The organism is Thalassotalea euphylliae (genome assembly GCF_003390335.1).
GTDB classification, from domain to species: Bacteria; Pseudomonadota; Gammaproteobacteria; order Enterobacterales; family Alteromonadaceae; genus Thalassotalea_F; species Thalassotalea_F euphylliae_B.
In genome coordinates this window covers 4,497,514-4,555,184 of sequence record NZ_QUOU01000001.1, presented here as the reverse complement: position 1 = coordinate 4,555,184, position 57,671 = coordinate 4,497,514, and the positions used below count along the sequence as shown (strand labels likewise).

49 protein-coding genes, 1 tRNA gene and 3 pseudogenes (2 of these 53 only partly in view) are annotated in these 57,671 nt (G+C 44.8%); 21 read left to right on the top strand and 32 right to left on the bottom strand.

Annotated features, from left to right (window positions below; all coding sequences use genetic code 11):
* Nucleotides 1-364, top strand: partial view of a serine/threonine protein kinase gene (locus tag DXX93_RS19775; RefSeq protein ID WP_116009615.1) — the end only. It extends 614 nt beyond the left edge of the window; only the last 364 of its 978 coding nucleotides appear in the window; its start codon lies beyond the left edge, outside the window; it ends in the stop codon at nucleotides 362-364.
* 10 nt (nucleotides 365-374) lie between these two features.
* On the top strand, nucleotides 375-1,013 hold the full coding sequence (locus DXX93_RS19770; protein ID WP_116009614.1) for a DsbA family protein: 639 nt from the start codon (nucleotides 375-377) through the stop codon (nucleotides 1,011-1,013).
* Nucleotides 1,014-1,066: 53 nt separating this feature from the next.
* Here DXX93_RS19770 and DXX93_RS19765 read toward each other — a convergent pair whose 3' ends face one another.
* The 10 genes from DXX93_RS19765 to DXX93_RS19720 all read right to left on the bottom strand — a co-directional run bounded on the left by DXX93_RS19765 (nucleotide 1,067) and on the right by DXX93_RS19720 (nucleotide 11,388).
* Entirely contained in the window at nucleotides 1,067-1,552 is a 486-nt protein-coding gene (locus DXX93_RS19765) for a TVP38/TMEM64 family protein (RefSeq protein WP_181902274.1), read from the bottom strand.
* 216 nt (nucleotides 1,553-1,768) lie between these two features.
* Nucleotides 1,769-3,916: an SHOCT domain-containing protein gene (locus DXX93_RS19760; RefSeq protein WP_116009612.1), complete on the bottom strand. Its 2,148-nt coding sequence runs from the start codon at nucleotides 3,914-3,916 to the stop codon at nucleotides 1,769-1,771.
* 223 nt (nucleotides 3,917-4,139) lie between these two features.
* Nucleotides 4,140-4,781, bottom strand: a complete 642-nt coding sequence (locus tag DXX93_RS19755) for a single-stranded DNA-binding protein (RefSeq protein ID WP_116009611.1) — start codon at nucleotides 4,779-4,781, stop codon at nucleotides 4,140-4,142.
* Nucleotides 4,782-4,893: 112 nt separating this feature from the next.
* On the bottom strand, nucleotides 4,894-5,988 hold the full coding sequence (locus tag DXX93_RS19750; protein ID WP_116009610.1) for a ketoacyl-ACP synthase III: 1,095 nt from the start codon (nucleotides 5,986-5,988) through the stop codon (nucleotides 4,894-4,896).
* Nucleotides 5,989-6,274: 286 nt separating this feature from the next.
* Nucleotides 6,275-8,032, bottom strand: coding sequence for a GNAT family N-acyltransferase (locus DXX93_RS19745; protein ID WP_116009609.1), 1,758 nt, complete (start codon nucleotides 8,030-8,032; stop codon nucleotides 6,275-6,277).
* Nucleotides 8,033-8,236: 204 nt separating this feature from the next.
* A tRNA-Arg gene (locus tag DXX93_RS19740) sits at nucleotides 8,237-8,313 on the bottom strand.
* A 42-nt stretch (nucleotides 8,314-8,355) separates the two neighbouring features.
* Complete coding sequence (locus tag DXX93_RS19735; protein ID WP_116009608.1) at nucleotides 8,356-9,480, bottom strand: nucleotidyltransferase domain-containing protein; 1,125 nt, start codon at nucleotides 9,478-9,480, stop codon at nucleotides 8,356-8,358.
* Nucleotides 9,473-10,405, bottom strand: coding sequence for an HprK-related kinase A (locus DXX93_RS19730; protein WP_116009607.1), 933 nt, complete (start codon nucleotides 10,403-10,405; stop codon nucleotides 9,473-9,475). Before DXX93_RS19730 ends, DXX93_RS19735 begins: the two co-directional genes overlap by 8 nt.
* A complete protein-coding gene (locus DXX93_RS19725) occupies nucleotides 10,405-10,677 on the bottom strand; it encodes an HPr-rel-A system PqqD family peptide chaperone (protein ID WP_116009606.1) in 273 nt (90 codons plus the stop codon). Before DXX93_RS19725 ends, DXX93_RS19730 begins: the two co-directional genes overlap by 1 nt.
* A gap of 45 nt (nucleotides 10,678-10,722) precedes the next feature.
* Nucleotides 10,723-11,388: a hypothetical protein gene (locus DXX93_RS19720; protein ID WP_116009605.1), complete on the bottom strand. Its 666-nt coding sequence runs from the start codon at nucleotides 11,386-11,388 to the stop codon at nucleotides 10,723-10,725.
* Nucleotides 11,389-11,684: 296 nt separating this feature from the next.
* On the opposite strand from DXX93_RS19720, the gene prsK reads away from it, so the two are divergent.
* The 10 genes and pseudogenes from prsK to DXX93_RS21235 all read left to right on the top strand — a co-directional run.
* Nucleotides 11,685-13,712: an XrtA/PEP-CTERM system histidine kinase PrsK gene (gene prsK / locus DXX93_RS19715; RefSeq protein WP_116009604.1), complete on the top strand. Its 2,028-nt coding sequence runs from the start codon at nucleotides 11,685-11,687 to the stop codon at nucleotides 13,710-13,712.
* 23 nt (nucleotides 13,713-13,735) lie between these two features.
* Nucleotides 13,736-15,085, top strand: coding sequence for a PEP-CTERM-box response regulator transcription factor (gene prsR, locus DXX93_RS19710; protein WP_116009603.1), 1,350 nt, complete (start codon nucleotides 13,736-13,738; stop codon nucleotides 15,083-15,085).
* A 36-nt stretch (nucleotides 15,086-15,121) separates the two neighbouring features.
* The gene (locus DXX93_RS19705; protein WP_116009602.1) at nucleotides 15,122-16,534 is read left to right on the top strand and encodes a mannose-1-phosphate guanylyltransferase/mannose-6-phosphate isomerase; all 1,413 of its coding nucleotides are present in this window, start codon (nucleotides 15,122-15,124) and stop codon (nucleotides 16,532-16,534) included.
* Entirely contained in the window at nucleotides 16,534-17,901 is a 1,368-nt protein-coding gene (locus DXX93_RS19700) for a phosphomannomutase CpsG (RefSeq protein ID WP_116009601.1), read from the top strand. Before DXX93_RS19705 ends, DXX93_RS19700 begins: the two co-directional genes overlap by 1 nt.
* A 71-nt stretch (nucleotides 17,902-17,972) precedes the next feature.
* Complete coding sequence (gene wecB, locus DXX93_RS19695; RefSeq protein WP_116009600.1) at nucleotides 17,973-20,240, top strand: non-hydrolyzing UDP-N-acetylglucosamine 2-epimerase; 2,268 nt, start codon at nucleotides 17,973-17,975, stop codon at nucleotides 20,238-20,240.
* A gap of 67 nt (nucleotides 20,241-20,307) precedes the next feature.
* On the top strand, nucleotides 20,308-23,049 hold the full coding sequence (gene prsT / locus DXX93_RS19690) for an XrtA/PEP-CTERM system TPR-repeat protein PrsT (RefSeq protein ID WP_116009599.1): 2,742 nt from the start codon (nucleotides 20,308-20,310) through the stop codon (nucleotides 23,047-23,049).
* A gap of 12 nt (nucleotides 23,050-23,061) precedes the next feature.
* Nucleotides 23,062-25,821 (top strand): XrtA/PEP-CTERM system TPR-repeat protein PrsT, encoded by a 2,760-nt coding sequence (prsT, locus tag DXX93_RS19685; RefSeq protein ID WP_116009598.1) that lies wholly within the window; start codon nucleotides 23,062-23,064, stop codon nucleotides 25,819-25,821.
* A 49-nt stretch (nucleotides 25,822-25,870) separates the two neighbouring features.
* On the top strand, nucleotides 25,871-26,926 hold the full coding sequence (locus DXX93_RS19680) for a hypothetical protein (protein ID WP_116009597.1): 1,056 nt from the start codon (nucleotides 25,871-25,873) through the stop codon (nucleotides 26,924-26,926).
* A gap of 220 nt (nucleotides 26,927-27,146) precedes the next feature.
* Nucleotides 27,147-27,965, top strand: coding sequence for a PEP-CTERM sorting domain-containing protein (locus tag DXX93_RS19675; protein WP_116009596.1), 819 nt, complete (start codon nucleotides 27,147-27,149; stop codon nucleotides 27,963-27,965).
* A 104-nt stretch (nucleotides 27,966-28,069) separates the two neighbouring features.
* Nucleotides 28,070-28,177 (top strand): annotated as a pseudogene (locus DXX93_RS21235) (IS110 family transposase); the annotation flags it as partial.
* An 18-nt stretch (nucleotides 28,178-28,195) separates the two neighbouring features.
* Here the strand turns inward: DXX93_RS21235 and istB are convergent.
* A pseudogene (gene istB, locus DXX93_RS19665) lies at nucleotides 28,196-28,911 on the bottom strand (IS21-like element helper ATPase IstB).
* Between the two features lie 107 nt (nucleotides 28,912-29,018).
* Here istB and DXX93_RS19660 point away from each other — a divergent pair.
* Nucleotides 29,019-29,978, top strand: a complete 960-nt coding sequence (locus DXX93_RS19660; RefSeq protein ID WP_116009595.1) for an IS1595 family transposase — start codon at nucleotides 29,019-29,021, stop codon at nucleotides 29,976-29,978.
* Nucleotides 29,979-30,239: 261 nt separating this feature from the next.
* Here the strand turns inward: DXX93_RS19660 and DXX93_RS21255 are convergent.
* The 6 genes and pseudogenes from DXX93_RS21255 to DXX93_RS19625 all read right to left on the bottom strand — a co-directional run.
* Nucleotides 30,240-30,778, bottom strand: a pseudogene (locus DXX93_RS21255) (transposase); the annotation flags it as partial.
* Between the two features lie 183 nt (nucleotides 30,779-30,961).
* Entirely contained in the window at nucleotides 30,962-31,822 is an 861-nt protein-coding gene (locus tag DXX93_RS19645; protein WP_116009592.1) for a ThiF family adenylyltransferase, read from the bottom strand.
* 14 nt (nucleotides 31,823-31,836) lie between these two features.
* Nucleotides 31,837-32,607 carry a PEP-CTERM/exosortase system-associated acyltransferase gene (locus DXX93_RS19640; protein WP_116009591.1) on the bottom strand — a complete coding sequence of 257 codons (771 nt, stop codon included), beginning with the start codon at nucleotides 32,605-32,607 and terminating at the stop codon, nucleotides 31,837-31,839.
* A 135-nt stretch (nucleotides 32,608-32,742) separates the two neighbouring features.
* A complete protein-coding gene (locus DXX93_RS19635; protein WP_116009590.1) occupies nucleotides 32,743-33,969 on the bottom strand; it encodes a pyridoxal-dependent decarboxylase, exosortase A system-associated in 1,227 nt (408 codons plus the stop codon).
* Between the two features lie 4 nt (nucleotides 33,970-33,973).
* The gene (locus DXX93_RS19630; protein WP_116009589.1) at nucleotides 33,974-35,566 is read right to left on the bottom strand and encodes an acyl-CoA ligase (AMP-forming), exosortase A system-associated; all 1,593 of its coding nucleotides are present in this window, start codon (nucleotides 35,564-35,566) and stop codon (nucleotides 33,974-33,976) included.
* A 127-nt stretch (nucleotides 35,567-35,693) separates the two neighbouring features.
* Nucleotides 35,694-36,551 (bottom strand): patatin-like phospholipase family protein, encoded by an 858-nt coding sequence (locus tag DXX93_RS19625; protein ID WP_116009588.1) that lies wholly within the window; start codon nucleotides 36,549-36,551, stop codon nucleotides 35,694-35,696.
* 105 nt (nucleotides 36,552-36,656) lie between these two features.
* On the opposite strand from DXX93_RS19625, the gene DXX93_RS19620 reads away from it, so the two are divergent.
* On the top strand, nucleotides 36,657-37,415 hold the full coding sequence (locus tag DXX93_RS19620) for a S1 family peptidase (protein ID WP_116009587.1): 759 nt from the start codon (nucleotides 36,657-36,659) through the stop codon (nucleotides 37,413-37,415).
* 120 nt (nucleotides 37,416-37,535) lie between these two features.
* Here DXX93_RS19620 and DXX93_RS19615 read toward each other — a convergent pair whose 3' ends face one another.
* The 3 genes from DXX93_RS19615 to gpmM all read right to left on the bottom strand — a co-directional run bounded on the left by DXX93_RS19615 (nucleotide 37,536) and on the right by gpmM (nucleotide 41,136).
* Nucleotides 37,536-38,255 carry a divergent polysaccharide deacetylase family protein gene (locus tag DXX93_RS19615; RefSeq protein WP_258872725.1) on the bottom strand — a complete coding sequence of 240 codons (720 nt, stop codon included), beginning with the start codon at nucleotides 38,253-38,255 and terminating at the stop codon, nucleotides 37,536-37,538.
* Between the two features lie 115 nt (nucleotides 38,256-38,370).
* Nucleotides 38,371-39,576 (bottom strand): murein hydrolase activator EnvC family protein, encoded by a 1,206-nt coding sequence (locus tag DXX93_RS19610; protein WP_147302727.1) that lies wholly within the window; start codon nucleotides 39,574-39,576, stop codon nucleotides 38,371-38,373.
* Between the two features lie 18 nt (nucleotides 39,577-39,594).
* On the bottom strand, nucleotides 39,595-41,136 hold the full coding sequence (gpmM, locus tag DXX93_RS19605) for a 2,3-bisphosphoglycerate-independent phosphoglycerate mutase (protein WP_116009584.1): 1,542 nt from the start codon (nucleotides 41,134-41,136) through the stop codon (nucleotides 39,595-39,597).
* A 198-nt stretch (nucleotides 41,137-41,334) separates the two neighbouring features.
* Here gpmM and DXX93_RS19600 point away from each other — a divergent pair, with 198 nt between their 5' ends.
* The 4 genes from DXX93_RS19600 (at nucleotide 41,335) to gpsA (ending at nucleotide 43,682) form a co-directional block, all read left to right on the top strand.
* Complete coding sequence (locus DXX93_RS19600; RefSeq protein ID WP_116009583.1) at nucleotides 41,335-41,763, top strand: rhodanese-like domain-containing protein; 429 nt, start codon at nucleotides 41,335-41,337, stop codon at nucleotides 41,761-41,763.
* A 22-nt stretch (nucleotides 41,764-41,785) separates the two neighbouring features.
* Nucleotides 41,786-42,046 (top strand): glutaredoxin 3, encoded by a 261-nt coding sequence (grxC, locus tag DXX93_RS19595; protein ID WP_116009582.1) that lies wholly within the window; start codon nucleotides 41,786-41,788, stop codon nucleotides 42,044-42,046.
* A 134-nt stretch (nucleotides 42,047-42,180) separates the two neighbouring features.
* Nucleotides 42,181-42,666 carry a protein-export chaperone SecB gene (gene secB, locus DXX93_RS19590; protein ID WP_116009581.1) on the top strand — a complete coding sequence of 162 codons (486 nt, stop codon included), beginning with the start codon at nucleotides 42,181-42,183 and terminating at the stop codon, nucleotides 42,664-42,666.
* A gap of 8 nt (nucleotides 42,667-42,674) precedes the next feature.
* A complete protein-coding gene (gene gpsA, locus DXX93_RS19585) occupies nucleotides 42,675-43,682 on the top strand; it encodes an NAD(P)H-dependent glycerol-3-phosphate dehydrogenase (RefSeq protein ID WP_116009580.1) in 1,008 nt (335 codons plus the stop codon).
* 40 nt (nucleotides 43,683-43,722) lie between these two features.
* Here gpsA and DXX93_RS19580 read toward each other — a convergent pair whose 3' ends face one another.
* The 5 genes from DXX93_RS19580 to DXX93_RS19560 form a co-directional block, all read right to left on the bottom strand.
* Nucleotides 43,723-44,157 (bottom strand): DMT family transporter, encoded by a 435-nt coding sequence (locus DXX93_RS19580; RefSeq protein WP_258872724.1) that lies wholly within the window; start codon nucleotides 44,155-44,157, stop codon nucleotides 43,723-43,725.
* Nucleotides 44,158-44,222: 65 nt separating this feature from the next.
* Nucleotides 44,223-44,687: a tRNA (uridine(34)/cytosine(34)/5-carboxymethylaminomethyluridine(34)-2'-O)-methyltransferase TrmL gene (gene trmL / locus DXX93_RS19575; RefSeq protein ID WP_116010066.1), complete on the bottom strand. Its 465-nt coding sequence runs from the start codon at nucleotides 44,685-44,687 to the stop codon at nucleotides 44,223-44,225.
* A gap of 432 nt (nucleotides 44,688-45,119) precedes the next feature.
* On the bottom strand, nucleotides 45,120-46,253 hold the full coding sequence (locus tag DXX93_RS19570; protein WP_116009578.1) for an alpha/beta fold hydrolase: 1,134 nt from the start codon (nucleotides 46,251-46,253) through the stop codon (nucleotides 45,120-45,122).
* Between the two features lie 133 nt (nucleotides 46,254-46,386).
* Complete coding sequence (locus DXX93_RS19565; RefSeq protein ID WP_116009577.1) at nucleotides 46,387-47,808, bottom strand: ATP-binding protein; 1,422 nt, start codon at nucleotides 47,806-47,808, stop codon at nucleotides 46,387-46,389.
* Nucleotides 47,801-48,502 carry a response regulator gene (locus tag DXX93_RS19560; protein WP_116009576.1) on the bottom strand — a complete coding sequence of 234 codons (702 nt, stop codon included), beginning with the start codon at nucleotides 48,500-48,502 and terminating at the stop codon, nucleotides 47,801-47,803. The genes DXX93_RS19565 and DXX93_RS19560 overlap by 8 nt, the downstream gene beginning before the upstream one ends.
* Nucleotides 48,503-48,733: 231 nt before the next feature.
* On the opposite strand from DXX93_RS19560, the gene DXX93_RS19555 reads away from it, so the two are divergent.
* Complete coding sequence (locus tag DXX93_RS19555) at nucleotides 48,734-49,303, top strand: Spy/CpxP family protein refolding chaperone (RefSeq protein ID WP_116009575.1); 570 nt, start codon at nucleotides 48,734-48,736, stop codon at nucleotides 49,301-49,303.
* Here the strand turns inward: DXX93_RS19555 and DXX93_RS19550 are convergent.
* From DXX93_RS19550 to rsgA, 5 genes are all read right to left on the bottom strand, one after another.
* Nucleotides 49,300-51,411 (bottom strand): M56 family metallopeptidase, encoded by a 2,112-nt coding sequence (locus DXX93_RS19550; protein ID WP_116009574.1) that lies wholly within the window; start codon nucleotides 51,409-51,411, stop codon nucleotides 49,300-49,302. The genes DXX93_RS19555 and DXX93_RS19550 overlap by 4 nt on opposite strands.
* Before the next feature lie 394 nt (nucleotides 51,412-51,805).
* Nucleotides 51,806-52,186, bottom strand: coding sequence for a BlaI/MecI/CopY family transcriptional regulator (locus tag DXX93_RS19545; RefSeq protein WP_116009573.1), 381 nt, complete (start codon nucleotides 52,184-52,186; stop codon nucleotides 51,806-51,808).
* Between the two features lie 104 nt (nucleotides 52,187-52,290).
* Complete coding sequence (locus DXX93_RS19540) at nucleotides 52,291-53,079, bottom strand: glycerophosphodiester phosphodiesterase (protein WP_116009572.1); 789 nt, start codon at nucleotides 53,077-53,079, stop codon at nucleotides 52,291-52,293.
* Nucleotides 53,080-53,145: 66 nt separating this feature from the next.
* Complete coding sequence (asd, locus tag DXX93_RS19535) at nucleotides 53,146-54,030, bottom strand: archaetidylserine decarboxylase (protein ID WP_116010065.1); 885 nt, start codon at nucleotides 54,028-54,030, stop codon at nucleotides 53,146-53,148.
* Nucleotides 54,031-54,081: 51 nt separating this feature from the next.
* The gene (gene rsgA, locus DXX93_RS19530) at nucleotides 54,082-55,119 is read right to left on the bottom strand and encodes a small ribosomal subunit biogenesis GTPase RsgA (protein ID WP_116010064.1); all 1,038 of its coding nucleotides are present in this window, start codon (nucleotides 55,117-55,119) and stop codon (nucleotides 54,082-54,084) included.
* Between the two features lie 173 nt (nucleotides 55,120-55,292).
* On the opposite strand from rsgA, the gene orn reads away from it, so the two are divergent.
* Complete coding sequence (gene orn / locus DXX93_RS19525) at nucleotides 55,293-55,838, top strand: oligoribonuclease (protein WP_116010063.1); 546 nt, start codon at nucleotides 55,293-55,295, stop codon at nucleotides 55,836-55,838.
* Between the two features lie 131 nt (nucleotides 55,839-55,969).
* Here the strand turns inward: orn and DXX93_RS19520 are convergent, their stop codons facing one another.
* Both DXX93_RS19520 and DXX93_RS19515 read right to left on the bottom strand, forming a co-directional pair.
* Nucleotides 55,970-56,995, bottom strand: coding sequence for an MJ1255/VC2487 family glycosyltransferase (locus tag DXX93_RS19520; RefSeq protein ID WP_116009571.1), 1,026 nt, complete (start codon nucleotides 56,993-56,995; stop codon nucleotides 55,970-55,972).
* Nucleotides 56,992-57,507: a phosphatase PAP2 family protein gene (locus DXX93_RS19515; protein WP_116009570.1), complete on the bottom strand. Its 516-nt coding sequence runs from the start codon at nucleotides 57,505-57,507 to the stop codon at nucleotides 56,992-56,994. The genes DXX93_RS19520 and DXX93_RS19515 overlap by 4 nt, the downstream gene beginning before the upstream one ends.
* Nucleotides 57,508-57,668: 161 nt before the next feature.
* Between DXX93_RS19515 and DXX93_RS19510 the strand changes: the two genes are divergently transcribed.
* Nucleotides 57,669-57,671 carry the 5' end (the start) of a DUF4442 domain-containing protein gene (locus tag DXX93_RS19510; RefSeq protein WP_116009569.1) on the top strand. 486 nt of this gene lie beyond the right edge of the window, so 3 of the gene's 489 nt are visible here — the first part of the coding sequence; the start codon lies at nucleotides 57,669-57,671; the stop codon falls past the right edge of the window.

The window sequence follows — 57,671 nt, the reverse complement described above, 5'->3', positions numbered from 1 at the left end:
GTGGCGTGACGAGCAAGGGCCACATTTTGTCGATTTAGATGATTGCCGACAAGGGCCAGCGATCCAAGACTTGTGGATGATGCTCTCTGGGGACAGATCGCAACAATTGTTACAATTAGATACCATGTTAAGCGGTTACGAAGAGTTCTTTTCATTTGATGCGCGCGAGCTTGTCTTGATAGAATCTTTGCGTACAATGCGATTAGTCAATTACATTGCTTGGCTAAGTAAACGTTGGCAAGACCCAGCGTTTCCGCGTAATTTCCCGTGGTTTAATACCGATAAATACTGGGAACAACAGGTGTTAGTGTTGAAAGAACAACACGCCGCATTAACGCAGGCACCGCTAAGCTTATTACCGTAAAGGAACAAAGATGAAGAAAATTTTTGCTAGTTTGTTAATGGTTATGCTTTTGCCATTTGCCGCACAAGCCGCGAATTATCAAGAAGGTAACCAGTACACTAAAGTGAGCGATCAGGTATCGAAAAAGCCAGAAGTTCGCGAGTACTTTTCTTTTTACTGCCCACATTGTTTGCGCTTTGAACCTTTCTTTGCCAATGTGAAAAAGAACTTACCAGAGGGGGTAAGCTTCGAGCGTAACCATGTTGATTTCTTGCGTTTTACTACCCCGGAAATTCAATTTATGGTGACTAAAGCGCTAGCAACGGCACAACAATTAAAAGTTGAAGACAAAATCGCCGCGGCGATTTTTAATTACATTCAAGTGCAACGCGGCGCGATCACTGAAGCCAAAGATATTCGTAATATCTTTGTGTTAAACGGTGTTGATGGTGAGGCATTCGACAAAGCATTCAAGAGCTTTTCAGTAAATAGCAAAGCGAAGTTGATGAAGAAAATGCAAAACGACTTAGTGAAAAAACGCGCGTTAACGGGTGTGCCAACAGTTGTTGTAAACGGTAAATACCGCATCAATGCCGACAAGTTAGACCGCAATAACTTCGAGCAAGACTACATCAATATTGTGAAGTACTTGTCTACGCTAGAAGGCTAGTATTACTGCTGAGTGCTCTAGACCGATATAAGCACGAAAAATTAGAGAAAAGCTTAGCCTTGGCTAAGCTTTTTTTTCGCCTGTAATTTGCGTTTGTGTTGAATGTAGAGCATTACCATTAGCCCTAAGGCTAACCCAGTTAATACTAAGGTTAATTGCTGCTGAGTGCCTGCGGCCAATTGCATGCCAGCGCCCGCCAACGAGAAAATCACCATCTGAGGTACAAAGCCGAGTGCAGAGCCGGCTACGTATGGGGCAAAGGGGATGTTGGTTGCGCCTGCAACAATATTGGTCATAAAGTTACTGCCCAAGGGTAAAATGCGAATAGTAAGTGCCTTGGTAAAGGTGCTGCTGGCAAGAAAGCCGTGTATGACTTTCGTTTTATCGGGAAAGCGCTGATATACCCAGTTGCCCAAGCAATAACGGCACGCAATAAAAGTTAACATACAACCTGAGATAGTGGCTGCCGTCGCGATTAAAAAACCAAGCTTAGCGCCATAAAGTGTGCCTGCCGATAGTGCGGCAATTTGTCGTGGCAAACCAACGGCTGTGGCTAAGCTAAGTATTAGGTAGCAAAGTAAAAAACCTCGCAAGCTGTGAGTTAACCAAGGTATTTCGCTAATAGATAAGGCTAGTGAGTCAATGGGTTTACTGCTGAGAACTTTGTTTGGCAAGCGCGCTATTATATATCAAGGAGTAATGTTGCAAAGGGATAATCCTGTGTCGAGCGCTGATTCCTTCAATTGGTTACCACGCTAAATTAACCCCTTCAACAGCTTGGCTTTTGCTTGTTCAAACTCGTCGTCGGTTAAGAAGTTTTGCTTTTTGAGGTTCACCAGCTTTTCTAATGCGCTAATAATTTGAGCGTCAGTTTGTCCTGTTACCACCTTGTTTTCTGATGATATTGTTTGGGAAGTTGACGGGCTGATCTGCTCAGCCATCTCAATTTGTGTAGCTAACTCACTTTCTTGGTGGTTCTTGGGGTTTACGACTTCACGCGCCGTGGTATCGAGTTCAGCCTCGTCAAAGTGCTCTGATGCCGCCGTGGCTTGGTTCGCAGGGGCTGGTGTGAATCGAGCCATTGTCACTTTTATTGGTCTATCTTTATCCAATTCACTTGGTTCATTGTTGAAGTCTCTGACTTCTGTGGTTTCTGGCGCAATAATCGCTGAGAGGCGCCATGCCCAGTTAATCGCATCTGCTACTGCCACTTGATAGCTCGCTTTTGAGATTCGATTGTCGCCCTTGCGCAGGTAAAGCGTGATGGGGGATTCTGTTGAGCCCTTGTCGAGAATGACAAGCTGAATATGACGCAATTTGTCCGGTATCATTTTTTCTCTTTTTTCGACATTACACGCTTCACGCATAATCGTCGCTTGCTTGTTGGTCATCCCCTGATCACAAGAAAATTCAACAATATCTAGCCCGTTTAACCGCAATTGAATGGCTTTCACATCAACGCTAGCAATATTGCGTTTGGGGGTTGATTGATGACGATAAAACAGTTGAATAATCTTGTCTTTGCCTGCCAATTCAATGTGGCTGTATTGCTGTGCATAAAATGTCGTTGCAGAATGTTTGCGGTAACGTATCTTCGAAAAACTCTGCCATAAAATCCAACTGATCAGGGTGATTGCGAAGACGAGTAATACATACTGATTAATACGATTATCACTGTAATCTGTTTGTTCATAGGATATGGTTTCACCCTCAATGGCAACGTTTCTGACGTGGTAGAGTTTGTTGGCATTGGGCTGATAAATCAGCATCTCTCCTTGACCATCATTGAGCAACATTGCACTTTCCGGTGATGAGGAGATGGGAAACAAGGGAGAGAGTTCGCGGCTAAAACCACTACTGCTCGGAGCCAAATTGGCAAGGTATGTTTCTCCTTGATACTTGGCTATAGTGATCGCCTGTCCGGTTAGGTAACTAAAGTTATCACCGCGATAGTGAAGTAGCTGCGGGGTGCTGGCGTAGGTGCTCTCTAGTTGTATAAGTGGTTTGGATTGCTCCGTAAGCTGGCGATAATCTGACAGTGATGAAATTTGCCTTTGCGACTTTACGATATGATCAATCCACAATGTATCACTGGTTTTTCGTCGCCAAATAAAGTGTTGAAGGTGCTGTAGGTTATAGTAGATGAGCTCGTCTGCCCGTGATGTATCAGCGATAAATGGGTTAGATTGCGGCACGGTATAAGGGTTTAAACCGAACTTGTCAGGATTGATCCGCAAAATCGCGCCAGAATACAAAGGAATGTGGTTGTAACCCTCAAGTTGACTTACGCCAATGTACAGGTGTCCAAAATTCTCATGCCAGACTTTGTGAAAAGGGTTAAAGGCCAGCTGCACTTTGACTGCCGCCTCGGCAGGTCTCTCATTATGATTGGTGGCTTGCGCTGGCAGCCCGATGCGCATTACTTCCCGCTGGCTACCCGTGTCCAGATTCATGGCTTCATCTAATCGCCATTCGGATATCAAGATATCGCGGGTAATTGGCTGGTTGACTTGTTTGTCTGTGATCCGTCGATATATGCGCTTATCATCGATGTGCTGCAGGTGAGCTGTGTATAAGGTGTGATAACCTGACTGCTCGCGTACACTGAAATTGGGGTGCAATGTGATGGCAACTAAATGGGAGAGCTTCGAGTTAATTGCACTGCCGCCAAAAATGGTGGTGAGTGAATAGGGGGTAACGTTATCGTCGAGGAGGTAGAGCTCACCAGTACGAGCTGCAAGCAAAAACTTGGTCGAATGCTTTTGCACTGGTGTAATGGCGATAATGTGATCTGGTATCGGCTGTGATAATTTCAGCTCTTCTAGTGCTAACTGATAGGCGTAGCTGAACTTAACTGTGAGTGCGTAAGCGAATAGTAGTGCGCAAAAGCGTATTGGTTTCATAGCTGGGTACGACAGTGATGTGTCCTTGAATTTTGTACCTAAAAGCCAACATCCAACTGGCCGTTTAATATATTTATTGTCTTTGCTAAATGCTTTTTACACACCAAGCCTAGTTATTTAATTTTAGTTATCTAATTGTCGTTGTTTAGTTGTTATTATCTAATTATTGAAACTCTTGGTTATCATCGTATTTAAAAGACTAAAATGCAATGCCATTTGTCGATTATTTCTTCAATACATGAATGTGAGTGGCGGTAATTTGCTGTGTTTTTTGCGTGTCATTGGCGTAGGTTAATCGTCCTTCAATTACTAGGCTATCTCCGCGCTTGGCTTGTTGCCCTAGCTTAGTGGCGGTTTGCCCCCAAACTTGCACAGGGCGAGTAATTTGATGGTCGACCAACTGCTGTTTTTGTTCGCTAAACGCTTGGTAGGCAATGTGGACATCAATATGGGCTAATGCTTGTCCGCGTTCACTGGTGACGAGCTCGACATCGGATACTAATTCCGCACTGCACATCACCTGATTGATATTAGGGGTAAACCCCTTGGCAAAATGCTCGACATTGGTGGCATGAACAATCGCCGCTTGGTTAATCGTGTTGGTGGCCAAATAGCCGCTAACCAGCAGTAGGTCGCCTTTGTTAGCATGAGCAATTGCCGTTTCAACGGCACTACCGACGACCTTGATTTGGTGGTAACTGGTCCACTCTTTGGTTTGCTTTTGTTTGTCTTGCCATCGGTAAGTGGTGGCGAGCGTTAGCTCGGTAACTGCCAGTACGGGGTTGGCCTGATAACGAATTTCAGGTTTGGCAACAAGGTTGCCGAGTAAAGTGACTTGGCAAAGCTGATGGCGAGATGTCGACATGGCAGTATTAGCTCTCTAGCAAAAAGAAAAAAGCCGTATCTACGGCTTTTTAATTTAAACATAGTTTTATCAACAATTTAACCGTTTTATTGGTGAACTGTTGAGGTCAGAGTTACTTGTTTAGGCAGTGCTTGATCGCAATTGACAATAACTCTTGTGCGGTTTTGTCATTGGCAGGTAATTCTTCATCACAAACGTTCACAGGGGTAACGCGCTCACCCCACTTAATGTAGCCCGCGCCCCAAGTCAGGCCCGCACCAAATGCTGCCGTCATAATATTTGCGCCAGGCTTCACGCGGCCAGTTTCTAACGCTTCACACAGGGCAATCGGTACAGTCGCCGCTGAAGTGTTACCGTAGTTGTGAATATTGACCATCACTTGTTCGTCGGCTAGCTTAAATTGCTTCTGCAATGAAGCAATGATGCGCAGGTTCGCTTGATGAGGAACAAGTAAGTCAATGTCGTCAACGCTTAGTTGTGCTTTGGCAAGTACTGTTTCAGAGCCTTGTCCCATAGCGCGTACCGCGCGTTTGAAGATATCCGGCCCCATAAAGTGTACATCAAGCGCCGACGGCGGGTTTTCGTAGCGATCCATATCCGTGCCAAAACCGCGAATTTCAAGAATATCACGCGCTTCAGAGTCACAACCTAGCTGAGCGTGCACTAAACCTGTTGGTTTATCGCTTGCTTCAATCACAACGGCGCCCGCACCATCACCGAATAATACAGCAGTTTCACGTAGTGCCCAGTTAACCCACCAACTCATGCGTTCGGCACCAATGACGACCGCTTTTTTGATCATACCTGAACGTACTTGTGCCGTGGCATTTTGCAGTGCGTACAAAAAGCCAGTACACGCTGAATTTAAGTCAAACGCCGCTGCGTTTTTAGCACCAATAAGCTGCTGCACTTTAGACGCGGTGTTTGGCACTATGGTGTCTGGACAAGAGGTAGCTAAAGCAACCAAGTCAACTTCTTCTGGGCTAATGCCTGCCGCCGCCATTGCGCGCTTGGCAGCAAGTGCTGCTAGCTCAGCTGTATTTACGTGAGAAATACGGCGTGCCTTGATGCCAGTTCGCGTGGTGATCCACTCATCACTGGTATCAACGAAAGTGGCTAAATCATCATTGGTTAATTGAGCTGGTGGAACACATTTGCCCCAGCCAGTAATTTCAGCATAAGTTGCCGATTGAGATTCTGCATTCATAGCGAGTTACTTTAATTGATCCTGTTGTTTGTGACGGCATTCTACTTCGCTACCGAGGGCTTTAAAAGCCTTGGTACAAATTACTACAAAGCGCTAGTCGCTTGGTTTAATACCATTAACACCGAATTGTCACCGAACGGTCAATAACGTCTTCTAAGCTGACGATAAAATTAGCAAAATGCAATTTTTTACTAAATCGTTAGCGTCGCAAAAATTTTCTTCAATTTGTTACCCTCGCTTGATAACACACCTTGAAAAGCTTGTTAATCGACTTTTTGTGACACCATTAGAGCATGGTTGTCAGGATTGTATCGTCAACATCTTTGCCAACCTTGTTAGCCCCTAAGTAACGTTGCTTCTTCTTGGGTTTTAACTGAGTAATATCCAGTAGTACTAAGCCATCAATACAGTCGTTGAAGTCTTTATCGACGCCAAAATCAATGAATTTAACACCACCCGCTTCCGTTAATTCACTGTACTGTTTGTAGAGCGTTGGCACACTCGCTCCCATGTTGGCCAGTAAGTGTTTTAGCTTAGTGAAGTCAGCTTTGTAGTCGTTGCCGACAAATTGCGCCTTTAGTTGCTCCATCGCCGATTGATTCAACGTAAATGGTGAGCGTGATGGGGCGATATCGCGATCTGTACCTAAGTAAAGTTGGTAAAAATACACCAGCAGCTCTTTGGCCGATTGCGGCAGTGCATTACTTATGGTCACTGGCCCAAATAAATAGCGATAATGCGGATATTTTTGCAAAAATGCCCCGATGCCATACCACAAATAGTCCAAACTTCGCTTGCCCCAGTATTTGGGTTGCACAAAGCTGCGGCCAAGCTCTAATCCTTGCGATAGATAAGGTGACATTTGTTCGGTTAGCTCGAATAGGGTATGTGTGTATAAACCATCGCGTCCGTGTTGATTTAATACGGCCTGAGTGTCGGCCAGTCGGTAGGCGCCGACCACCTCTAGCTCATCGTTGTCCCATAAAATTAGGTGCAGGTAGTGGTTGTCGTATTTGTCGATATCACGTCTCAGGTTGCTGCCTTCGCCAACCATGCGAAAAGCAATTTCACGCAATACACCAATTTCTCGCATGATAGGGTCATTTTCAACTGCACGATGCAAGTAAATCGCTTTGCCGTCTTGGGTTTCGCCCAAATATTCACATTGCTTGATGGCTTTTTTCAGGGTTTTTCTGTCTTCGACAGGCGCTATCGCGCTTTGTGTTTGAAAGATGGCAGCTTTATTCGTTTTCAGGCGATAAAGGTGCTTTTTTAACAGCTTTGTTTGGGTTTTGATATCCAACTGCATACTATTGTAGCTATCAAATGGGATTTGTTGGCCGATGCGCATGGGGATGTCTTTTTGCTGCTGCTTAAACATTTCACTGACCAGCAACAAGGTTGAAGCGGGCTTATACATCATCGACACACCATAAAAGGCCGCTGAGTTTTTCGCTTTGATATACACAGGTACGATGGGGGCTTTCGCCGCTTGCGCAAATTTGAAAAAGCCTGAGTGCCACTTGGTATCTCTGACGCCTGCTGGCCGAATACGAGAAACTTCGCCCGCTGGAAAGACAATAATGGCACTGTCTTGTGCCAAATGCTGATGAATGGCTTGCAAGTTTTCTTTGGGCGTTTTACCGCCCATGTTATTAACGGGCAATAACATCGGGCTGAGCGGTTGGATGTTCATCAGCAAGCTATTAACCACTACTTTAACGTCGCGGCGAATATCGGCTACCATTTTGATTAACGCTAAACCATCAAGTGAACCTATCGGGTGATTAGCGATGATCACCACGCGACCATCAGCGGGAATATTTTCACGCTCAGAGTCGCGCACTGAATAGCTCACATCGAACATATTAAGCACTTGTTCAACAAAATCTAAACCGGTCAGGTGAGGATATTTCTGCTCAAAATCGAGAAAGTCTTGTTCGTGAAGCAAGCCTCGCAGCGCGGCTTTCACTGGCTTGGCTAGCCAAGGTTTATCATTTATGGCGGGCAAATTTTGCGCAACCACATCATCAACTCGAAACATCTCTTTTCCTTACACCTGAAACACTCGCTCTATGGCAAGCCTTTGTGCAAGTTAAGTGAAGCAGATGAATAAACGGTGACAGCTAGATGATGCTTTTGTGACCATTGCGAGTGATAACCTAGGTACAGCTGTGCTTGCCATCAAGCGATTTTAATTATTTGTGGGGATAACTCAGGATATGCTCTCATTGACTGCAAGAGAAAATGGCGCACCCAGCAGGAGTCGAACCTGCGGCCTCTGCCTCCGGAGGGCAGCGCTCTATCCAGCTGAGCTATGGGTGCAGCGCGGGCAATACTATAGGTAATCAGCTACCTTGTCTAGCCCTATATATCTGGCTTGATTTTGTTGTGATCTGCTAGTGGCGTTTTATCCTTGGTTGTTGTTAATTGCGCGATAAATTTACGGCATAGATGAGGGAGCAGTAAGCGCAGTGGCATACGCAGTAAATGCCCGCGGATGTATGCCAATAAGCGCGCTAGCTTAACCTTGCGACTCTCACAGCTTGGGTGATATGGGGCAAGTATGGTGAGGAATATAAAGTCACTCAATTGGGCATGTCGATAGCCTTGGCGGAAGTTTTCAACAAAGCTTTTGCTGTTTTTACCCAGTTCAATATTGAAGATTTGAGCGATGAATTTGAGTGCAAAATACAATGATTTTTGCTGCTGTGTTTGACTAGCAAGGCTAAGCAATGATTGTTCAAAACTGTCATCAGTTTTCATAAATTCAGTGTACATTGCGGCTAAATCAGCCAAGTCGCGTAATCCTTTATCGAAATCACCTTCGTGAAATAGATGAATTGCGCAATGCAGATACATTGCACTGGGGGAAAACACGGTTAAATGCAAGCCATGATAGGAAATAGTTTGGGTGTCATTAAATAGACTGATGTTGATTGGATGTTCCCTGCAAACAGGAAGAATATTGTGATGTAAATCAATGACGGTACCACGAATGATATGTTGCATTGGTGGGATTTCATGCATGTACTGACGGTAGTACGCTTGGTCGTAGTCGTCTGTTTTTTGTGAAGTAAATCCTTCTATTTTCAAGACATTTTCGGCGTTATCTAGCTCTGCTTTATTTACCAGGATGTCAATGTCTGAGAATAAACGGTGATTGCTTATCGGTAATCCGGCTATCAGGTACGCAGCCCCCTTGAGATAGGTTACCGATATTGCGCTTTCCTTGAATGCTTGGTCAAGCTGGTTGAGCTCGTAACTTACTTGTTGCTTTTGATAGCCAACCTTGCGTTGTTCTGCTTGGATGTAGCGTTTGATCCTTGCAGGAATGTATTCGTCCAATCCCGCTGTGCCTGCGACATGATGGAAATAGAGTGTGAGTTGGCTTGTTCTTAATTGGCCAAGTAATAAGCTCCAATTTGCGGGAGTAAAGCTTTTGATGATTTGAGGTTGATGAAAAAACTTAATGAGCAATATTTTATTCATTGTTCTTTGCCCATTTATCGATATTATTCAGGTGATTAAAGGTATTAACAGCGTCATCGACTTTGCTGTACACAAATTCATAGCATTCGCATCTATCGACTAGCTGTTCCAATGCGGTAAAGCCTTTCTCACCCAAGATGCCGTAGTTAAAGCAATTCTCGATAACTTTCATAAAGGCTCTTCCTTTGCTCACTTGGTTGAGATTTGCTGCCGATTCAGCTTCAAAGCGCGGAAAAATGATAGTTGTTGCATTCGCGGTATTGGAAATCTGGTCGACGGCATTATCTGTCGGTTTCAGGTGTGCAATACTGCCTTTATTGGTGTCTTTGACCAGATCGGATAAAACGAAATCAGGGCCAAGCGTTGTCACCAAATCAATAGATTGATTTTTAAGGCTTATCGGGCGTGCAAGTGGCGTAATTTTTCCTGTTTTTAACTCGACAAGTGTCATTTCGTCAGAAAGCAAGCGCCAGCCATGTGCCACCAGAATTGCTGTTAATGTACTTTTACCTGAACCTGATATTGCCGGTAAGATAACCACCACACCATCGCGTTCTAATACGCCAGCATGAATACTCAAATGATCGAGTGTGTGTTGGGCAATACACCAGTTCATTCCCCACTCGAGTAACGGAAACGCTTGATTCGCTGGTAGCGGTAAAAATGGGGTTTTACCATCTAAATAAAACAAGGCTTGCGGCTTAAACCAGCGTCTTAGCGAGTTGGGCTTGCGAATATTTATTTGAAAATCAATGATGTCTTGGTCATCAAGAACTTTAAATTCGCTGTACAACTTGTATAAGTTGCGGATTACTTCCGGAAATTCTGTAGTAATCGCGAAATTAAACGGCCCAATAGCCAATCCAATGCCATGGGAACTGGCAAGCTTAGTGATATGCGCTAATGTTAGATCCTTTAATTTCACTAGGCGTAGCTAATTAATTCTAAAGCAAGAAGGTTTTCTATTATATCGGTAATGTATTGAGTTAACAGTTGTTTTTCTTCGGGAGTGGAATTTTGGCAATATTGCTCAAACAGATCAGCTTCTTCGATGGGATCCGTTGTGGATAATAGTGCCATTACATCAACAATATTTGCATCAACTAGGTGGGTTTTGCCCGTAAAACCTGAATATACAAGGGCATCACCCTCTAAAAAGGTTACTCGACTACCTGAATGTTTTATAAAGCGCTTCACTACTTGGTCTAGCTTCCTTACTTAGCAATATGACTTGGCAATGTTCTAGCCGCCTCGAATCCCGCGTAACATCTCACCGACTTCTCGTCGCTTTTTATTCTCTTTTTCGTGATCGCCGCCAAAATCCATTGTACTTACTGTAAAGTAGATCTGATCTACATCATGCACGGTATAAGGATACGAAATGAAGTTAGGGTGGCTTGCACATGTAGCTGCATTAAGTCGAGCTGCTGCTATTTCTTGCTCAAAGCCGTGGTGACTATCCAATAGTTCCCTCATCTTGTAATGACCCATTTTGTGCCAACGCTTTAAAGTCGTAAAGAGTGGTTTGCTGTTGGAATGATTTCGGAAGTAGTAAGTGTATTTCATGGCTTTGTAATCGCGTTCTTTAATGCCGAGAATATGACACTCTTGCTTAATAGATTTACCCAAGTGGTGGTGATAGTAACCAACGTATTTATCTTTCCAGTAATAGTGGCCTTTGGCGTTGTGGCTGGTCAAATGACATGTTGTCTTATGGCTTGATACATTACCCGACATCACACCCGACATACATTGTGTCGTTGCCCATGCGGGCTTGGTAGAAGAGGCAAGAACAACCGGCGCGCCAATAGCTGCCTTCTTAATAAAGCGGCGGCGAGAGCTCTCGCTGGCTTTTTCCTGCGCATTCGAATTGAGCTTGTAGTCTTTTAACTTCAATTGATCAGACATTTCAATTATTCCCTAAACAATAAACCTGAATCACCAGCGATTATATTCTTGTTGAACGCGAGCAACTGTCATAAATGTTTACAGCTGTGATGCTAAAAGCTGTTTTATGTAAAGCTTAATGCAAAAACTAGACCTTGATGATTAGTCTTTATATAACAATGTGTTATGTACGCCTGTCGATAAATGGGACACTGATATGTAAATTTAATCAACAATTGCTATTACGTTAAATCTTGGTTGCAATTTGAGCAAGTGTTTTTAATTATATCGTTAAAACATCGTTAATGAGAAGTTGAATGAATGTAGCTGGTATAACTGGGTATGGCTTGGCTTTTTTCACCTACCTAGTCTTTTTATTGTTATTGGTGGTCATTCGCAAGAAGTCTTTTATCGCTCTACTCATTACCAGTAGTGTTTTGATAACCTGTATTGCTGCGGTGCTCGGCTTGGCACAAGCCTATGCGAGTGACTCTATTAAACCCGTGCTGATAGTCGAGAACATTAAACTACTGAGCTTAGCCGTACTTTTGGCGAGCGCACATGCGAGATTATCTTCTTTTACCGAATTATTTCGCCAGTCTTGGCTGATAAAATATTCGTTGCTGGCGGTGTCCGTTTCACTATTTTGCTGGTGGGGGGCTCACTATTTTGTAACAGGTAACAAATATCTGTTCTTTCTATTTTTAGTACTTAATTTAATTATAATTGTGCTCTTGGAGCAGCTTTATCGCAATGCTGAAACGAGAGATAAATGGGCGCTGTGGCCGCTCGTTATTGCTATCGGCACCATGAGTGTTGTGGATTTTGTTATCTTTGCTCAAGCGGCCATGCTAGAACAGCTCGACTTCGATTTTTGGTATGCGAGAGGTTATGTCATAGCGCTGGGTATGCCGTTCTTTTTAGTGAGTGCCAGACGCATCAAAAACTGGTCTGTCGATGTTTTTGTCTCGCGTGAAGTGGTGTTTTACAGCTCGATGTTGTTAATTGCCGGCGGGTACTTATTGGTATTGTCGTTTGCGGGCTATGCATTGCGTTTGTTTGGTGGTGAGTGGGGCGACGTGCTCAGTATTTCGTTTGCCGTGCTGGGGTTGGCTGTGCTCGCCGCACTGTTATTAACTGAAAAATTGCGAGGCGAAGTTAAGGTATTTATTACCAAGCATTTTTTTGCTAATAAATATGATTATCGCATTGAGTGGCTAAAGTCTATTGAGCAGATTGAAGCGAGTGAGAGCCAAGATTGTTACCAAACGGCGCTAAAAGTAATCTGCTCTTCCATTAACGCGCCGGGGGGCACACTGCTCAAGAAAATGCCTGATGGTAAATTCAAAGCAGCGAGTGCTATGAACATGGAAGTGATGATCGATCATCAAGCCGATCAAGTGTTCGCTGCGGTAGCTGAATTTTGCCGTGATACCGGTTGGATCATCGATGTGCAAGAGTACTTATTTGTTGAAGACAGTTACCCTGAACTGTCAATTGATTTAAGTGCTTTGCGCGAGGCAAATGTTGATTTAATTGTACCAATTGTGCACGAAAATGAGGTTTTCGGACTGTTTTTGTTGGCAAGGGGGAAAGAGCAAAACTTTCTCAACTGGGAAGACCGCGATTTATTGTTCGCCGTTACCAAACAGCTGAGTAATTACCTATCGCTCAATGAAGCCAATAGCGAGCTCGCGCAATCGAAGCAGTTCGAAGCATTCCACCGTATGTCTGCATTTTTAGTGCATGACTTAAAGAATGTGCAGGGGCAGCTGGCGTTAATCAATAGTAATGTCGCTAAGCATCGAGACAATCCCGCATTTATTGATGATGTCTTTGATACTGTGCTTTCTGCCACTGAGCGCTTAGACAAGGTTTTACTGCAATTGCGCAATAAGCAGCAGACGGAGCATAAAAATCAAAAAGTGATGTTGCCACTTTTAATCGAGACAGTGGTTGCACAAAGAAATGTAAATAAGCCTAGTGTTGAAATTGAAATTGATGGAGAATTAAACATCGAGGTAAATGAAGAGCTTAATCCCGTTCTTAACCATCTCGTGCAAAATGCACAAGAAGCGACACATCAAGACGGCTGGGTCAAAGTTACGGTCAGTCAAGCGAGTAACACGATCAAAATTGATGTGAGCGACAATGGTTGTGGAATGAGTGAATCTTTTATCAAACATCGTTTGTTTAAACCTTTTGATACGACCAAAGGCAATGCTGGTATGGGCATTGGGGTGTTTGAAGCCAAGCAATTTATAGAAGCTCAAGGAGGGACAATTTCGGTGGTAAGTGAAGAAAATAAAGGCAGTACGCTGACCTTGAATATACCTTGTTCTTGATCTCAAAAAAGCGAAATTTATTTATGGAAAAATTATTAATAGTTGATGACGATACAGGTATTCAAAAGCAGCTCAAGTGGAGCTTATCTGACTACGACGTTGTCTTCGCGGAAAATCGCGAGAAAGCGATAGCATCAGTTCGCCGATATGAGCCAAGTGTTGTAACCCTGGATTTGGGGTTACCACCGGATCCGGCTAATGCAACAGAAGGTTTGGCGGCACTGCAAGAAATACTGGCAATCGCACCTCATACCAAAGTGATTGTGATCACAGGTAACGACAATCACGAAGTGGCGTTGCAGGCCATCGCATTGGGCGCATACGACTTTTATCAAAAACCGATTGATTCGGATGTTATCAACGTGATTGTTTCTCGCGCCATGTCGCTTGCGCATTTGGAAAAAGAAAATCGTACCATGAAGCAGTTTGCCGGCGCGGAAACGGGTATTATCGGCAATAGCACATTAGTGGATCGCATGCGTGAGATGGTGCTGCGAGTTGCACCTACTGAAATATCGGTATTGCTACTAGGTGAAAGCGGAACAGGTAAAGAAGTCACAGCGAAAGCAGTGCACAACGTGAGCGATCGTGCTAAAAAACCGTTTATTGCCATCAACTGTGCGTCTATCCCTGAAACTTTGCTGGAAAGTGAGCTGTTTGGTTTTGAAAAAGGGGCATTTACCGGCGCGCACCGAACAACCAAAGGCAAGATTGAATGCGCTCAAGGTGGCACACTATTTCTCGATGAAATTGGTGATATGCCATTTAACTTACAAGCTAAATTACTGCGCTTTTTACAAGAGAAAGTGATTGAGCGCATCGGTGGCCGCCAAGAAATTCCAGTGGATGTACGAGTGGTTTGTGCAACCAATCAACATTTACAAGAAATGGTGGCCAACAAGGAATTTCGCGAAGACCTATTTTATCGCATCAGTGAAATAACCATTAACATTCCACCACTGCGTGATCGCGAAGAAGACGTCATCATCCTTGCGCAGTTTTTCCTGCAGCAATATGCCAAAGAATATAAACGCAATATTAAAGGGTTTGCTGAAGACGCAATTCAAGCACTCAAACAACATCGCTGGCCAGGCAATATTCGCGAATTACAGAACAAAGTGAAGTCGTCAGTGATTATGGCGGCAAGTAATCAAGTGTGTGCGATTGATTTAGGACTATTTGCCGATGACGATGGCGATTATGAATTGTCGTTAAACTTGCGCACGGTAAGAGAGCAGGCGGAAACGTTAGCGATTCAAAAAGCTTATGCGCTAACCGAAGGCAATATGTCAAAAGCGGCTGCATTACTGGGTATTACTCGCCCAACCTTATACAGTTTGATTGAAAAATACGGGCTTAACTTACATGCTTAGCGGTAGCAGTATAAACCCCAAGGAGAACTGGACGTTATGAACATCTATCCAGCCATCATGTGCGGCGGCAGTGGAACGCGATTATGGCCGCTTTCCCGTCGGTTACTACCGAAACAATTTATCGCGCTCGTCAACCAAACCAGCATGTTACAAGACACGTTGGCGCGTTTACCTCACGGTTGCCAACAACCGATTTTTATTTGTAACGAGGCGCATCGTTTCACTGTGGCTGAGCAAGTGAACAGTGTGCAACGCCAAGGTAACATATTATTGGAACCTCAAGGCAAGAATACTGCGCCAGCGGTTGCCCTAGCTGCATTGAAAGCGATCGCCGAAGATGAAGATGCACTGCTATTGGTGCTCGCTGCTGACCATGTGATAACCGATGACCAAGCCTTTCAAGAGGCGATTGAGCAGGCCAAAACCGCTGCGATAGCCGATAAACTAGTCACCTTTGGCATAGTGCCGACTAAACCCGAAACGGGCTATGGCTATATCAAACACGGGCCAATTAACCAAGGTGTTGCCCACGTGGCAGAGTTTGTTGAGAAACCGGATTTAGCAACCGCACAAGCATATTTAGCGACAAAGCAATACCTGTGGAATAGCGGAATGTTTATGTTTAAGGCGAGTCGCTATTTAGCCGAGCTTGAGCAATATCGACCTGATATTTATCAAGCCTGTCGTGCGGCTATGGATAATTGCTCAACCGATTTAGATTTTATTCGTCCAGACAAAGACGCTTTTGAACACTGCCCCGATGAATCAATAGATTACGCGGTGATGGAAAACACTCAACAAGCCGTTGTTGTGCCGTTAGATGCGGGGTGGAGTGATGTTGGCTCCTATAGCGCCCTGTGGGAGGTAAGTGAGCACGACCAAGATGGCAACGTTTGTAAAGGTGATGTGCTGACCCATCAAACCGTCAATAGCTACTTGCACAGTGAAAACAAGTTGATTGCGACCGTTGGCGTTGAAAACCTTGTGGTGATTGATACACCGGATGCCGTGTTAGTTGCCGAGAAATCTCAGGTACAAGAGGTCAAGCACATTGTTGCAACACTCAAGCGAGATGAGCGCTGTGAAGTTGATCATCACCGACAAGTTTACCGCCCTTGGGGCAGCTACGATTCCATTGATAACGGTTCGCGCTTTCAAGTAAAACGCATTGTGGTTAAGTCTGGCGCTAAATTATCGGTACAAATGCACCATCATCGCGCTGAGCACTGGATTGTGGTTTCTGGCACCGCGAAAGTGACGATTAACGATAAGACTTTTCTCATGACTGAAAACGAATCCACTTATATTCCAATTGGTGCTGTTCATGCTCTGGAAAACCCGGGTAAGTTACCGCTGGAAATGATCGAAGTGCAATCGGGGAGTTATTTAGGGGAAGACGACATTGTGCGCCTTGAAGATCGTTATGGTCGCGTTGAGGAGCAGGCTTAATGTCGGCACTCACTTGCTTTAAAGCGTACGACATTAGAGGCAAGCTTGGCGATGAGCTCAATGAAGACATTGCTTATCGTATTGGTCGAGCTTTTGCGCAACACCTTGGCGCGCAAACCGTCGTGGTTGGCGGTGATGTAAGGCTAACGACTGAATCGCTTAAATCGGCTCTCGCTGAGGGGCTAATGGATGGCGGCGCTGATGTGCTGGATCTCGGTCTTTGCGGTACCGAGCACATTTATTTCGCGACGTCGCACCTAGCGTGTGATGGCGGTATTTGCGTGACCGCTAGCCACAACCCGATTAATTACAATGGGATGAAATTAGTACGCAGCGGTAGTCGCCCAATCAGTGGCGATTCAGGCTTGTTTGATATTAAGGCGTTAGCTGAGGCAAATCGTTTTGAATCACCGTCCACACGAGGTCAAAAGCGTGTTGTTGATGTTCAACAAGACTTTATTGCGCATTTGGCAGGGTATGTCGATTTATCGCAAATAGCGCTATTAAAATTGGTGGTAAATGCAGGTAATGGTGCCGCAGGCCCCACGATAGATGCGATAGAGCACTTTTTTCAGCAGCATCAAGTGCCCATTGAGTTTATAAAAATTCACCATCAACCTGATGGCAATTTCCCTAATGGTATTCCCAACCCTTTACTACCCGAAAACCGCTCCGAAACACAGCGCGCTGTTATCGAGCATCAAGCGGACTTAGGCATTGCTTGGGATGGCGATTTTGACCGCTGCTTTTTCTTTGATGAGCATGGCGAGTTTATCGAAGGCTACTATATCGTTGGGTTACTCGCGGAAAACTTTCTTACCAAAAGTGAGCAGCAGCGCATTATCCATGATCCACGATTGACCTGGAACACTATTGATATTGTTAATGAAGCGGGCGGAACACCAATTTTGAGTAAAACTGGCCACGCCTTTATCAAAGAAAGAATGCGAGCCGAAGACGCCGTTTATGGCGGCGAGATGAGTGCTCATCACTATTTTCGTGACTTTTTTTACTGTGACAGCGGCATGATACCTTGGCTGCTAATTGCTGAGTTGGTCAGTATTAAAGGTCGCTCACTATCAACGCTGGTGCGCGAGCGCATCGCTAAATTTCCTGCTTCGGGCGAAATCAATAATCGCATTGAAGACGCTGATAAAGCGATTGCTCGGGTTCACGCGCATTACAAAACAGATGCGACCGCTATTAATACCACAGACGGTATTAGCATGGAGTTCTCACATTGGCGTTTTAACCTGCGGTGCAGCAATACAGAGCCCGTTGTGCGCCTAAATGTTGAATCTAAAGGTGATTTATCACTGATGAAGCAAAAAACGGATGAGGTGTTGGATTTATTGACCAAAGGTTAATGAATATATCAACAAGGAATTATACAATGGTGAACTATTTGCTTAATAAAGCTCAATCAAAGGAAATATAGATGAAAATTGGGATTATTGTTGGCACACGCCCAGAGATAATCAAAATGGCACCAGTAATTAGAGAGTGCCAAAAGCGTTCTATCCCCTACTTTATCATTCACTCTAACCAGCATTACTCAGAGGAAATGGACAGTATTTTCTTTGATGAGCTGGAATTACCTGCACCGCATTACAACTTGGGTGTGGGGTCTGGGCTGCACAGTAATCAAACGGGCAACATTTTAATTAAAATGGAGCCCATTCTGGTTGATGAGAAGCCGGATATTGTTTTAGTGCAAGGTGATACCAATACCGTATTGGCTGGTGCCTTGGCGGCGTCAAAGCTCAATATTAAAGTGGGGCATATTGAAGCGGGCTTGCGCAGCTATGATCGGATGATGCCAGAAGAGACCAATCGAATCTTAACCGACCACATGAGTGAGTTTTTGTTTGCGGTTGGGCCGAATCAAGAAAGTATTCTGGCGAAAGAAGGGATTGCCAAAGACAAAATTCATTCCGTCGGTAATACTGTTTCAGACTCGCTATTCCAGCACCTTGAAATTGCCGCAGATAAGAGTGATATCCTAGCATCGCTTGGCGTTGAGGCTAAAAACTACTTCCTTGTCACTGCTCACCGCGCATCGAACGTTGATATTCCTTCTCACTTGAAAGAGTTACTCGCGTTATTTGACCGATTACACGATAAATTTGAACAACCTATTGTGTGGCCTATTCACCCTCGCACTCAGGCCAAATTAACTGAGTTTGGAATTGAAATACCAAGTTACCTCAAATTAAGCCCGCCCATTGGCTACCTAGACTTTATTCAATTACAGCAAAACGCACAGCTTATTTTGACTGACTCGGGCGGTATCCAAGAAGAAGCCTGCTTACTGGGTGTCCCTTGTATCACGCTCCGTGAAAACACCGAGCGACCAGAGTCAATAGAAGTGGGTGCCAACGTGCTCGTCGGGCGAGATGCTGACAAAGCCCTGACGGCAGCTGAAAAATGGTTAAGTTCAGAAAATATCACATGGGAAAACCCATTTGGCGATGGCCATGTGGCAGAGCGTATTATTGATATTTGTTTGGCGAATGATAAACCTGCGGCTGAGGCTAATGATGCAATTGTCGCGAAAAACGAGTCGATCACCGTTGTTGGTATGGGCTACATGGGCTTACCTATCGCCTGTTTACTTGCCGATGCCGGCTATCAAGTGACAGGTGTTGATTTAAATGAGCAAAAAGTCGCAGACATCAACAATGCCAAGTGTCCATTTGATGAAGTTGGCATGCCTGAGCTGCTGAGCAAAGTTGTTGGTCAAGGCTTCTTAAAAGCCTCACAACAAGTTGTTAGCAGCGATACTTATTTAGTTGCAGTACCTACGCCTCACAAAGGTAATAGCTGTGATCGTTCCTATGTGTTTAGCGCTGTTGATGCGATTGCAAACGTTGCCAAAGATGGTCAAACCGTTATTGTCGAGTCTACGATTTCGCCGCAAACTAGCTTGGCAGTGGCCGATAAACTCAAAGCAGCGGGTTTATCGATTGATGTCGTTCATTGCCCTGAACGTGCAATTCCTGGGCAAACCTTGCATGAACTGGTCAATAATGATCGCATCATTGGCGCGACTAGCAAAACTGCGCAAGAAAAAGTGAAAAAAATCTACCAAAGTTTTGTGCAGGGCGAAGTTTTCTTAACGGATCTAACGACCGCTGAATGCGTAAAGCTGGTTGAAAACACTTCGCGCGATGTCGGTATCGCGTTCGCCAACGAGTTAGCCGAAATATGTAACGAGTTGGATGTCGATGTTTACGAGGTGATCAAACTTGCTAACCGTCATCCAAGGGTGAATGTATTAAGCCCAGGGCCTGGCGTTGGTGGTCACTGTATTCCGATTGATCCATGGTTTTTAGTTGAGGGCACTAAGTCTGGCGATCTTGTCCGTAAAGCCAGAGCAATTAATGATCAACGGCCACAAATTGTTGCTCAGCAAGCGATGGCGAAGCTGCAATCAGGGCAAAACAAAATAGGTATTTTAGGGGTCGCCTACAAGGCCGATGTTGATGATTGTCGAGAAACGCCAGCAGACCCTATCTTTACTCACTTTAAACAAGCTGGCCTTGAGGTTAAATATCACGATCCATTTGTCGAGCAATGGCAGTGTGAGCGCGTTGAAGAAATCGCTGACCTCGACGAATGGGCAGATGTACTGATCCTCGTCACTGACCATTCAGTTTACCAAGAGTTGGCAGTTAGCTCAGCTATACTCAACACTAGGTCGTAAGTTATGACAAAGCTCATCAGATGATGAGCTTTTTTGTATTGTAAAAAGTATACGGAAATAAATAATAATGAATAAACATACAATCATTGCTATTACGCTTGCCAGTTTGTTAGCGACTGGGTGTAGCGAAAAAGAGAGTGCTACACAATATCTACAAGAAGCTAAGCTGGCCGAGCAGAGCCAAAAGGACAGCAGTGCGGTTATCGCCCTAAAAAATGCGATAAAACTTGAGCCCAACAATGGCGAGGCTCGCTATCTTCTCGGACGACTTTACTTGTCTCAAGGCAATGCCGTAAACGCGAGTAAAGAGCTAGAAAGAGCCCAAAGAGCGAAATTTGATACCAATGCGGTGTTACCACTATTGGCGAGAAGCCACTATCTGACGGAAGATTTTGATTCCGCATTAGCGTTATCAGTCAATGCGCTTACTCAAGATGCATCGCTAAGCGTGCAATTTTATCAATTGTTGAGCAAAATTCGATTGGATGAAGTCGACAGCGCCATTGATATTCAGCGAACGATGCAAGCGGCTGATGCTGCGCATGGCTATACTGTTTTAGCTAATGCCTTTATGCACTATGAACAGCAGGACTTAGTCAAGGCAGAGCAAGCTGCGCAACAAACACTTTCGATCATTCCAGGCCAGCCAGAAGCAATACTACTCTTGGGCAATATTGCCGCCGCCAATGGCGACTACAGTCTGGCCAGCGAGAATTTTCTCAAGTATTTAGCACTGCAACCGCAGCAGCGCGTTGTTGAACTACTGGTGGCAAATGCCTTTTTAAAAGCTGAGCAATTTGAACAAGCTGAGCTTTATGCCGATCGCATACTCAAAGTATTACCTAACCAGCCTTTGGCGAACTTTGTCAAAGCTATGGTTCGCGCGCAGGAAAAAGACTATGAATTAGCTCATCGTCATGCGGAAATTGCGATTAATAACAACCTGAACCAAGCGAACCTGCGTTTAGTTGCCGGTGTCAGCTCGTTTTATCTAGGTAAGCATGAACAAGTCATGCTTTATATCAAACCGCTAATTAAATACCTTCCAGCAGATCACTTCGCGCGTAAGATGCTTGTTGCTAGCCAGTTGGAATTGGGAATTATTGAAGATGTGTCTGCGACACTTGGTACGATAGATCAAGATGAGACTCAAGGCGCTGATTTTTATTCAGCACTAAGCTTCAAATTGTTACAAGCGGGTGCTCAAGAAGAAGCAAGGGCGATCGTTGAAGCGGTTAATGTCGACGAAACTTCGCCTCAGCAGTTGTTGAAAGACGGCATGCTCAAGCTCATGCTTAACGACGAGCAAGCACTAAAGTCACTAGAGCAAGCCGTAGCGTTAGATCCTGAGTTAATAAAAGCGGAGCTGGCGATTGCCTATATGGCGCTTAGCGCAGGAGATTTTGCAAAGGCAGAAAGAATTGCCAATAAATGGCAACAAAGTTACCCAGATAAGCCCGATGGGCTTAATTTGTCTGCGGCTATCGCGCTCAAGCAAGGTAAACCTTTGGTTGGGAAAAAACTGTTAGAACAAGCCATGGCGGTTGAACCGAATGTTTACGCCTTATTACAACTCGCACAACTTGCCTTGAGAGAAAAGCAGCAAGAAAAAGCGGTTGAGCTATTACAACAGGCCAAAGCGATCTCGCCTGACAACATCCGCGTGATGCGTGCACTCCTGCAGTTAGATAAATCAGACGCTACGCTAAATGAAATCACCGCAAAGTTAAATCAAACGAGCGACAACACAAACCTTATCTTGGTTTACGCAGAGGCATTGTTCCGTCGAGGCCAGATTGAAGATGCGTTAACGCAACTTAATACCATTACACCCACGATACAAACACCTAAGTTTTTCTGGCAATTGAAAGTCGTAGGCTATCGCTATAGTGACAATAACAGTCTAGTTAAAACTACGTTGAACGAATGGCGCCGCGTAAACCCCTATCACTTGGAACCTTACGTTTATTTAGCAGAAGTTTATGCGTTGGAAAATGACTTTGATAGCGCGCTTCGCACCATTGACAGTGGCTTGAGAAAGCAACCAGAAAGCTTGCCTTTAAAGCTGATTAAAGCGGAGGTGTTAATTAATAGTCGTCGCATTCGCGAAGCAAAAGCATTACTTGCAGCGCTTGAACCAGAAATTGCCGAGCGGCCAATTCGCCATGGGTTATATGGACGTTTGGCGTTATTAGAGCAAGATTTTTCAGCAGCAGCAACGCATCTGAAAACCTTCTACCAAGCTCAGCCAACCGCCCGAAATGCCATGTTACTTGCAGGTGCCCACACGGGCTTAAAGCAAAACCCACAAGCTATTGCTATATTAAAAGCACACTTAGCCAATTATACCTATGATGGGCGCATCGGCTCTTTACTGGGTAATTTAATGCTTGAAGCGGGCGAGTCAGGCAGCGCGTTAAGTGTATATGAGCAAATGGCCAAGAAGGAGCCAACAAACATTATTGCGCTCAACAATACCGCTTGGCTTTACATGGAACAAGGGCAGCTTGATCAGGCACTAGATTACGCAGAAAAAGCAATTGCCATTGCCCCAGAAGTGGCCAGTGTTATTGATACTTACGGCAAAGTGTTGTTGAAGTCAGGGCAAACGCGCAAAGCGCTCGTGCAAGCGAAGAAAGCATATGAACTGTCGAGAGCTAAAGATGTCGATATTGCCATCAATTATGTCGAATCTTTAATTGCCAATAACCGCCTTAATAAAGCTCGAAAAATAATTGCAGCTATTGACGCAAAAAATATCACACAGAGAGAAAAAATAGCAGTACTCGAAAAACAAATTTCATCATAGAAGGACTTAGTTATGAATAAGGTTTCGTTACCGGTAATTGTTTGGGTAGTCATCGCAAGCTCAGGGTTATATGGCTGCAGTGACGAGAAGTCAGCTACACAGCATATTGAGGAGGCTTCATCACTACTCTTAGCGAATGACGTTGATACTGCAATTATCGAGCTTAAAAACGCCATTAAAGCTGAACCTAGAAACCCTGTTGCCCGTTTGAGACTCGGGGATGCTTACTTAAAGCAAGGAAATTACATTAGTGCAGAGAAAGAGCTAGAAAAATCACTGTCATTAGGGGCAGGTTTAGATGTTGTTCTTCCAGAACTTGCATCTGTAAGAGCCAAGTTAGGTGACCACCATGGTGTCAAGCAAATTATGGAGCAAGCCGTTAACATTGAAGAAAACGCCTATGCTTCAGTACTTCTCTATGCAGGCGTATCAGCGGTAGCCACTCAAGATATTGAGGAAGCTCAAGACCTTTTTAGCCAAATTATTGGATTAGATCAACAAAGCCTCCAAGCTCAGTTTGCCAAGGCCTATTTGGCACACACTAAACAGGACTATAGCAAGAGCTTACTACTCGTCGACGAGATACTCATTCGAGCGCCAAATCATCGAGATGCAATGCTATTTAAAGCCTCTACACTCTACAGTCAAAGGCAATACCAGTCTGCTAATAGTGTTTTAGAATCCTACTTGGCGATAACGCCAAAAGATCATAAGGCAGCATTTTTTAATATTAATAGCCTAATTAAAGCAGAGCAGTATGAGCAAGCAGATAAAAAATTATTAGCACTGTTGAGAGTCTTTGGAACCTCACCTTTAGGCAATCAATATAAAGCAGAAATTGAGTATCAAAAAGGGCACTTTGAGGAGGCAAAGAATTACGCAGAGTTATCTGAGCAATATGGGAATAAGTCCCCGCTAGTAAATGTCTTAATAGGCTTGAGCGCTTATCAGTTAGGCCAATTAGAGCAGACATACGAAAATCTTATTCGCGTTGAAAACTATTTTGAACCGTCTCATCCAGTATTTAAGGTGCTAACCATAGTTAAAATAAAGCTTGGTTATGATAATGAAACCGCAAATTCTCTAGCCACAATGGACGGATTGACGCCTGATGATACATCACTTTTACAGCTAACAAGCTTTGAAATGGCGAACTCTGGAAACTTGGAGGCCGCACAAAAGGTGATTTCCAAAGCCACGGCTTTATCACCTAATAATGCTCAAGTATTAGCTCAGCAAGGCGTTATTTTATTATCTAATCAAGACGAAGCAGGTATACGATCTTTAGAAAAAGCCTTGGCACTTGATTCTGAATTAGCAGAAGTCGAGCTGTCATTAGCCATGCAATACCTAAAAAGTGGTGAAATATTCAAAACGGAAGAAATTGCAGAGAAATTTCTATCATTGGAAAACACATCGGAATACGGTCACTTATTAAACGGCCTTATTCAAATTGAGAAAAAAGCATACGGTGATGCAATACAGAATTTCAATAAGGCGCTAAAAGTTAATGAAAATAGCATCATGGCATTGCTTAATCTCGGCTTTTTGCACGAACAGTCGCCTGACTTGGCTTTCGACTATTACCGTCGCGTGTTGAATCTTGAGCCAGGCCATAAAGTCGCTATCCAGCGCTTTACGTCGTTGAGTGTGAAACTTAATCAAGCCTCCAACGCCATTGGCTTTTTAGAGGAATTAAGGGGGACTTCTCCTGATAACATCAGTATTATTTTGGGATTAGCTCAAAATTATCGATTCAATAAGCAAGTCGACAAAGCAATATCCCTACTGGAAGAATTTAACGCTAACGAAAGTTTGCCGCCAGGCTACTGGGTAATACTGGGAGACTCTTATACCCAGCAGCATAAGTTTGTTGAAGCCAACGAGTCTTTTGCTGCTGGCCTAAAGCTTTATCCAGAGCATTATTTGTTAAACCTGCGTTTAATCGGAAGCCTTGAGTTATCTCGTGACGTGCCCAAAGCGCTAAAAGCAGCTATGGCAGCTAATCAAGTATTCCCTAATAATCCTCGTATAAAGATGCTGCTGGCTCATTTAGAGCTTGAAAATAATAACATTGAGGCCGCAAAAAAACACATCGAGCAATTTAGGCAGAATAATAGAAACAATCCATTTATTGACCGATTGGTCGGTAAGATAGCTATGCTGGAAGGAGATTTCGCTACATCGGTTGAACACCTCACATCTGTTTATCAACACAACCCAAATAGCGTCAATGCCGTTAGGCTCGCTAGAGCATTGAAGTTTAATGGCCAGCAAGCTGAAGCCGAAAAGACCTTGGAAGTCTACCTCGAAGGAGACCCTAACAACACCAGATTAAGGTTACTTCTGGCGGAGCTCTACACCAAAGAAAATAAGGAAAAAATCTTCGAGCAGTATAATTGGTTAATTGCTAAAAATCCCGCCAATATTGCCGCTCTTAATAATTTAGCGTGGCACCAGCATAATTTTCAGCTATCTGAGCAGGCTATTAAAACCATAGAGAAAGCGCATCAACAGCAACCCAAAAACCTTATGCTACTTGAGACATATGGCGTTCTTTTGGTGGCTAATAATAATCACCATCAAGGTATTGTTATTTTGGAGCAGGCGTTAGCTGCGGGCTCCAAAGATGTAGATGCTCACATTAGTCTAGCCCAAGGCTATATCGCCTTAAACAAAAGCCAAGAGGCTAAGGCTATATTGCTAGCATTGCACAGCGCTAATCAGACTCGAAAACCTGAGATAGAGGACCTGTTGAGTCAATTAAACTGATGCACAAACGTTACTTCTTATTCTCATAGGCAGCAGGTTTAAAGATATTATGTTAACCGACACACAAAAGATAAAATTGATAAAAGCAGGTATTTGCGCACCTTCTGCGGATAATTCACAACCTTGGCTATATGGCTGGGAAGGCAATGATGTACTGTTATTGTTTTTGGATGAAAGCTTATCTGGAGAGGCTACCGACAGCACCTTTGTATTATCTGACTTAGCTGTAGGAGCAGTTATTGAGTCGATTGTCTTAGAGGCGATGACCATTGGTTATCATGGTGAAGTTGAATTATTTCCAAATGGTGATGGTAAACCATTTGATATAGCACAGATTAAGTTCAGTCAATCTAATAGTGGTAATGATAGTGAACTATCGCTCGCTAATTGTATTCCTGCAAGGTGTACTGATCGTCGATTCCCCTTTACAGGTGTTGTTGATGACAGAATGTTAAGCGATATACAAGATGTGGTTAATGATTCGGAACATGGCTTGATAGGCTTTAATCAAAACCAAGATATTTTAAACATCATTCCTACTATCGCCAAAGCTGAGCAAGTAAGGTTCGAATCTCAACAGCTTCACCAAGAAATATTCAAAACGGTAGTATTCAATAGAGAGCACTCACCCACGGGGATGAATCTAAATGTCCTAGGAATTAAATGGTTTGAAACGCTCGGATTTAAATTGCTCAGCGCTTGGCCAGTAATGCAAGTACTAAATGCCTTGGGGGCGAGCAAGCAAATTGCAAATAAATCAGTGGTATTACCAATAAAGCAATCACCGGCTCTTCTGTTACTAACAACTTCTGCTCAGTCTAGAAAATCAATAGTAAATTCAGGCCGACAGATGCAGCGGGTTTGGCTTAAATGTACCGAGATGGGCTTGTCGGTACAAATATATGCTGCACCAGGTGTTTTGAGTTTGATAAAGCCTAATGTTGGAAAAAACCAACTTGAGACATTATCAGCTGTCGAGTCAGATTTAAATAATCTGACTGCCAGTTTAGCAAAAGGGCGCGGGTTATTGTTTTTCAGAATTGGTTTTATTGCAGGTGCAATAGAAAAAACGGGTCGAAGAGCGCAGTCATCATTTGAAAAGTAACAATTGACTGTCTAATTATTTTACAGCTAAAACCACCCCTACGTGATTAGCAACTTATTCAGTCCAAAAAAACTAGATTAAACAACGTTTTGAATTGGTTTTTCTTTTTGGCTTCAATCTTGCAAATATCTATGTGAGCAGCTTTTTAGCATGACATGCAAGTAGTTAGTAGCTGAATTTAGGTTAATTTGAAGAGATTAATTATAGGAAGGACATAATTATGAAAATAAAACATGTTTTAATCGGTGGTGCGCTAGCTTTAGGTTTGTCGGCTAATGCATCAGCTGTAAATGTCGGGGGAGTTGTTTGGGAACCCTCGAGTTTATTCGACTGGACGTCTAACTCCAACTTAATTGAAGACCTGTTGGATCCGGGTCCTGACGGTATTTTTGGTGCTGAAAATGCAGCAAATGGAGCAGATGATGTTGTTACAACATTATCTGGCTTCGGTATCGTAACAGGGCTGAATAACACAAACCAAGGCACTTTTTGCCCTTCTTGTGAGCTAACATACGAGTTTGGTGGTTTTGAGCTTTCGAGTGTCATTCCGCAATCGCCGGGCGCTGATCTTGGATTCACCGGTGGGTGGATTCGCTTTTACGTCGATAATCCATTGTCAACACCGTATGATGGCAACGATAGAACGACAGCCAATGATGGTACCTTGTGGTTAGCACTCTCTGCCCGTGATCAAGCGAGCACCATTCACCCCGGCTTAGTCAGTATTGAAGCCGACCTTTCGACCTTTGGCGGTGGCGGTGATGCTGGTACAGGCGCTGGTGCACTAGATGTTGATTTTACCTTTGGTGGCGGCGGTTTAGCGGCTAATAATTTTGACACTAATACCCAAGTAGCTGGCACGGATGTCTTCTTTAGTACTAGCTTCCAACCTATTCCCGGCGGAGCAACACCAGATGGACTTGAATTATTTGGTACTGCTGACTTTAGAGGTGCATCAACAATCCCAGAGCCTTCTTCAATTGCTTTAATTGGTTTAGCAATGCTTGGCTTTGCAGGTTTGAGACGCAGAAAACACTAATGTAACGTCAGTTGTTATCCCGTTATAGTAGTATGTTGTCACTATTTTCTTCTAAGCGCTCGGTGTACTTCATCGGGCGTTTTGTATTATAGAGCCATGTACTCAGTCTCTGGATAAATCGGTTGGTAGCCAGACGAGGACACAATAAAGCTTGTGTAGCTTACGCAAACAAAATGGCAAGAATGGCTTGGGCAATCACCATTTCTCACGATTGTAGACCTTGTAAAAATCTAACTGACGTGATCGGCATCCGTCAACGGATTTACTCTTTTTCTCATCGATTCGTCTTTTAGTTCGAGTTTGATCGCGCTGTGAACTAGCCGATCTAAGATCGCATCCCATGTGTTGATTCGCCGATCATTTCGTACCAATTCGCTACAGGTAGTTGGCTGGTGATCAAGGTCGATTTAAAATCATATCTCGCATCAATGATTTCAAGCAGGTCGCTGCGCTGTTGGGCGTTCAGTGGCTCCAACCCCCAGTCATCCAAGATCAGTAAATCACAGCTTTTGAGTTTGTGAATAAGCTTGCGATAACTGCCATCAGCTTGTGCCATAAACAGCTTTTCCAGTAATTCTTTGGGCCTGAAGTAGTAAATGCTGTATTCCTGTTGGCGATAATGATGTCCGAGTGCATAACTAAGGTACGTTTTACCACAACCTGTTGCCCCTGTTATGAGTAGGTTATGGTGCTGCTTGAGCCATTCGCCTTGAGCGAGACTGTGGATCTTGTCTTTGCTCAGCCCTCGCTCGATGTGGTAATCAAGTTGATTGAGATTCGCTTTAAGCCTGAACTTCGCTTGTTTGGTCAGTCGTTCAATACGCCGTTGTTCTCGACCAGTAATTTCATGATCAAGCAACAAGCTTAAACGCTCTTCGAAGCTTTGCTCCATATAGAGGTTCGGCTGCTCTGCCTGTTGGGCTAACGCGGCTTTCACGCCGCTCAGTTTTAACGTGGTTAATTACCTGATCGGCATCAATGTTATTGGCTATGTCCTGTATAATTGTTGCTGTACTGTATATAAATACATGTAGACGTAATTAAGGACATCACATGAACCAATCACTGTTAGCATTAGAACAACTCATTAGTGAACTCGATACTGTTGATAAACAAAGGCTATCAACACTTATTGAGGGTCAACTGAGTGGACAAGGGTGCTTAGACTTTTTGCACACAAAACGTGAAGAGGTTAATCAATGCCCGCATTGTCACTCTCGGCAGATTAAAAAGTATGGGAAAGTGTCTCACCGCCAGCGCTATCGTTGCAATAACGAAGATTGCCAGCGAACCTTTATGTGTACCTATAACACACCTTTTTATCGCTTGAGGCACCTCGACAAATGCCTGAGGTATTTTAAATGCATGCTCGATAGTCTAACGATTAGGAAAAGTGCACAGCGCTGTCACATCAATAAAAATACTGCGTTTAATTGGCGTCATCGTTTTCTTTCACTGATGACCAAACAAGGCGACGTCACACTTTCTGGGATAATTGAAATGGATGAAACTTTATTTCGATATTCCGAAAAAGGCACTAAGCATTTAGGGAGAGCAGCCCATAAACGGGGAAAGGATAAAGCAGGTCGAGGCCGTAAGAAAGGTGACTGGGTACCGGTTTTAATTGCTAGAGATAGAGAGAACCACGTTTTTGACAGTTGCTTAGAAACTGAAAAAGCGAGCCATCTTACTGAACTTTTTAGTCATAAAATTGCGAAAGACTCTGTCCTATGTAGCGACGGCTTTCGCTCGTATCGAGTCATGGCGAAGCAATTAAATATTGCTCATAAAGAAATTAATTTTTCTAAAGGTATCAGGGTAGTAGAGAAAGTTTTTCATATTCAAAACGTCAATGCTTATCATGGTCGGTTGCACAATTGGATGAAGCGGTTTCATGGGGTTGCAACCAAGTATCTATCGAATTATCTAGCATGGGATAGATTTTTTGAAACTCGCACTAACCCGAATGAAAACAATTTGTTATTAGCGCAGACACAGTTAATTCAGACATAGCCAGTGTTATTTTAGTGATCGCGATGCATGGGAATATGCATAGATGGCATAACAGGTCAAACTGGCATATTGAAAACCTAAAAACCTCAGCGGATACACCGCGAAAACCTGATAAGGACAATATGCGCGATTTACATCTAGGCCAGAGTCAAAAGGTGAAAGCCAATGACTCATCAATAGGCCGAATATATGACTGCAATCCTGTCACTGTTATCTAGTTGCTTGTACCTTGCAATACAGGAGGAGACCATATATTAGGTTATCTAACATCGGCCTTCTATCATCAACATTACCCGCAGTGACTTTTACCGCGAATAATCCACCCTCACCATTCATTATCAGATTAAGTTTGAAGCCAGAAAACCAGCCTATAGTGTGCCTCTGCCTCACTCAACAACATCAGTAAAAACTTGGTGTCTAGGAATACGCATATTGTGACAAACTTTCAATGAGGTAGAGTCAATAAACGCAATGCCTGTTGGCTTGGCAAATCGTTGTTTGAGGTAGCTGCATAAGTCAGGTAAGACGGTTTGTAGCAGCTTCAACACTCGCGTGTAACTGACCAAGTCGGAGAAATAGTGTCGCCAATATTGGCAAGCAAATTGAGTGTAATAGGTTTTAAAGTCTCGATAACCTGATTGGTGAAAAGCAATCAAAATGGTCATTACTTCGCTAGACGTTAGCCGTGATGGCTTGATCCGTTGCTTCTCAACTGTTGCAATTAAGTGTGCTTACCATTGTGGTTCAAATGACAAACAAAAATCACTGACACCTACATAAATTGAGTCTAAGTTGTTCATGCCCTTGTCCTTGGTAATCTTGTGTCTCTTGGTCGAAAGATCTGATCATCACTAGGGCATTTAGTTCAATTTCTTATGCGCAGTCCAGGTTAATTTACTTTTAATACATGTGCACTTTATGAAAAATAAAGTCAAACCATTGGCTCAAAGTTTATAGATGTAGGTAGTTGGAAAAGTGAAAAGTTATATATTCATTTTTCGTTTAGCTAATTTGTACGCTAGCTTTTGGAGCAGGTTGTTATTGCCACCTGGTCGCCATGTTTTCTTGAACTGGTTGGTGTAGGCATCGAAATGTAAGCCATAAGGTATTGCTATAACATCGCCGCGATTTAGCAGAATCTTGGCAACATTGGCTCCCGTGACGCCAGCGGCTAATTTACAGGCTATGGTAGTAGATGGGCCTTTTTTGTTTGCCAGATCCAGCTTGCTCGGGTCGACAAGATAAGCTTGTTGCAAAGCGGCAGGTGTTAGGCCAAGGAAAAAACGCAGGTACTGTTCATTTTCGCTGTAACCTTCTAGGCGAAAATATTCTTCAAATGTCATCCCGCCGGGTAAAAAGTTAAGGTAGGCGGTTCCCATACCAATCGGGGCTGCCGTGGTCGCAGGAATGTTTTTCTCTGCACATAGTCGAAATACTCGCTTGCGCGCTTCAAGGGCAAAGAAGTCGAGTGAGTCGACATAGCAGTCGGCATTTTTTAAAAACTCTTCGGTGTTTGCTTCGTTTATGCCCTCAGGAAAAGTTTTAAACTCAATTTCAGGATTAATGGCTTTTGCCATAGCAATCATGGTATCAAGTTTTTTCTGGCCGTAGGTGTCAACGGTAGCGCCCACTTGTCGGTTGGTGTTCTCACAACCAAACTCGTCAAAATCGGAAAGATTAAATTTGGTGATCCCCAGCCTTGCTAGCGTTAGTACGTGGTCACCGCCAACTCCCCCCATTCCGGCAATAGCGATACGTTTACTCTTTATTATTTGCTGCTCTGCTTCGGTCACCCACCCGATATTACGAGAAAAGGCGATATCGTAATCAAACGTATGACTCATGTGAGATTTCCATATTATTTATCTAGTGGGTTGGCAAAAGGAACAAGGAACATTTGATTCGACAGATCGTTGAATATCTTTTGGTATAGTTCAGCTAATTCAGGACTTAGATGAGAGCAAAAACCTGAACGTTCAAGATGAAACATAGCACGAATGCCATGATAATCCATTTCTTCACCGCATTGAACAAATGGTAGACCAAAACGTGTTAAACGGCGATTGAGTCTAGGCTCCATCATAACGAATGCTCCCCTGTGATTACAAATGTCTGCCAACGCCACAGCAGCTATATATAGTCCCATGGCAATATTGGGAAAATTGCGGCGCTCTTCTTCGGTATAAACAGTTGCAGGGTTGATACTTTTCAGCACGAACGGCACATTTTTTTCATTTTCACGACGACGAAAGCTTGATAACACCGCTAGACGAGATATTTCACCAAAGCTACCACGCGGCAGTTGCGTCGAATCTATAACGTCTTTTCGAGCACTTTCTAAACAGTGCGCTTCAAAGGGGAGCTTTAGCTCTGGTTGATTGGATGGGGGAATCACCAGCCGCACGCAGCCAGCGTATACCCCCGTTCTTTTGTGCTCTAGTAGACAGTGGAATGCGTAGTCGTCACATTCATCTGTTTCCATATGGCGTTCGTTCTCAGGCTCCCATCCAAGCTCTGCTGCATACACACCATAGCGAATTTTAAAGGCTTCTTGTCGAAGTGCCTTAGTGTTGGCAAACTTAATCTGAAAATGTTGGGCGAAATTTTCGGCTAATGAATATCCGGCCATATCTTTTCCATCGTTGTTACATCAAAAATTGGCGTTTATTTGTACGCCCTTAACTAACTATAACAAGTTATTTTGATATTTCACCAAATAATCAGCGATTGTCTGAAAATTTTACATAAAGCTAAACCAATGAATTTATAATAAAATTTCACTCAATTCAGGTTGGCTCAGAAACGCTTGTGGGCTGGCTGTGGCACCGTAAGCGCCCGACTGATAAACGGCGATATAGTCACCGATTTCAATGGGAGGGAGTGGCACTTTATCCGCCAGAATATCGAGTGGGGTACAAAGCGGGCCGACAATTGTCGCTGTAGACAACTCGTCATTCGAACAACCTACTTTATTGCCTACAACCACTGGATAGTTTTTTCTAATAACTTGTCCGAAGTTACCAGAGTTCGCTAGATGATGGTGTAAGCCGCCATCACAAACCGCATAGGTCGTGCCGCGCGATTCTTTGACATCAACAACCTTGCACACATAAAGTCCAGCTTCCCCCACAAGGTAGCGGCCAAGCTCCATGATCAATTCTATATCTTTTAGCGTTGAATATTGGGCGATAAGACTCGCTAAATTGTCTGTGACTAATGATAAATCAAGCCGCTGCTCACCAGCGAAATACGGAATACCTAAGCCGCCACCAATATTGATGTAGTCAATGGGTACGGGTGTCATGGCAACTAGTTCTTCCGCTAACGCAAAGGTTTTCTGATGCATTTCCATCAACGCTGCTTCTTTTAGGTTTTGCGAACCAGCGTAGATATGAAAGCCGCGAAAGTTAAGCGCTTGATAATCCAACTCAGCCAAAATACTCGGTAACTGCTCTTGATCAATACCGAAAGGCTTGGCACCACCAGCCATTTTCATGCCTGATGCTTTTAATTCAAATGCTGGGTTGATGCGAATGGCAATATTGGGCTTTAGCGCGAGTTGCTTACCTAGCGCAATTGCGCGATTAATCTCGGTGAGCGATTCAGCGTGCAAGGTAATACCGGCAACAATAGCCGCGCGGATATCGTCTTCCGTTTTTCCGGGGCCTGCGAAGCTAATTTCATTGGCGGGCATGCCCGACTGAATAGCGAGCAACATTTCTTTGCTTGAGGCGACATCGAAACCACTAACAAGTGGCTGCATAAAGTTGACCAAAGGGGGATACGGGTTGGCCTTTATCGCGTAGTGTAACGAAATTTCTGGGGGGAGTGCGTTTTTGAGTTGTTTAACGGTTTGTGCAAGCGTTACGCGATCATAAACATAAAATGGTGTTCGCCCAACCAGCATCTCAATGTGTGAAAGCGTTTTATCGCCAATCATTAGTTGATGATTTTGCTGTTGAAATGGCGTTAGTGAATCATGTGCTTTCATAACGTTAATCCGTGTAAATCCCTTGGTAATCGCGGTTTAGCATAGCGCGGTCAATTTTGCCGTTAGCATTGTGTGGCATGTTATCAAGCACAATGATCCGTTTAGGTACCATAAAGTTGGCGAGCTGTTTCTGACAATGCTTGTTAATCGATTTGCTCAGTTCTTCATGACTGGTTTCGGTTGAGGCCAGCACAAAGGCCACGATGGCTTGGCCTAACTCTGGGTGCTTGGCACCAATCACCGCAGCTTCTGCAACGTGTTCGTGCTGATATAACGCCTCTTCAACTTCCATTGGACTGATGCGATAGCCAGAGCTTTTGATCATCTCATCTGCTCGCGCGACGAAATAGAGATAACCTTCCTCATCTTGCTTGACGGTATCGCCGGACCAGACCGCCATTTCTGATAACATAATACCTTGAGGTTTACCTGGCGCTGGCTTAAAACGGGCGGCCGTTTTCTCAGGGGCATTCCAATAGCCTAAACTTACCAACGGGCCAATATGAACCAGCTCACCAGGCTCATCTGGCGCGCACCTCGTGCCGTCTGACTTAACCACAACCACCTCTGCATTGGGAATTGCTTTCCCCATTGAGCCGGGTTTATTGTCTACTTGCTCTGGTGGCAAATAAGTCGACCTAAATGCCTCAGTCAGGCCATACATCAGATAAGGTTTCGCTTGAGGCAATTTTTCGCGCAGTGTGGCGAGATTTGCTTGTGTTAAAGCACCTCCGCTATTGGTGAAATAACGAATGGATTGGCCGCTGCCATCAGGCCACTTCAAACTGCATAACTGACTGTAGAGTGGCGGCACCGCGGCAAGTCCTGTGACTTGGTATTTGTCTATGGTTGAAAGTACATCGCGCGGCAGCAAGTAATCCAGTAAAACACATGACGCGCCAACAGCAAAAGCGGTTGTAAGCTGGCTTAAACCGTAGTCAAAACTGAGCGGTAGCACAGCCAAAATGACATCGTCTGCGGTGTTTTCCAAATATTGTGCAACTGATTGCGCACCCACCACCATATTGTGATGAGATAAAACAACGCCTTTGGGCTTGCCTGTACTGCCTGATGTGTAGAGAATCGCCGCCATATCGCTTGCGGTTTGCGTGTGTAATGTTAATGCTTGTGTACTGTGATTAGCAAAGTGCCCCCAGCTAATGATTTTCGCCTCGCCAATTTGGCGTGCTTCTTCATCATTGGCGTCTAATAAGATTACATATTTCAGGCTAGGGAGTTGAGTAATGCGCTCTGCTAACGGCGTTAGCCTTGCTTTGTTGGTGATGAGTATTTGGATATCGCAATCGTTAACAATGTGACTCACTTGCGGCGCTTTTAGCACAGGGTTAATCGGTACAAAGGTACCTCCGGCGGCAGAGCAAGCAAATATAGCTTCAACGGCCTCAATACTTTTCGGTAGGTACACACCAAGGCGTTGATAGCGCTTTAGCCCAATCGCCTGCATACAGCTTGCTAGATGGTTGACTGCCTGTGCCAGCGCTTGGTAAGTGAGTTGCTGATTTTTATCGTGAAGTGCAGTTGCATCAGGCGTTTTTAATGCGCTTCGTTCAATCAGTTCGTGTAATAAAATGGCCATTTTTCATCCTGAAAGCAATATGTACCAGAGAAACGGCGGATACCGCGATTGCTTGTTATTATGACCATGTTCACACCCTGTTAACAAGCCTTAGGCACGGGTTTGTTCACCATTGAAGTGAGGGGTATTAGCCGTTGAACCCAGACAACTGGGGTTGTACCGCTGTTTTTACTTTTGTTTTCACCGGAATAATGTCTCTTGCCGTAGTGTAGCCCGTTTCGAATAAGGCGAGTTTTTGTTGTCTCGTAAGATTGAAATCAACGGCAGAGCAATCGCCAGTGTTGACCACAATCGTATTGTGCCAAAACGCGTCGTTGATGTATTCGCGTGACAATGTCGTCATAAAAGTACGAATGAGCAAGGTGATGTAATTGAAAATGGGCAGCAAGCCAGTGACTTTCAGGTCTTGATACTCATGCTCGCCGCGCAGGCGAAAGCATAACACAGGGGTAGAATTACCATCCCAATCGCGATGCAGGGCATCTTCTGAGAGAATACTGCCATCGACCATAATGCGTTTGCCAAAAGGTTTGAAGCTAAACACGAGCGGAATCGACATTGAAAATCGTACGGCAAGTGAGACTTTCATATTGGGCGTACGCTCGCGATCAAATATCACCGGTTGGCCGCTTTTCACATCAGTAGCGACGATATGCAATGACTTATCCATTTGCGCAAAGGTTTTACCCGCAAGCAGCTCATCGACCCAGCGTTCAAAAAAATCACCTGAGCTTAGCCCGCCGTTGCGGATCAATTTTAATAAGGAGAACTCGCGAAACTGGTTGTAGTCCGTATTGATCGCAATATGCTTCATTTGCTCCAGCGAATGGCCGGCGGCGTATAAGCTGGCAACAATACTGCCGCCGGAAACGCCAACGATATCATCAAACTCAACACCGAGCTGTGCCAGTGCTCGTAGAATACCAATATGGGCAGGTAACCGGGTTCCGCCTCCTGCCATAATAGGGATTATTTTTGTCGTCATAGCTAAACCTCGCCAACAATTAGCATTATTATGGTTTATAGTTGGAAAAGTTACCTAAAATTGACAGACTTAGAGATGAAACTAGCTCACTACAAAGGAAGGTTTATGCGCATCTTGACCTCATTAATTGCGTTGTTTTTACTGGTAAATACTGCCTATGGTCACGATATGGTTAGCTTGGTTAAAAAAGTGAAGCCATCAGTTGTTGGTATTGGTGTTTATACACCTCTAGGCAATCCTAAAAATGAATTGCGCGGCACAGGCTTTGTGATTGGCAACGGCCACTATGTGGCGACTAATCACCACGTTTTACCAGAAGTCCTCGATCCCGAGCGATTACAAGAAATGGTGGTTTTTGTCGGAGTTGGCCGTGATGCTAAAGCGCGTAAAGCGACAATTGTTGGGTCATCTCGCTATCACGACTTAGCGATATTAAAAATCGAAGGAGAGCGACTTCCTGCCATGTCGCTTGCCGGCGATGATTTCTATCCCGAAGGCAGCGAAGTGGGCTTCACGGGGTTTCCCATAGGCGCCATTCTCGGCTTGTTTCCGGTTACCCATAAAGCGATGTTAGCGAGTATTACACCGGTTGTGATCCCGGTGAAAGACACGCGCGAGATGTCGATCACTATGCTCAAGCGGTTGCGCGACCCTTATATGGTTTATCAATTAGACGGTACGGCTTACCCCGGTAACAGTGGTAGTGCGCTTTATGACGAAACGGGGAAAGTGATTGGCGTTATCAACAAAGTCTTTGTGCAAAGTACCAAAGAGGCGGTTATTTCCAATCCCAGCGGTATCACTTATGCAATCCCCGTTCGACACTTACGTAAACTAATGCGTGATAACCAAGTTTCAGAATAAACTAGCACCAGCATCATCAAGTGCCAGAGAGTTGGTATTTCCGCTGAGTGCGCGTTAAAGCAAGTGAGCTAAAGCAACTTGATTTTATGTACCTGCTTTACGCGCTTGGTTTTACGCGAATTATTCTGCACTTGCCGTTAGTGACCCACCGTAGCTGGTTTTGCGATACAAGGCGGACAAGGGCACTAATTCAATACCGTGTTGTTTAAGTTGGGGGATCAGCTTGGTTAAGGCGGCCACGGTTTCTGGATGTGGATGGGCGATAGCAATCGCAGTTTGCTGGCGCTTGGCCTTATTTATCAGCTGTTGGAACTGGCCTGCAATGTATTGATGAGACAATTGATTGTCTAAGAAAACATGGCGGCTCATGGCTGGCACGCCCATGCGATCGGCGATAGTTCTTCCTAATGATTTGGGGCTGGTGACGCTGTCGAGAAACAACAATTCTCGTTTTTTAAGAAACTTCATTGTCCACAACATAGGTTTCGCCAAGGTCGTTAAATGGCTGCCCATGTGGTTATTAATGCCAATGGCAAAGGGGACTTCCTGTAGAGATTCATCAAGCGAAGCGGCAATAGCGGCCTCGCTCATGTTGGCTGTGAGTGCCCCAGGCCCCAGTTTTTTACCCTGCGTCGATTCCATCGGTATGTGCAAAATAACATCTTGATTGCGGCGATTAGCTTCTTCTGCAATGCGTTTTCCGTAAGGGGTTTGAGGCAGTACGGCATAGGTGATATTACCGGGAATAGTCAGCACCTGCCGATCGGTTGTACGATAGCCAATATCATCAATGACAATGGCGATTTGAGCAGGTTTAGCGTGCGCAAGTGTGCTTACCAAAAGCAAAAAAACGGAGAAGAAGCGAATCACGAACTTAGCATTTTATTTTGTTGTTATAACGCAAGCCTATCAGCTTTGCTCAAGTTGGTCGATGCGTTCTTGGAAGGCGTTGGGATTATTTACACCAAATTTTCGGGTTGACGGCTTTGCCTCGATGACGTATCTCAAAGTACAGACCCGGCTCACTTTGCCCGCCACTTTGGCCGACGAGTGCAATTGGCTCACCCGGCTCAACCGTATCGCCAACATTTTTCAATAGTGCTTGATTGTGGCCGTACAAACTCATGTACCCTTTACCGTGATCAATCACAGTCACTAAGCCATAGCCTTTTAACCAGTCCGCAAAGAGTACTTTACCGGAATAAATACTGGTCACTTGCTTGCCGACACCCGCAGAGAGCATAACGCCTTTCCAACGCAAATAACCTTGTTTTCGCGTGCCAAAAGAATGCTTCACTCGGCCACTTACTGGCCAACGCAGTTTACGTTTTAACTTGCCTAGTCCCGGTAAATTCTTAGCTAATGCACTTTGACGCGCCAAGCGCTCTAATTCGGCGACAAGGTTTGCTTCTTCTTGTTCAAGTTTGGCGAGTTTTTGCTTGTTCGATAATAGCTCCTTGCGCAGTGCGGTCAGTGTTGCTTTGCGTTGTTGCTTGCTTTGCTCTAGCGCTTTTCTCTGTGTTTGCTGTGTCTTTTGTAAGTTAGCTAACTGCGCCGCTTTTGCTTGCTGTTCAACTTCAACTTCCGATAACCTTGCAATGGTTGCTTGAAACGACTCTATTTCTTCAATTCGGGCTTTGTTCAGGTATTGATAGTAGGTTAGCGAGCGCTGCACTTGACTTGACTCTTCCTGATTGAGGAGCATTTTTAGATAATCGTGCTGGCCTGTGGTGTAGGCTGTGCGCAGCTGATGTGCCAATGCTTTTTCTTGCTGCTGCTTGTCTTTTGTCAGCTGTCGCTTTTCCTTTGCCAGGCTGGTGAGTTTTTTTTGCGTCGCGGTTAACGACTTGCCCGTAGTGTTAATGGCTTTGGCCACTTTTGCGATGGCAAAGTCATCTTTCTTGAGTTGGGCATTGAGCTTGCGACGTTTTTTGCTGACCTGAACAATGGCAGATTTCTGCTCTGCAATTTCCCTTTGAACCGATGAGAGCTGTTTTTTAGAGCCACCCTGAGTGTTTTGCTCTTTACTTTGAGCTTGATTTTGCATCGCCAAGGCCGCGCTTGGGGCAATTGCTAACGCTGTTACCAGCGCGCCGGCCAAGGCAATCGACAGTGCACCGCTAGCGGCAAAGCCAGTTGCGGTGCGTGGTTTTTTTCTCAACAAGTGCACGGGGTCGTACTAGCTCAGTTGCATCAACACCTTACCCGTCATTTCCGCTGGTTGCTCAAGCCCCATTAAATACAATAGGGTTGGGGAAATATCGCTCAGCGCGCCATCATTGACGGGCGTTGCACTGCGGCCAACATAAATCAGCGGTACAGGTTCACAAGTATGTGCGGTATGTGCTTGACCAGAGGTTGGGTTTACCATTTGCTCAGCATTGCCGTGATCGGCGGTAATCAAACATTCACCGCCAACTTTTTGCAAGGCTTCAACCACGCGGCCAATGGCCTTATCAACGGCTTCACAGGCTTTTACGGCAGCATCAAATTTACCGGTATGACCGACCATATCGCCATTGGGGTAATTACAAACGATAAAATCGTGCTCACCACTTTCAATCGCGGCAACCAGTTTGTCGGTTAGGATGGGCGCGTTCATTTCTGGTTGTAAGTCATAAGTGGCTACTTGCGGTGACGGTACTAAAATACGCTGTTCGCCGTCAAACTCGGCTTCCTTACCACCACTAAAAAAGAAGGTCACGTGAGCGTACTTTTCTGTTTCAGAGATACGCAATTGCGTTTTGTTGTGCTTAGCTAGCCATTCACCCATCACGTTATTGAGTGGCTCTGGCGGAAATGCGCAGCTCGTCTTGATGTCGGCGGCGTACTCAGTGAGCATGACAAAATCACTAATGGCAGGCACTTTGGCGCGTTCAAAACCATCGAACGCCGAGTCGACAAAAGCACGCGTAAATTGGCGTGCGCGATCTGCTCTAAAGTTCATAAATACCAAAGCATCGCCATCTTCAATGGTGATTGCTTGGCCATCAGCGTCGGTAATGACACTAGGTTTGACAAACTCGTCATTTTCGTCGCGATCATAAGCTGCTGCTAAGGCATCGACAGCAGAGCCGTATTGATATTCTGCTTGGCCACTGACCATCAAATTGTAGGCCGCTTCCACGCGCTCCCAGCGTTGATCTCTGTCCATGGCGTAGTAGCGGCCAACAATTGACGCAACTTGACCATTGCCTAGTGCTTCGAATTTAGCTTGCGCCTTGACTAGTGAGTCGTGAGCACTGCGTGGTGGCGTGTCGCGACCATCTAAAAAGGCGTGCAGGTATACTTTTTCAGCGCCGCGAGCTTTCGCTAGCTCCATCATGGCAAAAATGTGATCTTCATGGCTGTGCACACCACCCGGCGACATCAGGCCGAAGATATGTAGGGCTTTGCCCGCAGCTTTGGCCTTATCAACCGCGCTGCACAAAGCGCTATTGTCAACGAACGTTTGATCGTCAATGGCTTTGGTGATGCGAGTGAAGTCTTGATACACGATGCGACCAGCGCCAAGGTTAACGTGCCCAACTTCTGAGTTGCCCATTTGCCCCTCCGGTAAGCCAACGGCCATGCCAGAAGTACCAATGAGCATATTAGGAAAGCGCGCCTTCAAGTCGTCAAGTACAGGAGTGTTGGCGTGAAAAATAGCGTTTGATTCTTGGTTTTCACGGTAACCCCAGCCGTCAAGGATAAGTAGTACCATTGGCTTCTTCGTTGGCATTCGATATTTCCTAATTCTAAATTGGCGAAAAACTGGAAGATTATTTTACACAGATGGCGGCCAATAGCACTAGCTAACGGGAAATTTGTCGGTGTTTATCGAGTAGATAAATATCACTGGCGGCATAGGTTTGGGTTTGGCTGGTGAAGTCTGTATACTGTCGGCGTTTTTAGTTTCAACCCACAATGGTAAGTATTTATGGATCAATTAATGGTTTTTGCCGCCAATCACCCATTGCTAAGCACTGCTTGGGTCGCATTGTTCGTTGCAATTATTGTGATCACTGTGATGATCAAAATGTCACCGGTAAAACAGTTATCACCGCAAGAATTAACGTTTCAGGTCAACAAAGAAAACGGCGTAGTTGTCGATATTCGAACTGACAAAGAATTCAAAACTAGTCGCATTATTGATGCCGTTCACTTAACGCAAGAAAAAGCCAATAAAAATGACTTTGCCGCCCTTGAAAAACATAAAGACAAACCCATTATTGTCGTATGCACCGCTGGTTTAACGGCAACAAAAGTCGCGAATCAACTGATGAAAGCAGGCTTTACCCAAGTGAGTTTGTTGAAAGGTGGTATGAATGCATGGGTTGGTGCTGGCTTACCAGTTGCCAAGAAGTAGATAAAAATTTAAAGAGGTCGTTATGGCGGTAAAAATCGAAATTTATACAAAAGGGTATTGCCCTTACTGTAGCCGAGCTAAGTCGCTGCTTGATTACAAAGAAGTCGAGTACACTGAGTACCGCATCGATAAGCAACGCGAATTACGCGATGTGATGATCGAGCGTGCAGATGGCGGCCGTACGGTTCCTCAAATTTTTATTAATGATGCCCATATTGGCGGTTGTGATGATTTAGTCGCATTAGAGCACGCCAAAAAACTAGATGCATTACTCGCGCAATAAATCGCGCGACGAATTGAATACCAAGTTTTAAATAGCATTTTAAAACGTTAGTTAGCGCTATTTAGCTAAAACATAGTAATAACAGAAACGCACAGTGACTCTTGCCGTGCAATAAATTAATAGGAATATTTCAAATGGCTGATGAAAATCAAAACCCAGCAGAGCAAGCGGCACCTCAGTTTGCGATTCAACGTGTGTACACTAAAGACATTTCTTTTGAAACACCTAACTCACCAGCGATTTTCCAAAAAGAATGGAAGCCAGAAGTTAAGCTAGACATTGATACTCGCTCAAACAAGTTGCACGACGAAACTTATGAAGTGGTATTGGCGGTGACGGTAACGGCAACGGTTGAAGGTCAAACTGCATTTTTAGCGGAAGTACAACAAGCGGGTATTTTCACCATTGGCAATATTGACGAAGGTCAATTAGCACATATGATCGGTGCGTTCTGCCCGAATACCTTATTCCCGTATGCACGTGAAACCATTGCTAACCTAGTTAACCGTGGTTCATTCCCACAGCTTAACTTAGCACCAGTAAACTTTGACGCTTTGTTTGCTTCTTACTTACAACAACGCCAAGCGCAGCAAGAAGCGGCGAGCACAGAAGCTCACTAGTTGAGGCCATGACTGTGCAAACAGCCAAAATATCTGTGATAGGGGCAGGGTCGTATGGCTCTGCCCTTGCTATATGTTTCGCCAGAAATGGTCACCGCACTGTGCTTTGGGGCCGTGATCAAGTGCAAATGCAAGCCATGGCGTCATCGCGTAGTAATGAGAAATACCTGCCCGGTTGCCAGTTCCCTGATAGCTTAGTCATCGAGCCTGATGTTGCCCGCGCAGTTCAAGCCAGTGATATTGTGCTTGTGGTCGTGCCTAGCCATGTGTTTGGTGATATGTTGCAACAAGTTAAACCTCACCTTAATGCCAATGCCAAGTTAGCGTGGGCAACCAAAGGGTTAGATCCTGACTCTGGCCATTTATTGCAAGAAGTGGCGCGTGATATTCTAGGTGGCGATATCAGCTTAGGTGTGCTTTCAGGGCCAACCTTTGCCAAAGAAATGGCGGCGGGCTTACCGACTGCGATTTCGTTATCATCAACCGACGACAGTTTTGTCACTGAACTGTCTGAATTGCTGCATTGTGAAAAAACCTTCCGCGTATACAGTAATAACGACTTTATCGGTGTTCAGCTTGGCGGTGCCGTAAAGAATGTGATCGCTATTGGTGCTGGCATGGCTGACGGTATTGGCTTTGGCGCTAATGCCCGCACGGCACTGATTACACGTGGTTTGGCGGAAATGACCCGTTTAGGTGCAACATTAGGCGCTGAACCCGCAACCTTTATGGGCATGGCTGGTTTAGGCGATCTTGTGCTCACGTGTACCGATAACCAATCGCGAAATCGACGTTTTGGCTTGGCATTAGGCCAAGGTAAAGATGTAGACACAGCGATGACCGACATTGGCCAAGTGGTCGAAGGTTATCGCAATACCAAAGAAGTGTTTATGCTCGCAGAGCGCCAAGGGGTGGAGATGCCAATTGTCGAGCAAGTTTACCAAGTGCTTTATCAAGGTAAACCCGCGCTGCAAGCCGCATCTGACTTACTTTCTCGCGAAAAGAAATTTGAGTAACAGCCTAGCCTGTTACTCGATTTATCGCTAGCTCGTCGCCTTACTTTTTAGTGACTAGCAACATACCAACCACTAGAAATATTGCGCCGAGTATTCGATTAAATGTAATTTCAATTTTGGGATATCCCAGCCAACCATTTTGATCCAATGCCAAGGATGCAATCACCTGTCCACATACTATTGAAATTGCCAAGACTAATGCACCTAGCTTAGGGGCTAAGAATATAGACATCGCTATATTGAATGCACCGAATACTCCACCTAGCCATGCCCACCAAGGAATTGTCGCCACTGAATTGGGTCTAAACCAAGGATCTCCTTGAATTAAGGCGATTATTCCCAACACTATAGTGCCGACCAGAAACGAAATAAAAGCTGCTTGTATCGGGTTGCTTAATGCCAACCTAAGTTGAGAGTTTACGCCTGCCTGTGATGCCAGTGAGAAGCCAATTAGTATGCTAAATGGCAGTAACAAATATATTCCAAGATTGCCCACCTTCTAGTGTCTCCCCTGTGTCAGGATAGTCGTCAGTTTAATGCTTAAATGCCATTAGCAAAATCGAGCTGACGCCACGCTTCATAAATAATGACTGCTGCCGAATTGGATAAATTCATGCTGCGACTGCCTGTGACCATAGGAATGCGAATTTTATGCTCATCGGGAATTTGGTCGCGAACCACATCGGGAAGTCCTTTAGTCTCGGAGCCAAACATCACGTAGTCGCCTTGTGCAAAGGTTACTTGATGATGATAGCGCGTGGCTTTAGTGGTGATGGCATACAGGTTTTTAGGCTGCTCACTGGCGATAAAGGCGTCAAAGTTCTCATGTCGTTTTAAATTGGCAAATTCGTGATAATCAAGCCCCGCGCGCTTTAGTCGCTTGTCTTCAATAGAAAAACCAAGTGGCTCAATTAAATGCAGACGAAAGCCAGAATTCGCGCACAAGCGAATAATATTGCCAGTATTGGGTGGGATTTCAGGCTGGAATAGCACTACATCTAACATAATCATCAATCTTTAAGCGAAAATTGCGGCGTATTATATACCCATGCTATTTCAAGATACATGGTTTCAGCGCTTTCACAGGGACTCAATATCAAGGCGCAGCTTGCCGGAATGGTTATTCCCTTTCAATAAGCTGCAACGCAGAGAGTGAGTTCCTGTGAAGCGCCCTCTCTACCTTAAAAAATGGGTTGGTTTAAAAGCGATTTATGCGGTGTTATTGATTTTACTTTTCATGTAGCAAAAGGGGAACGGCCATTCTCTGCAATCAATGCTTTGCCTGCATGGACGCACAGGTACTTGGGTTACGCAGGGAGCATGTAACCTGTGCCTAAATCGCTTTTAATTCCAACTGAAACAAGTACTTTGAAGTAGCATGGGTATAGCCCCAATCCGCCGCATTAGATAATAGTGCTAGGTACTTATGGTAGACGCTTATTTTGACGCTTGCTGGAACCAATTAAGCGTTTGCACAATGCCATCAATGCGATATTTGTCTAACTCAAAGAAAATTTCATGGCGAGCACCGGCAATCACAGCAGGCTTGCCCTCAGGGCACGATTGTGGGTGAGCCGCGTGCAGTGCTTGGCAAAAATCATTTTGCGCTTGGTTGTCTACAACTGTGTCACTACCCGCTTGCAGTACTATGGTTGGCACAGTTAATTTATGGATGTCGCTAAAGATATCTTTGTTCACTTGCACTGCCTCACTTAACCAACGGAAAGTCACGCCGCCGAGCTGTAAATCAGGCGTTGATTGATACAAGTGAGTAAAAATTTCATAACGCACTGGCGATTGCATTAAGGCATTGTCAGCAAATGGTGTGCTGCTGTATCCGCTTTGGCCGAGAAAATACCAGGAATCGTCGCTAAACCATTGCGACAAGGTGTCGCCGCTGCCAATAATAAACTCGCCTAACCAGCTTGGAATGCCGCCACTGTTAACTGCAATCATAGGTGAGGCGAGTACCGCCGCTTTAATGGGCGTTTGGTAGCGTTGTAGGTAACGAGCGCTAATTGCGCCACCCATGGAATGTGCTAGTAGGAAAATATCTTGCTGACATTGCGGTTGGACAATATTGTCAACAAAGAAGTGTAAATCGTCGCTGTAGTGATCGAACTCGGCAACATAGCCTTTGTGCTCATCACTTTGCATTCGGCCTGATAACCCTTGGCCGCGATGATCGATAATAAACAAGTTATAACCCGCATTCGTCAGGTCGAATGCGAGTTCTTGGTATTTAAGGTAACTTTCCGAGCGGCCTGGCACCAACAGTAAGCACTTGTTGCGCGATGGCGAGAGAAATTGTGCGTAACGAATACTCACATCATCAACACCACTGAACTCACTAAATTGGCCAGTTTGCCAAAAGCTTTTTATCTCATTGTCATAGCGTGTTGGTAATGCTTGCTCTGAGGTAGTTGACCACGGAGTGCTTGCTGCTGAAGCTTGTGTAGTTGTTAAAGTCATAGAAATTGCGAGTAATCCAGCCAGTAAATCTTTCATATTGTTATTAATATCTTGAGATGCTTGGACTATGGTACGCAATTCCGCTGAAAATAACAGCATAGTAGGAGTTAATTTCGTTGGGCTAAGTTATGTTTTATTAGCTGTTTCGCCATCAGCCGTACACCGAAATTATCGCCCCGCTTTTATGTGCTTTTATGTGCTATTACTTGCGTTAATGTGATCTCTGGTTAGCCTAAGGCTTAGGCAAGGTTATCGTCACTGTTAGGCCGCCGTCAGCATTGTTACTGGCGCTAATCTCCCCTCGGTGAGCAACCACTGCTTGCTTGGCTATTGCCAGGCCCAATCCGGTGCCACCGGTTAACCGATCGCGCGCACTCGCGACGCGATAAAATGGGTCAAAGAGTTTGCTCAGTGCTAGTTCAGGTACGCCGTTGCCCTGATCGCTAATGCTGAGGGTGACATGCGTTTTTTGCTCATCAAGTTCAACGACAACCGCGCTATTCGAAGGTGCATACTTGATGGCGTTGCAAATAATATTGCCAACCGCACTGGCGATCAGCGTTTCGTCCAGCTCCAACTGAGGATTGCCGTTTGCAGTCAGTGAAATAGTGATCTGTTTGTCTTGTCCCAGAAAGTTACCATCGTCGACTAAGTGAGTTAACAAGGGAGTTAAGTTGCAAGGCTGCTTGGTGATCGCTTGAGCGCTATTTTCTAGTCGAGATAGGGTTAACACGTGTTCGATCATCTCGTCTAAACGAGCGACTTCTCGTTCACTGCGCTGGATGTATTGTTCAAGTGTTTCAGCATCGTCTTTGTGTTTTTGTGCCAATGCCAACGCCATTTGTAAGCGGGTCAGTGGGGAGCGCAGTTCATGGGATACATCACCTAATAATCGCTGATGTGCCGACACATTGTCAGACAACTTATCTGCCATTTGATTAAACGCTTGAGCCAACGTTCCGAGCTCGTCACTGCGCTTGTCGTCATTTTCCACCCGTATGGCTAAATCCCCTTGTCCAAAGCGATCCGCGACTTTGGTGATATTTGAAAGCGGTCGACTCAATGAACGCGCCAGCAGCCAGCACAAGGCAAAACTAACGATGACAGGTGTGCCAATTCTTGCCCAGTAAGGTAGCTGTTGCATAAAAAAGCCGAGCGTGCGAAAGCGACTGGTATGGCGTTTGTAAAAGGCCAAGTATTGCTGGCCGTTAACGTCAAGTGTCAACGGCCCGGTGATTTGAGAATGAGGGAAAATCCAGGTTTGTTTCTCGCTGAAAATATTGGCCTGAATAAACTCGTTAACATAGGGATGTTCTGGATGGCCGCCAATTACTGGCTGGTTATTGTTTAACGGCTTTAACATCAAGTACTTAAAACTGCGCTTGTTGCGACGGTGGCGACTATTGTGAATAAACTTGGCGAGATTGGCGGGTTGTGCCCGCTCGATAATTTCGGTGATACGCGTTAGCCGCTGTAAATCACCTTTATCGGTCGCGATTTCGATGTATTGCTGACTCAGTTGAATGGAGACAAAACGCGTTGCAGCAATGGCACAGATGGTGACTAACCAAAACCACAGAAACAGTTTAACCTTGATCGAGCTTAGGTGGCGTTTAACGGACGTGAATACTGAGGCCTGAGCAGGATTAATCAAGCTTGTCTCCGGCTAGGAATATATAGCCAGCACCGCGTACGGTTTTAATTTTGTCGTCGCTGGCATATTGGCTAATTTTACGGCGAATATTACTCACGTGCATGTCGATACTGCGATCAAAAGGGCTTAGCTTTCGTCCCAGTACGTGTTGTGACAGTTGCTCTTTACTGACAATCACACTGTGTTGACTCATCAATTCGAATAAAATTTCAAACTCGGTGCCGGTTAGCTCTAACAGGTGGTCAGCACATTTGACTTGGCGTGTCGCGTTGTCGATGACAACATCATTAATATTAAGCAAGCTGCTGTTGCCTGTGTGTTGCTTGGTGATATCAATGCGCCTAAAAATCGCTTTAATTCTGGCGAGCAGCTCTTGGTGATGAAATGGCTTAGGTAAGTAATCGTCGGCGCCCAGCTCTAAGCCGAGTATACGGTCACTGTCATCGCCCTTTGCCGTCAACATTAAGATCGGAATGCTGTGTTTACCTCCCAAGGCTTTTAATACGTCAAAACCATTGAGTTTGGGCATCATCACATCTAATAAAATCAAATCAATATCTTGATCAAAAGCTTTAGCTAGGCCACTAGCACCATCATGACGACACGTGATGGTAAAGCCTTCTGCTGACAGGTAACTGCTCAGTAGTTCACTTAGTTCAATATCGTCATCAATAATTAAAATGTGTTTTGTCATAGCGTTTAGGCGTTCACTCTTGGTTTGTTAACGTCTGCTTTCCAGATTATTCAGCATGCAGCGATGCACAATACCAATTGGCACCATTTGGGTTCATAGGTTCGCATTTTATCAGGTTATTAAAGCAGCGATTGAGATCTTTACACACCTTTACAATGGCTTTGCGCATCTTTGCATTGCAGTTCTTATACTGAATTTGAACGTTGATTGGAATGAATTGAGAGGAATATTATGACCAGCACTAACCAAGCCCAAACGTTGAATGCCGCTAAGCTAAACAAGCTAGACAAACTAAACAAGCCAGTGTTAAAGCGCGCCATGCTGACGAAAATGATCGCTACAGTTGCGACACTTGGTGTGTTAGCAGCGCCAGCGGCGTATAGCCATAGCAATGAAGCAACCGCTAGTCACGAGCATCATGACAGAAAGGCTCATCGTGCGATGAAAGGTCATCACAGTGCCAAAATGCTAAAGAAAATGAAACGCTACCTTGAGCTGAGTGACGAACAAGTCACGCAAATTAAAGCGATTCGCAGCCAAAGTAAATCAGATAACGAAACGCTGCGTACGCAACTCGAAGCATTCAAAGCGCAAGTAAAAAGCCAGCAAGTCGCTAGCGAGTTTGACGAAGCGGCGTTCACGGCATCGTATCAGCAGTACCAAGATACCTTTGCCCAGTTAGCACTGCAAAAAGCGAAAACCCGCCACGCGATTTTTCAAGTATTGACGCCAGAGCAGCAAGCCAAATGGCAAGCGTTTCAGGAAAAGCGCAAAGCGAGACGCTCACACAATGACGGCTAGCTCATACTAAATGAGAAGATTTTTGACATTTTACTGTCGACCGGCTCACCGTTGTTCAGAGCCGGCTCAAAGCGCCACTGTTTAATGGCGCTGATAATCGCCGAGCGAAAATAACCGAGTTTACTCTGCTGCTCAAATTCAATATTGGTGACACGGCCAAACTCGTCAACGGTAAAGTTAACTTGTACGTCTAGCTCAATGCCTTTGCGCTTGGCGACCGAGGGATATCGAGGGTCTATCGCTGACATCAGCTTCGCAGGTTGCGTGCTAAAAATTGACTCTAATTGCTGGCGAGGAGCACTTTGATAGCGCTGCTCGAACAGGCTAACCTTCGATTCTGGCACGTCAAACAAATCTTGATGAACGCTTGCGCCAGTGCTGGCGATTTTATCTAAAACGTTATACTCACTCGCACTGCTGCGACTGTGCGTATAACTTTCACCTGCAATGCCCGCTGCTGGCTTTGCAATCGGCCCTGCATCAAGCGTTACGTTTGCTTCAAACTTACCTGTAGTATGATTTTGAGGCACACTGACTAAAGCAATTTCATTCTCTGTTTCACTCGTTAACGTTTCAGCAACAGACGGTGAGAGAGACTGGGAAATAGCCGTATTATTTTGTTCAGTGTTGGCTTGAGCAGCGAGTAACTCTTTTGCTTGTATGCGTGAGCTTTGCCAGCGATCAACATTTGGTTTGAGTAACTCATTAGTTGTCGCAATGCTTGCCTGCTCAGACTGATCATTAGCCGAAAATTCTTGTCTTGAATAACTACTTTCATTAGAAAATTGATCAATGCTGTTAATAGCAGCCGCTAGCGATGTATGTTCATAGCGCGGTATAGTGTTTAGCGCTATTGAATCCGAATTTAGGGCAGCATTCGATGGGTTATGGAGTTGTTCACCAGAGCGGTTGCTCATTTTCGATGACCAATTGGGAAACGCAAGCAGCTGCCCAGCAATCGAGCCCTGTTGCAGCCTTGATTCGTTGAAAGGGGATTCGCTGAAATAAGCCGCATTATGACTCAGCTGGTGCTCGTTATATTTGGTTATTTCCATCCCAGTTACATCAAACCAAGGCAAAGTCGCAACTTGCTTTGCGCCAAGTGTGAATAGCCCACTGACCACTACGAGTGCAGCGAGTAAACGCCCCGTTGATGGTTGGTGCGTACAAGAATGATCAACTAATCGCACGACTCGCGCTTTTAAGTCGCCGCCAGAGGCAGCCATTGCCATTGCCGGTATGCTGTCATGTCGATGATGTTGGCAAAGTGACGCGGTATCAGCTAGCGTGTGCGCATAGGCAACGGCATTACCGCATTGGGCAACGGCCATATCGTCAGTACAATATTCTCGTTCTTGTCGCATCTGCTTTGAAACCCAGCTAACGGCTGGATGAAAAAACAGTAAAATTTCAATCAAGGCTTGTAAAAAATTCACCAAATAATCATGACGTCGAATGTGAGCAAGCTCGTGCAGTAATAACATTTCGAGCTGGGTTTGATTGAGCCCCATCAACATTTGTGCAGGCATTAATACCACAGGTTTAAGCCAACCAATTGCCATTGGTACTTGTGTTTTAAGTGAGATCACTAAACGCGGCGTGCGTGGTAGCGCCATTTGTTTCACTAATTCATCAAAACGCGCTAATAGCTTAGGCTCCGTTGCTATGGTGTCGTAACGCGCGAGGCGACCAGTGGTTGTGACTTCAAACAACAGCTTGCATGTTAAAAATACGACGCAAGTGAGCCAAGCGAATGACAAAAGCGGGAGATAATCTAGGCTTTGACTATACCAAGTTATGCCGTGCTGATACTGCAACACATGCTGAAATTGGGCAATCGGCATCGTATTCGAAGCAGCAGCAAATGCGTTCGTCAGTGGCTGGTAAAAATAGCTGAACGTGATAAGAGGCAAGGCTAAGTTGACTAACATTGCCAGGCAAGTTAATCCATAGCGCACCCTTGAGCGGTGAAGCGCAATGACTGAAAGCGCCAATTTTAGTACGCCTGCAACCACTAAGCCTTGCCACAAAAAGTGCAGCAAAGTAAGCGTTAGCACTTGGGTTAGTGCTTGTAGTTCGGGGGTACTCGTTGCTAGTGCTAAAATCATGTTGCGTTAAAACTGCTTAGGTTTATGCCCAATGAATGTGCCCAATGATGAATAAGTCTTTTTTACTCAAGTCGTCATGACTTGATATGACGTCAACCGCAAAAGTGTGGTTCAATTCGTTTCACGAGAAGACAGCTATTCACCAACCGCAAGCGATTTTACTGCTAATTGTCAATCAAATCTAATTGCTTGTCGATTTGTGTACGGCTTCAATCGTCTTAGTCCTGCGCTTTACGTCAGAGAGCTTTGCGACAGCGCTTTAGTTTAGCCTTTTGTCCTATCACTTGTTGAAGTGTTTGCCTGTTGAACTAATTGCCTATTGAAGTGCCTGCATAGATCGATGCTAAACAGTTAGTTAATCCACACTAGGATAGAGCACTTAGTATAGTTAATGCTACTTATCCAATGTGTCTAATAGCTGGCGAATATCTTCGATTTCTTGCTTGCTAGTCGATTCGTTCAACGCACGCATCACAAGTTTTGATGTTGAACCGCCAAAGGCTTTGCTGATCAAATCGTGGATCAGTGATGACTGTGTTTGCGTCTCGCTGTTTGCTGCCGCGTATACGTGAGCACGATTACTTTCGTCGCGAATAACTAAGGCTTTCTCGTGCATGATCTGCAAAATTTTTAATACCGTTGTGTAACCGGTTTTTTGTCTTTCACTAACAGCTTCGTGTATCTGTCGAACCGTTGCTGGGCCTATTTTCCATAACACGTTGAGTAACGTTAGCTCAGCTTCAGTCGGCTTGATGCTTGACTTATCTTTAGCCATGTAAACTTCCTTCCATTTTATAATTTTGCTCAATGACAAATGTATCGCAAATATTTATTTACGACATTAATCGTATCCTTTGCCGAATAAATGAGCAAATTATTTTATGAAATAGTGTTTATCGCCACTTCGTCTGTATCACTGATCGCTTGCAGGTGCTTTCGGCTTTGCTCTGGGTAGTTAGTGAAAATAGCGTCAACACCAATCTGTTGGCAGAATTCGATGTCTTGAGGGCGATCAACGGTGTAAACCCAAACTGCCAGGCCGCGTTGGTGGGCATCGTCGACAAGCTCTTGGCTCAGGCAGTCAATACATGGATTAATACTCTTAGCCCCTAGAAGCTGGGCTGCTTCGGCGAGATTATGTGGGATGTGAGCGATTAATGCACCAACGGCTAAATTGGGGCGTTGTTGCTTAATTATCGCTAAAAAGCAGTGATTAAACGACGAGATTAACAGCTGTGACCAAGTGCATAACCCTTGTGCTACCGCTTTTGCTAGCTCGGTAATTAAATGCTCGGCAATCTCAGTTAACTCGCTACTGTTTCCGCTTGAGATCTTTACTTCGATATTGAGCTGTGTTGCGTTAACCGGAGTATTAGATTGGTCTTGTGCGTGGATGATGGCGAGTGCTTGCGGCAGTTGCAGTATAGGTTCACCATCACGTGTCTGCAGGTTTTCGAGCGTTTCACTTGGTAGGCGTTGCAGTTGCCCTTGGCCATTGGTGGTGGTATCCACGTATACATCGTGCATCAGCCACCAGCCTGACGATTCAGCGTGGAACTGAATGTCTAATTCAATACCGTCAGCGTGCTGAGCTATCGCTTGTTCAAAGGCAATTTGGGTGTTTTCAGGGAATTCACCGCTGGCTCCTCGATGAGCAATAATTAGCATCGCTAACGTCCTGATCTTTAGTTTGGTTAATCTACGCTTGGTAAATCCAAGTTAAGCCGGGGGCTACTATTCCGCTGGCTCTGCTACTGTTTTAGTGACAACATCCGCATAGTGTTTGCCAAGGCGTGTTGTCATGCCTGAGTGCGCTTGACTATTGAACTCCACCATATTGGGCGAGAAGGTTGAAACAACCGTTGAGCCGAGCTTAAAGCGCCCCATTTCGTCGCCTTTTTTAAACTTAATTGCACCTGCGCCGTCGGCAGGGTACTGCCATCTAAAAATGTCCTTGCCAGCTGGTGGTGTGATCGTACCCGCCCAGGTGGTTTCGATACTGGCAACAATCGTCGCGCCCACTAGTACCATAGCAAGTGAGCCATGCGGTGTATCAAATATGGTTACCACACGCTCGTTACGGGCAAATAAATTAGGGACATTATTAGCGGTTAATGGGTTGACTGAAAATAGCTCGCCCGGCACGTAAATCATTTCGCGCAAGGTGGCGTCCATCGGCATGTGAATGCGATGGTAGTCTTTTGGTGCTAGGTAGATACAGCTGAATTTACCGTTTTGGAACGGGGCTGCCGTTTTTGAGTCACCACCTAATAGTGATTCTAGGCTGTAGTTAAAGCCTTTAGCTTGGATTAGCTGGCCTTGCTCAATGTCTCCTTGTTGGCTAATGGTGCCATCTACTGGGTAGCACAAGGTCATTGGGTTGTCGTCAATAGTGCGCGCACCGTCTTCTAACTCGCGGGTAAAGAAGTCGTTAAACGTGGCAAAATCTTCTGGGCGCTTTAATTTGGCCTCATCCATGTTAATGTCGTAAGCCTTGATAAAGTGCTTAATTGCCTGCGTAGTGAACCAGCCCGCTTCAGCGGCGGCAAATTTACCTACCAAGCGCGAAATGCCATGCTTGGGCAATAGGTATTGAAAGGCAATTTTGATTTTGTCTATCACTGAGTTTTCCTCGTTACTTCTTGTTTGTTCGTTTTTAAATGGCTTAGCTTAATCTTTAAAACGCGTGGTTAAGGTATTGCTCGATAGGCTCTCGACAATACGTTGAAAGCTCGCCAACCGCTCTGGGTGGATATCACCATCTTGTACCGCCGCAATAAGCGCGCAACCTGGGTCGTTAACGTGTTTACAATCACGGAATTTACACGTGCCTAAGTAATCGTCAAATTCAATAAAGCCGTCGGCCACTTGCTCTGGGCTTAAATGCCACAAACCAAATTCGCGTATACCTGGCGAGTCAATTAGGTCGCCACCTTGTTCGAAATGATATAAACGCGCCACCGTTGTGGTGTGTTGCCCCAATCCTGAGTTTTCAGACACTTGTTTCGTTAATAAACCAAGTTCAGGCATTAAAGTATTCACGAGAGTCGATTTTCCGACCCCAGATTGACCGACAAAAATACTGGTTTCGTCCGCCAATTGTGCTCTTAATTCATCAATACCACTACCAGATTCGCTACTGGCGTATAGTACTTGGTAACCAATATCGCGATAAATATCGAGTTGTTCTTCAACGATTTCAGCCAAGTCTTCGTCGATCAAGTCCGCTTTGTTCATCAAAATTACTGGCTTAATGCCAGTTTGCACGCAAGCAACAATATAGCGATCGATAATGTCAGGGTTAAAGGCCGGTAGTACGGTAGTGACAATAATGATTTGGCTAATGTTGGCTGCGACAGGTTTTAAGCCATCGTAAACATCAGGGCGACTTAACGCCGAACTGCGTTCGTGAACCGCTTCAATCACACCAGAAACTGTATGCTCAGACGACTTGCCTTGGCGAAACATTACCTTGTCGCCACAAACCAGTGAATCTACGCCGCGGCGGATGTTACAGCGAAAAGTGTTGCCCTCGGCATTTTCAATATCGGCATGTTGGCCAAAACGGCTGATCACAACCCCTTGCTCTGGCGCTCCCAACTCTTCGTCTTGCCATTGAATTTCTTCCGCTTTGTTGCGAAGCTTTTTAGCTTGATTCGCTCGAATTCGGCGCGCTTGCCCTTTGGTCAGTTTTTTTGCTTTTGCCACGTTAGTTCGCTGTTCGTAAAGCCATGATGTATTTATCAGCTTTTCAATATCGTTAATTGTCACGTATTATACTGACTTATCGGCTAATCAGCTAATGTTTGGGCAACTGGGGTCACGAGGCGCGCGTAATTACGCGACAGTGCTCTCCTGAAAATGAAAAGAAAGAGATTTTGATGAGCGTAAATGAAACGAATTTAGTGTGGCTAGATCTGGAGATGACAGGATTAGAGCCCGCGCACGATGTTATCCTGGAGATCGCAACGATTGTCACTGACAGCCAGTTAAATGTACTTGCCGAAGGGCCTGTATTTGCTATCCATCAAAGTGATGATGTGCTCGACAACATGAGCGAGTGGTGTATTGAACATCACGGTAAATCAGGGCTTACTGATCGTTGTCGCCAAAGTACGACAGATTTAGCCACAGCAAGCGCGGCCACCATTGAGTTTATTAGCCAATATGTACCGAAAGGCAAGTCGCCCATGTGTGGCAATAGCATTGGTCAAGATCGCCGCTTTATCAATAAGTACATGCCTGACTTTGAAGATTACTTCCACTACCGCAACCTAGACGTGAGTACGGTAAAAGAATTAGCGCGTCGCTGGAAACCTGAGGTATTGGACAAAGTGAAGAAAACCGGTGCTCATTTAGCGCTGGATGATATTCGCGAATCAATCGAAGAGCTAAAAGTGTATCAAGAGCACTTTTTTAAGCTTTAGTTGAAGTTAGTTGAATTAGTTCACGGAAAACTTGACAAGCAATACGCTGGCAGCGAAGGCCAGCAAAAAAGCGACAGTACCCATACCTTCGTTAACGTCGCTTTTTTGCTTTGTGGTGAGGTGATTGCGAGCTATACACTTGCTTGGCGCCACAGCTGTTTGCCCAGCTGTTGGTGTTGATGCCAATCACCTTGCAAAATCCAGTCAACCAGATGCTTAGCCACGTCAGGTAAAGGTTTAGCTTGACTAGCCTGCGCCGCGTTTAACCAATCGCTCACTTTAGTTGTGGTGACTTTATCAATAACCGTTGCATAGTCGAGCTGCTCAAGCGCTAACGCGTTAGAGTGTTGTTCCATTTGACCATGGAGTGGCTTAGTCAGTATTGGCTTGCCTAGGTGTAAGCACTCACTTATCAGTTCGAAGCCACTATTGCATATCACCGCTTTGGCACTGGCGAGATCTTGTTTAAACGCTTGATAGCTGGTTTGTCTCAAACTAACGTTTGCTTGCTCTCCATCAGTTAACTCAGGTGAATATTGTTTGAAGTGATATTGCGGTAGCTGATTGAGTATCGCGCTAATTTGTGTTTGATTTTCAAACGGCAAATACACGACAACATGTTCACCACGGTTTGTTGCCGCTAATGTGGTATCGATAATTGGCGGTAGGACATTGTCACTGTAGGGATGCCAGTGCAGTCCAATGGCATTTTGGGCAGGGGCAAAGTTGCGCATGAGCCACTTAGCCATGATTGACTCACCCGCTAATGGCGTATTTTCGCCAAACGCATATTGATGCCCAATACCAAGCACAGGCTTACCTTGTCGCTTGCCAGCCCAAGCGGATACGGGTTCAAAATCTGTGATCACTAGATCGTAATCTGCCAACGACAACGCGCGAATATCGCGATAAAAGCCCAATAGGCTATTTTGCCAAAAGGTGCTGAGATAATTGATTTTTCCGTTTTTAGTGGCAAAAGTGAGGCCTTTGCGGTGTATGAAATCACCAAAGATTTCCATATCAAAGAGTTTTTCTTTATCTCGACCTGAAATCAGGTAGGTAACGTCTACAGCGTTTTCTTTGAGGTACTTTGCTAAGATTCTTGCGCGTGAGATGTGACCATTGCCTGTGCCTTGAATACCGAACAGTATCTTCATACGGCGTAAATGACTCCAAGTAAAATGACTGAACCTAAGGTGGCGCCCGCTAAAATATCTGACGGGAAATGCACGCCTAAAATTACCCTTGATGCACCAACAGCACACGCCCACAAGTAGATTGGCAGCGCGATAACTCCGAGTTCAGCGACTAATAAGCCGGCCAGTAAAAATGCCGCCATGGTATGGCCGGACGGAAAGCTGAACTTGTCTGAGGGCTGCACTAAACACGAAAAGTTGGGCACGATATCCGGTGGTCTACGGCGTTTTAGCATGTTTTTCAGCACAAAATATATCAATCGTTCGATGGCAAAAGCCGTTAGCGCCAGAATGAAAAAGCTCAGGCTTTGGCTAATAATGGCGACAAGCAGTGGCAGCAAAACTTGCATGTAGCCATCACCGGTGCGCGATACCGCGCGTACACAACTGATGAACTTGTGATGGTAACGCGATTTAACACACCAACGTAAGATGCGTAAATCGTATTGATACATATCATTTAAGACCGTCATATCGCCAAGATAAAAGGTGAATGTGACCGTTGGTTGACAAAAATGTGTCTATTTAGTGAACAGCTTGTTCGAAGTGATGTCAGGAAAAAGCTTGAAGGTCAGACCAGTTTTGTCAACAATGGATTACCTGATCCCGATAACAACACCTAAAAGGATACCGTATG

What these genes read in the sequence shown, in the direction of transcription:
- DXX93_RS19540 (WP_116009572.1), bottom strand. Translation starts at nt 53,079, where the DNA reads ATGCTAATTATTGCTCATCGAGGAGCCAGCGGTGAATTCCCTGAAAAC.
- DXX93_RS19635 (WP_116009590.1), bottom strand. Translation starts at nt 33,969, where the DNA reads ATGAAAGCACATGATTCACTAACGCCATTTCAACAGCAAAATCATCAA.
- DXX93_RS19600 (WP_116009583.1), top strand. Translation starts at nt 41,335, where the DNA reads ATGGATCAATTAATGGTTTTTGCCGCCAATCACCCATTGCTAAGCACT.
- DXX93_RS19750 (WP_116009610.1), bottom strand. Translation starts at nt 5,988, where the DNA reads ATGAATGCAGAATCTCAATCGGCAACTTATGCTGAAATTACTGGCTGG.
- DXX93_RS19720 (WP_116009605.1), bottom strand. Translation starts at nt 11,388, where the DNA reads ATGTCTGATCAATTGAAGTTAAAAGACTACAAGCTCAATTCGAATGCG.
- prsR (WP_116009603.1), top strand. Translation starts at nt 13,736, where the DNA reads ATGGAAAAATTATTAATAGTTGATGACGATACAGGTATTCAAAAGCAG.
- DXX93_RS19755 (WP_116009611.1), bottom strand. Translation starts at nt 4,781, where the DNA reads ATGTCGACATCTCGCCATCAGCTTTGCCAAGTCACTTTACTCGGCAAC.
- DXX93_RS19675 (WP_116009596.1), top strand. Translation starts at nt 27,147, where the DNA reads ATGAAAATAAAACATGTTTTAATCGGTGGTGCGCTAGCTTTAGGTTTG.
- DXX93_RS19630 (WP_116009589.1), bottom strand. Translation starts at nt 35,566, where the DNA reads ATGGCCATTTTATTACACGAACTGATTGAACGAAGCGCATTAAAAACG.
- DXX93_RS19555 (WP_116009575.1), top strand. Translation starts at nt 48,734, where the DNA reads ATGACCAGCACTAACCAAGCCCAAACGTTGAATGCCGCTAAGCTAAAC.
- gpmM (WP_116009584.1), bottom strand. Translation starts at nt 41,136, where the DNA reads ATGCCAACGAAGAAGCCAATGGTACTACTTATCCTTGACGGCTGGGGT.
- DXX93_RS19550 (WP_116009574.1), bottom strand. Translation starts at nt 51,411, where the DNA reads ATGATTTTAGCACTAGCAACGAGTACCCCCGAACTACAAGCACTAACC.
- DXX93_RS19625 (WP_116009588.1), bottom strand. Translation starts at nt 36,551, where the DNA reads ATGACGACAAAAATAATCCCTATTATGGCAGGAGGCGGAACCCGGTTA.
- secB (WP_116009581.1), top strand. Translation starts at nt 42,181, where the DNA reads ATGGCTGATGAAAATCAAAACCCAGCAGAGCAAGCGGCACCTCAGTTT.
- DXX93_RS19640 (WP_116009591.1), bottom strand. Translation starts at nt 32,607, where the DNA reads ATGGCCGGATATTCATTAGCCGAAAATTTCGCCCAACATTTTCAGATT.
- DXX93_RS19705 (WP_116009602.1), top strand. Translation starts at nt 15,122, where the DNA reads ATGAACATCTATCCAGCCATCATGTGCGGCGGCAGTGGAACGCGATTA.
- prsT (WP_116009598.1), top strand. Translation starts at nt 23,062, where the DNA reads ATGAATAAGGTTTCGTTACCGGTAATTGTTTGGGTAGTCATCGCAAGC.
- orn (WP_116010063.1), top strand. Translation starts at nt 55,293, where the DNA reads ATGAGCGTAAATGAAACGAATTTAGTGTGGCTAGATCTGGAGATGACA.
- DXX93_RS19700 (WP_116009601.1), top strand. Translation starts at nt 16,534, where the DNA reads ATGTCGGCACTCACTTGCTTTAAAGCGTACGACATTAGAGGCAAGCTT.
- gpsA (WP_116009580.1), top strand. Translation starts at nt 42,675, where the DNA reads ATGACTGTGCAAACAGCCAAAATATCTGTGATAGGGGCAGGGTCGTAT.
- DXX93_RS19760 (WP_116009612.1), bottom strand. Translation starts at nt 3,916, where the DNA reads ATGAAACCAATACGCTTTTGCGCACTACTATTCGCTTACGCACTCACA.
- DXX93_RS19560 (WP_116009576.1), bottom strand. Translation starts at nt 48,502, where the DNA reads ATGACAAAACACATTTTAATTATTGATGACGATATTGAACTAAGTGAA.
- DXX93_RS19770 (WP_116009614.1), top strand. Translation starts at nt 375, where the DNA reads ATGAAGAAAATTTTTGCTAGTTTGTTAATGGTTATGCTTTTGCCATTT.
- wecB (WP_116009600.1), top strand. Translation starts at nt 17,973, where the DNA reads ATGAAAATTGGGATTATTGTTGGCACACGCCCAGAGATAATCAAAATG.
- DXX93_RS19660 (WP_116009595.1), top strand. Translation starts at nt 29,019, where the DNA reads ATGAACCAATCACTGTTAGCATTAGAACAACTCATTAGTGAACTCGAT.
- DXX93_RS19735 (WP_116009608.1), bottom strand. Translation starts at nt 9,480, where the DNA reads ATGAATAAAATATTGCTCATTAAGTTTTTTCATCAACCTCAAATCATC.
- DXX93_RS19680 (WP_116009597.1), top strand. Translation starts at nt 25,871, where the DNA reads ATGTTAACCGACACACAAAAGATAAAATTGATAAAAGCAGGTATTTGC.
- DXX93_RS19645 (WP_116009592.1), bottom strand. Translation starts at nt 31,822, where the DNA reads ATGAGTCATACGTTTGATTACGATATCGCCTTTTCTCGTAATATCGGG.
- DXX93_RS19620 (WP_116009587.1), top strand. Translation starts at nt 36,657, where the DNA reads ATGCGCATCTTGACCTCATTAATTGCGTTGTTTTTACTGGTAAATACT.
- DXX93_RS19515 (WP_116009570.1), bottom strand. Translation starts at nt 57,507, where the DNA reads ATGACGGTCTTAAATGATATGTATCAATACGATTTACGCATCTTACGT.
- DXX93_RS19545 (WP_116009573.1), bottom strand. Translation starts at nt 52,186, where the DNA reads ATGGCTAAAGATAAGTCAAGCATCAAGCCGACTGAAGCTGAGCTAACG.
- DXX93_RS19570 (WP_116009578.1), bottom strand. Translation starts at nt 46,253, where the DNA reads ATGCTGTTATTTTCAGCGGAATTGCGTACCATAGTCCAAGCATCTCAA.
- prsK (WP_116009604.1), top strand. Translation starts at nt 11,685, where the DNA reads ATGAATGTAGCTGGTATAACTGGGTATGGCTTGGCTTTTTTCACCTAC.
- prsT (WP_116009599.1), top strand. Translation starts at nt 20,308, where the DNA reads ATGAATAAACATACAATCATTGCTATTACGCTTGCCAGTTTGTTAGCG.
- trmL (WP_116010066.1), bottom strand. Translation starts at nt 44,687, where the DNA reads ATGTTAGATGTAGTGCTATTCCAGCCTGAAATCCCACCCAATACTGGC.
- DXX93_RS19745 (WP_116009609.1), bottom strand. Translation starts at nt 8,032, where the DNA reads ATGTTTCGAGTTGATGATGTGGTTGCGCAAAATTTGCCCGCCATAAAT.
- DXX93_RS19520 (WP_116009571.1), bottom strand. Translation starts at nt 56,995, where the DNA reads ATGAAGATACTGTTCGGTATTCAAGGCACAGGCAATGGTCACATCTCA.
- grxC (WP_116009582.1), top strand. Translation starts at nt 41,786, where the DNA reads ATGGCGGTAAAAATCGAAATTTATACAAAAGGGTATTGCCCTTACTGT.